51 protein-coding genes and 1 tRNA gene are annotated in these 53,957 nt (G+C 41.9%); 26 read left to right on the top strand and 26 right to left on the bottom strand.

Annotated features, from left to right (window positions below):
* Positions 1-4,953, top strand: a 4,953-nt coding sequence (locus tag F9K23_17630; GenBank protein ID KAB2913327.1) for a T9SS type B sorting domain-containing protein, incomplete at its 5' end; no start/stop codon positions are given.
* A gap of 174 nt (positions 4,954-5,127) precedes the next feature.
* Here F9K23_17630 and F9K23_17625 read toward each other — a convergent pair.
* The 10 genes from F9K23_17625 to F9K23_17580 all read right to left on the bottom strand — a co-directional run bounded on the left by F9K23_17625 (position 5,128) and on the right by F9K23_17580 (position 16,028).
* Positions 5,128-6,033: a bestrophin gene (locus tag F9K23_17625; GenBank protein ID KAB2913326.1), complete on the bottom strand. Its 906-nt coding sequence runs from the start codon at positions 6,031-6,033 to the stop codon at positions 5,128-5,130.
* Positions 6,034-6,336: 303 nt separating this feature from the next.
* Complete coding sequence (locus F9K23_17620; GenBank protein ID KAB2913325.1) at positions 6,337-7,905, bottom strand: glycosyltransferase family 39 protein; 1,569 nt, start codon at positions 7,903-7,905, stop codon at positions 6,337-6,339.
* Between the two features lie 44 nt (positions 7,906-7,949).
* Positions 7,950-9,242, bottom strand: a complete 1,293-nt coding sequence (gene argH / locus F9K23_17615; GenBank protein ID KAB2913324.1) for an argininosuccinate lyase — start codon at positions 9,240-9,242, stop codon at positions 7,950-7,952.
* Positions 9,239-10,324, bottom strand: coding sequence for a M20 family metallo-hydrolase (locus tag F9K23_17610; GenBank protein ID KAB2913323.1), 1,086 nt, complete (start codon positions 10,322-10,324; stop codon positions 9,239-9,241). Before F9K23_17610 ends, argH begins: the two co-directional genes overlap by 4 nt.
* Positions 10,299-11,093 (bottom strand): acetylglutamate kinase, encoded by a 795-nt coding sequence (argB, locus tag F9K23_17605; protein ID KAB2913322.1) that lies wholly within the window; start codon positions 11,091-11,093, stop codon positions 10,299-10,301. Before argB ends, F9K23_17610 begins: the two co-directional genes overlap by 26 nt.
* The gene (locus tag F9K23_17600) at positions 11,093-12,043 is read right to left on the bottom strand and encodes an acetylornithine carbamoyltransferase (protein KAB2913321.1); all 951 of its coding nucleotides are present in this window, start codon (positions 12,041-12,043) and stop codon (positions 11,093-11,095) included. The genes argB and F9K23_17600 overlap by 1 nt, the downstream gene beginning before the upstream one ends.
* Positions 12,040-13,182, bottom strand: a complete 1,143-nt coding sequence (locus F9K23_17595) for an aminotransferase class III-fold pyridoxal phosphate-dependent enzyme (protein ID KAB2913320.1) — start codon at positions 13,180-13,182, stop codon at positions 12,040-12,042. Before F9K23_17595 ends, F9K23_17600 begins: the two co-directional genes overlap by 4 nt.
* Before the next feature lie 14 nt (positions 13,183-13,196).
* Positions 13,197-14,177, bottom strand: a complete 981-nt coding sequence (locus tag F9K23_17590) for an N-acetyl-gamma-glutamyl-phosphate reductase (protein ID KAB2913319.1) — start codon at positions 14,175-14,177, stop codon at positions 13,197-13,199.
* The gene (locus tag F9K23_17585) at positions 14,161-15,354 is read right to left on the bottom strand and encodes an argininosuccinate synthase (GenBank protein ID KAB2913331.1); all 1,194 of its coding nucleotides are present in this window, start codon (positions 15,352-15,354) and stop codon (positions 14,161-14,163) included. The genes F9K23_17590 and F9K23_17585 overlap by 17 nt, the downstream gene beginning before the upstream one ends.
* Positions 15,355-15,356: 2 nt before the next feature.
* On the bottom strand, positions 15,357-16,028 hold the full coding sequence (locus F9K23_17580; protein KAB2913318.1) for a GNAT family N-acetyltransferase: 672 nt from the start codon (positions 16,026-16,028) through the stop codon (positions 15,357-15,359).
* 847 nt (positions 16,029-16,875) lie between these two features.
* On the opposite strand from F9K23_17580, the gene F9K23_17575 reads away from it, so the two are divergent.
* From F9K23_17575 to F9K23_17510, 14 genes are read left to right on the top strand one after another with little or no spacing between them, the layout of a single operon-like run.
* A complete protein-coding gene (locus tag F9K23_17575; GenBank protein ID KAB2913317.1) occupies positions 16,876-17,247 on the top strand; it encodes an NADH-quinone oxidoreductase subunit A in 372 nt (123 codons plus the stop codon).
* A 21-nt stretch (positions 17,248-17,268) separates the two neighbouring features.
* The gene (locus F9K23_17570) at positions 17,269-17,814 is read left to right on the top strand and encodes an NADH-quinone oxidoreductase subunit B (protein KAB2913316.1); all 546 of its coding nucleotides are present in this window, start codon (positions 17,269-17,271) and stop codon (positions 17,812-17,814) included.
* 5 nt (positions 17,815-17,819) lie between these two features.
* A complete protein-coding gene (locus F9K23_17565; protein ID KAB2913315.1) occupies positions 17,820-18,311 on the top strand; it encodes an NADH-quinone oxidoreductase subunit C in 492 nt (163 codons plus the stop codon).
* Complete coding sequence (locus F9K23_17560) at positions 18,311-19,519, top strand: NADH-quinone oxidoreductase subunit D (GenBank protein ID KAB2913314.1); 1,209 nt, start codon at positions 18,311-18,313, stop codon at positions 19,517-19,519. The genes F9K23_17565 and F9K23_17560 overlap by 1 nt, the downstream gene beginning before the upstream one ends.
* Positions 19,520-19,555: 36 nt before the next feature.
* Entirely contained in the window at positions 19,556-20,065 is a 510-nt protein-coding gene (gene nuoE, locus F9K23_17555) for an NADH-quinone oxidoreductase subunit NuoE (GenBank protein KAB2913313.1), read from the top strand.
* A gap of 5 nt (positions 20,066-20,070) precedes the next feature.
* Entirely contained in the window at positions 20,071-21,450 is a 1,380-nt protein-coding gene (nuoF, locus tag F9K23_17550; protein ID KAB2913312.1) for an NADH-quinone oxidoreductase subunit NuoF, read from the top strand.
* A gap of 27 nt (positions 21,451-21,477) precedes the next feature.
* On the top strand, positions 21,478-22,488 hold the full coding sequence (locus F9K23_17545) for a 2Fe-2S iron-sulfur cluster binding domain-containing protein (GenBank protein ID KAB2913311.1): 1,011 nt from the start codon (positions 21,478-21,480) through the stop codon (positions 22,486-22,488).
* Between the two features lie 15 nt (positions 22,489-22,503).
* A complete protein-coding gene (gene nuoH / locus F9K23_17540; protein KAB2913310.1) occupies positions 22,504-23,547 on the top strand; it encodes an NADH-quinone oxidoreductase subunit NuoH in 1,044 nt (347 codons plus the stop codon).
* 52 nt (positions 23,548-23,599) lie between these two features.
* On the top strand, positions 23,600-24,124 hold the full coding sequence (locus tag F9K23_17535; protein KAB2913330.1) for an NADH-quinone oxidoreductase subunit I: 525 nt from the start codon (positions 23,600-23,602) through the stop codon (positions 24,122-24,124).
* Positions 24,125-24,132: 8 nt separating this feature from the next.
* Complete coding sequence (locus tag F9K23_17530) at positions 24,133-24,633, top strand: NADH-quinone oxidoreductase subunit J (GenBank protein KAB2913309.1); 501 nt, start codon at positions 24,133-24,135, stop codon at positions 24,631-24,633.
* Positions 24,630-24,947: an NADH-quinone oxidoreductase subunit NuoK gene (gene nuoK / locus F9K23_17525; GenBank protein ID KAB2913308.1), complete on the top strand. Its 318-nt coding sequence runs from the start codon at positions 24,630-24,632 to the stop codon at positions 24,945-24,947. Before F9K23_17530 ends, nuoK begins: the two co-directional genes overlap by 4 nt.
* 46 nt (positions 24,948-24,993) lie before the next feature.
* Complete coding sequence (gene nuoL, locus F9K23_17520) at positions 24,994-26,898, top strand: NADH-quinone oxidoreductase subunit L (GenBank protein ID KAB2913307.1); 1,905 nt, start codon at positions 24,994-24,996, stop codon at positions 26,896-26,898.
* Positions 26,899-26,902: 4 nt separating this feature from the next.
* Complete coding sequence (locus tag F9K23_17515; protein ID KAB2913306.1) at positions 26,903-28,363, top strand: NADH-quinone oxidoreductase subunit M; 1,461 nt, start codon at positions 26,903-26,905, stop codon at positions 28,361-28,363.
* 18 nt (positions 28,364-28,381) lie between these two features.
* Positions 28,382-29,755: an NADH-quinone oxidoreductase subunit N gene (locus F9K23_17510; GenBank protein KAB2913305.1), complete on the top strand. Its 1,374-nt coding sequence runs from the start codon at positions 28,382-28,384 to the stop codon at positions 29,753-29,755.
* A 174-nt stretch (positions 29,756-29,929) separates the two neighbouring features.
* Here F9K23_17510 and F9K23_17505 read toward each other — a convergent pair whose 3' ends face one another.
* From F9K23_17505 to F9K23_17435, 15 genes are all read right to left on the bottom strand, one after another.
* Complete coding sequence (locus F9K23_17505; protein KAB2913304.1) at positions 29,930-30,214, bottom strand: hypothetical protein; 285 nt, start codon at positions 30,212-30,214, stop codon at positions 29,930-29,932.
* Between the two features lie 27 nt (positions 30,215-30,241).
* Positions 30,242-33,382, bottom strand: a complete 3,141-nt coding sequence (locus tag F9K23_17500) for an efflux RND transporter permease subunit (protein ID KAB2913303.1) — start codon at positions 33,380-33,382, stop codon at positions 30,242-30,244.
* 21 nt (positions 33,383-33,403) lie between these two features.
* Positions 33,404-34,462, bottom strand: a complete 1,059-nt coding sequence (locus F9K23_17495) for an efflux RND transporter periplasmic adaptor subunit (protein ID KAB2913302.1) — start codon at positions 34,460-34,462, stop codon at positions 33,404-33,406.
* 24 nt (positions 34,463-34,486) lie between these two features.
* Positions 34,487-35,854, bottom strand: a complete 1,368-nt coding sequence (locus tag F9K23_17490) for a TolC family protein (GenBank protein ID KAB2913301.1) — start codon at positions 35,852-35,854, stop codon at positions 34,487-34,489.
* Positions 35,855-35,889: 35 nt separating this feature from the next.
* Entirely contained in the window at positions 35,890-36,363 is a 474-nt protein-coding gene (locus F9K23_17485; GenBank protein KAB2913300.1) for a MarR family transcriptional regulator, read from the bottom strand.
* A 100-nt stretch (positions 36,364-36,463) separates the two neighbouring features.
* A complete protein-coding gene (locus tag F9K23_17480; protein KAB2913299.1) occupies positions 36,464-37,000 on the bottom strand; it encodes a GNAT family N-acetyltransferase in 537 nt (178 codons plus the stop codon).
* A gap of 111 nt (positions 37,001-37,111) precedes the next feature.
* Positions 37,112-37,576 (bottom strand): GNAT family N-acetyltransferase, encoded by a 465-nt coding sequence (locus F9K23_17475; protein ID KAB2913298.1) that lies wholly within the window; start codon positions 37,574-37,576, stop codon positions 37,112-37,114.
* A gap of 175 nt (positions 37,577-37,751) precedes the next feature.
* Positions 37,752-38,168 carry a hypothetical protein gene (locus F9K23_17470; protein KAB2913297.1) on the bottom strand — a complete coding sequence of 139 codons (417 nt, stop codon included), beginning with the start codon at positions 38,166-38,168 and terminating at the stop codon, positions 37,752-37,754.
* Positions 38,168-38,503 (bottom strand): PadR family transcriptional regulator, encoded by a 336-nt coding sequence (locus F9K23_17465; protein KAB2913296.1) that lies wholly within the window; start codon positions 38,501-38,503, stop codon positions 38,168-38,170. Before F9K23_17465 ends, F9K23_17470 begins: the two co-directional genes overlap by 1 nt.
* A 309-nt stretch (positions 38,504-38,812) precedes the next feature.
* Positions 38,813-39,637 carry a DUF2971 domain-containing protein gene (locus F9K23_17460; protein ID KAB2913295.1) on the bottom strand — a complete coding sequence of 275 codons (825 nt, stop codon included), beginning with the start codon at positions 39,635-39,637 and terminating at the stop codon, positions 38,813-38,815.
* Positions 39,630-40,667: an amidohydrolase gene (locus F9K23_17455; GenBank protein KAB2913294.1), complete on the bottom strand. Its 1,038-nt coding sequence runs from the start codon at positions 40,665-40,667 to the stop codon at positions 39,630-39,632. Before F9K23_17455 ends, F9K23_17460 begins: the two co-directional genes overlap by 8 nt.
* Positions 40,668-40,759: 92 nt before the next feature.
* Positions 40,760-41,152 carry a hypothetical protein gene (locus F9K23_17450; protein ID KAB2913293.1) on the bottom strand — a complete coding sequence of 131 codons (393 nt, stop codon included), beginning with the start codon at positions 41,150-41,152 and terminating at the stop codon, positions 40,760-40,762.
* A 78-nt stretch (positions 41,153-41,230) separates the two neighbouring features.
* A complete protein-coding gene (locus F9K23_17445; GenBank protein ID KAB2913292.1) occupies positions 41,231-41,566 on the bottom strand; it encodes a DUF3291 domain-containing protein in 336 nt (111 codons plus the stop codon).
* 100 nt (positions 41,567-41,666) lie between these two features.
* Positions 41,667-43,133 carry a VWA domain-containing protein gene (locus F9K23_17440; GenBank protein ID KAB2913329.1) on the bottom strand — a complete coding sequence of 489 codons (1,467 nt, stop codon included), beginning with the start codon at positions 43,131-43,133 and terminating at the stop codon, positions 41,667-41,669.
* A 656-nt stretch (positions 43,134-43,789) separates the two neighbouring features.
* A complete protein-coding gene (locus tag F9K23_17435) occupies positions 43,790-44,338 on the bottom strand; it encodes an RNA polymerase sigma factor (GenBank protein KAB2913328.1) in 549 nt (182 codons plus the stop codon).
* A gap of 165 nt (positions 44,339-44,503) precedes the next feature.
* Between F9K23_17435 and F9K23_17430 the strand changes: the two genes are divergently transcribed.
* The 4 genes from F9K23_17430 (at position 44,504) to F9K23_17415 (ending at position 49,207) form a co-directional block, all read left to right on the top strand.
* Positions 44,504-44,577: transfer RNA gene (locus F9K23_17430), tRNA-Pro, on the top strand.
* 189 nt (positions 44,578-44,766) lie between these two features.
* A complete protein-coding gene (locus tag F9K23_17425) occupies positions 44,767-46,074 on the top strand; it encodes an SIR2 family protein (GenBank protein ID KAB2913291.1) in 1,308 nt (435 codons plus the stop codon).
* Positions 46,064-48,163 (top strand): DUF853 family protein, encoded by a 2,100-nt coding sequence (locus F9K23_17420; GenBank protein ID KAB2913290.1) that lies wholly within the window; start codon positions 46,064-46,066, stop codon positions 48,161-48,163. The genes F9K23_17425 and F9K23_17420 overlap by 11 nt, the downstream gene beginning before the upstream one ends.
* A gap of 6 nt (positions 48,164-48,169) precedes the next feature.
* Positions 48,170-49,207, top strand: a complete 1,038-nt coding sequence (locus F9K23_17415) for a hypothetical protein (GenBank protein KAB2913289.1) — start codon at positions 48,170-48,172, stop codon at positions 49,205-49,207.
* 217 nt (positions 49,208-49,424) lie between these two features.
* Here the strand turns inward: F9K23_17415 and F9K23_17410 are convergent, their stop codons facing one another.
* Positions 49,425-49,616 carry a hypothetical protein gene (locus F9K23_17410; protein ID KAB2913288.1) on the bottom strand — a complete coding sequence of 64 codons (192 nt, stop codon included), beginning with the start codon at positions 49,614-49,616 and terminating at the stop codon, positions 49,425-49,427.
* A 224-nt stretch (positions 49,617-49,840) separates the two neighbouring features.
* Between F9K23_17410 and F9K23_17405 the strand changes: the two genes are divergently transcribed.
* From F9K23_17405 to F9K23_17375, 7 genes are all read left to right on the top strand, one after another.
* Positions 49,841-50,335: a hypothetical protein gene (locus F9K23_17405; GenBank protein ID KAB2913287.1), complete on the top strand. Its 495-nt coding sequence runs from the start codon at positions 49,841-49,843 to the stop codon at positions 50,333-50,335.
* A gap of 49 nt (positions 50,336-50,384) precedes the next feature.
* Positions 50,385-50,717 carry a hypothetical protein gene (locus tag F9K23_17400; GenBank protein ID KAB2913286.1) on the top strand — a complete coding sequence of 111 codons (333 nt, stop codon included), beginning with the start codon at positions 50,385-50,387 and terminating at the stop codon, positions 50,715-50,717.
* The gene (locus F9K23_17395; protein ID KAB2913285.1) at positions 50,665-51,111 is read left to right on the top strand and encodes an ArdC family protein; all 447 of its coding nucleotides are present in this window, start codon (positions 50,665-50,667) and stop codon (positions 51,109-51,111) included. The genes F9K23_17400 and F9K23_17395 overlap by 53 nt, the downstream gene beginning before the upstream one ends.
* 548 nt (positions 51,112-51,659) lie before the next feature.
* A complete protein-coding gene (locus tag F9K23_17390; GenBank protein KAB2913284.1) occupies positions 51,660-51,944 on the top strand; it encodes an AlpA family phage regulatory protein in 285 nt (94 codons plus the stop codon).
* Positions 51,937-52,131, top strand: coding sequence for an AlpA family phage regulatory protein (locus F9K23_17385; protein KAB2913283.1), 195 nt, complete (start codon positions 51,937-51,939; stop codon positions 52,129-52,131). Before F9K23_17390 ends, F9K23_17385 begins: the two co-directional genes overlap by 8 nt.
* Before the next feature lie 286 nt (positions 52,132-52,417).
* A complete protein-coding gene (locus F9K23_17380) occupies positions 52,418-53,593 on the top strand; it encodes a tyrosine-type recombinase/integrase (GenBank protein KAB2913282.1) in 1,176 nt (391 codons plus the stop codon).
* Between the two features lie 70 nt (positions 53,594-53,663).
* The coding region (locus tag F9K23_17375) for a hypothetical protein (GenBank protein ID KAB2913281.1) at positions 53,664-53,957 on the top strand (294 nt) is incomplete at its 3' end.

The following is a 53,957-nucleotide window of genomic DNA, read 5'->3' as shown; positions in this document are numbered from 1 at the left end:
GCTTGTCACAATAAGATATACACCTATACGACTGCCAACATCGGCGGGGATACTTACAACTGGTCCGTAACGAACGGAACGATCATAGCGGGTCAGAGCACTAACACTGTAGATGTGTTATGGGGTACAGCAGGAACGGGGACAATCACATTGACCCAAACCTCATCACTGGGTTGCGACAGTACTGTCTCTTCAACCATTACGATATTATACACCCCTGCACCTGTGATAACAGGCACCGACACGGCTTGTCACAATAAGATATATACCTACACAACGGCAAACATCGGCGGGGATACTTACACCTGGTCAGTAACGAACGGAACGATCATAGCGGGCCAGGGCACTAACAGCATCGATGTGATGTTAGACACCGTTGGCAACAGTGTAGTAACAGTTACCCAAACGAGCCCCTTGGGTTGTGACAGCACAGTAAGAGATACAATAACGGTTATCTATACCCCTGCACCTGTTCTTTCAGGTGCGGATACTATTTGCCGAAACAGTATTGTCACTTACTCAGCACCTCCTGTGGCCGGTGATAGTTATGGGTGGATTGTTAATAATGGAGTCTTGTTGGCAGGCCAAGGAACAAATAGTATTGATGTATTATGGAATACAATTGGCTCCGGTAATGTTCGTTTAACACAAACAAGTCTTTTGGGCTGCGACAGCACTGTCTCTGCTAACATAATAATACTATATACTCCAACCCCTGTAATAGCAGGCGCTGACAGTGTATGTCAGAATAAAATATACACCTATAGTACTGCGATGGTGGGCGGGGATACATACACATGGAGTGTAACGAACGGAGTGATAATAGCGGGTCAGGGAACTAACAGCATCGATGTGATGCTTGATACTGTGGGAAGCAGTGTAGTTACAGTCACTCAAACCTCTCCTTTGGGCTGCGATAGTACAGTAAGTGATACCATACGGGTTATCTATACTCCTGTACCTCTTATCACAGGACCGGATACCAGTTGCCATAATAAAATACTAACCTACTCAACTCCGTTTGTGCCGGGCGATAATTACATTTGGTCAGTAACCAACGGAACAATAGTATCAGGCCAAGGAACTAACTCAGCCGATATATTATGGGGCACAGCAGGAGTAGGCAGCATATCGGTACGACAAATCAGCCCATCACTTTGTGATAGTACAGTTTCGATAAATGTTGTGGTTGTGTTGTATACTCCGGCACCGGTAATCACAGGTGCGGATAGTACCTGTGGAGATAAAGTGTATACGTATAGCGTACCCGCAGTAGGGGGTGATACTTATCAATGGAGCATCAGCAACGGGATTATCTTATCGGGTCAAAACACTAATGTAGTATTTGTTCAATGGGATACTGTTGGAAGAGGTGTGATAACTATCAGGCAAACTTCGGCGGCAGGTTGCGATAGTGTAATGAGTGATACCGTTTCAATTTTAAGAACACCCGAGCCGATAGTGCTTGGTAGTGATACTGTTTGTCACAATAAGATATACTCATACAATGTGACACCTGTTGCAGGTAACACATATAACTGGAGTGTTACTAACGGTACAATATTGAATGGTCAAAATACTACATCTATTATTGTTAGGTGGGGAGCAGCCGGAATAGGAACTGTTACTATCAGGCAAACAACTCCTTTGGGTTGTGATAGTGTAGTAACCGATACGATAACAATATTATACTCACCAGCTCCTGTTATTACAGGAAATGACAGTGTTTGCCACAACAAGATTTACAATTATTCTGTAGCAAACATCGTAGGGGATACATTTAATTGGTCAGTAATCAATGGTACTATTATTGGCGGCCAAGGAACCAATAGCGTAAGTATTTTGTGGGGAGCAGCCGGCATAGGTAATGTTTCAATTACACAAACGTCGTCTTTAGGTTGTGACAGTACAGTTGCTATGCCTGTACGTATTTTGTACAGTCCGGCTCCAATTATCGCAGGCTTGGATACGGTTTGTCATAATAAAATATATACATATTCTACAGCTAACATTCCTTTTGACAGTTATAGCTGGAGCGTTGTGAACGGAACTATTGTAACAGGCCAAGGAACTAACACAATAACCGTTAGATGGGGTGCGCCCGGAGTAGGAAGGGTATCTCTATTACAAATAAGTGCGTTGGGTTGTGATTCATTAGTACATGATTCTGTTACTATTTTATACTCTCCGTCTCCTGTTATTAGTGGCAATGGGGTAGTTTGTTTCAACCAAACACACACTTACCGTGTTGATTCGGTGGGTATGGATACTTACCAGTGGCAAGTAACGGGAGGTACTATACTTTCAGGACAAGGTACTGATACGATAGTTGTACAATGGCTTACTACCGGAAACGGCAGTGTACACATTACACAAAGGTCGGTACAAGGTTGTGATAGTACGGTTACGCTACCTGTTATAATCAGGTACAGGCCTACACCACAAGTTAGCGGCACAACGTTAGTATGTTCAAACAAAATAGTAAGCTACAGCACTCCGGCAGTGAGTGGTGATAGTTACGTTTGGATGGCTGTTAACGGAACCATTATTGCCGGACAAGGATCCAATAGTGTAGATGTAATGTGGAACCTTACCGATACAGGGTACATCTATGTAAATCAAATAAGTCCGTTGGGTTGTGATAGCATGGCTCGTGATACAATATTTATTCGTCCTTCACCGGCCCCGGTTATTAGCGGAAACGATACAGTATGTCATAACAAACTAGCCATCTATACTGTTGATAGCCTACCTGCACACACTTATTTGTGGACGGTTACCAATGGTATCATCTTAAGCGGACAGGCAACTAAACAAATCTCTGTACTTTGGGGTGCAGCAGGTATTGGCAGGGTTAGGGTAGAACAATACTCTGATTTGGGTTGTGATAGTGTAATGACGATGAATGTATTAATTCATCCTTCACCCTCACCGGTTATTACCAGTCCTGATACCGTATGTCATAATAAAATATACCAACACTCGGTAACATCAGTAGCGGGTAATACATACCGTTGGAGAGTTACAAACGGCACCATCGTTTCAGATTCACTTCAAAACACCGTGAGTGTTATGTGGGGATCTTCGGGCAAAGGATATATACAAATACTACAAACTAATCCGGTTGGATGTGATAGCTTGATTACGGATAGTGTAGTGATTGTAGGTTCACCTGCTCCGCAACTAAACGGGCCTGATACCGTATGTCATAATAAGATAACAACCTATTTTGTAACACCTGCTGTAGGCGGCAATACTTACCTATGGACAGTTGTTAACGGAACAATTCTAAACGGACAAGGAACTGCTTCAATTACGGTTCGTTGGGGTGCATCGGGTACGCCATCATCAGTAAGAATAAGGCAAACCAACCAATACGGATGTGATAGTACAAGAGTTCTTAATATTCACGTTGATCCAACACCACGTCCTGTAATTCAAGGGAATACAAATATTTGTTCAGAGAATTTCGAATACTATTCTATTACTCCTCAAAACGGTCATACTTATGCGTGGGTAGTTACCGGTGGAGCCCTGATGTCTCCTCCAGACTCAGCAGGAGCGAGGGTTAACTGGGGTGCACCCGGAGCAGGTTCTGTAAGGGTTACACAAACTAACCAATACGGTTGCGACAGCTCGTTTACACTTCCTGTGATTATCAGGCAGGGACCCATCAGGACAATCAATGGTCCTGATACTACTTGCGTTGAAAACGCCTACAACTATTTTGCTACCAATACACAAGCGGGAGATATTTACACTTGGACGGTTGCCGGCGGAACTATACAGGGAGCAGCTAATAATGCGCTTGTTAATGTGTTGTGGAACACCGTTGGCTGGGGACGAGTGACCTTAAACATCACCAACTCTTTTGGTTGTGATTCAGTATTTAGTGTGGATGTGAATGTGTTTGATTTGCCAAGACCTGATATGCGCGGAAGCAGTGTTGCGTGTAACAATACCAAAAACAATTTGTTTAAAGACTATAAATATAATTCGATACAATCGGGAAGGTTTGTTTATGCTTGGAGTTTATCAGGAGGCGGTATAATAACTACACCTACAAACGCCGACTCGATACTTGTAGATTGGCTGACAGTAGGTACACACAATGTAAACCTTACCATTACCGATAGAATTAGCGGTTGCGTGTCAAACAATACCTTCCCTGTATTGGTAGATAGTTTACATGTGCCTTCAATCAATACCTCGGGTGTAAGCGGTTGCTCACCGTTTGATGTAACATATGCTGAGTCGCAAAACAGCAATAGCTTGTCATATCAATGGCAAATAGACGGGTTGGGCTATTCAACTGCATTACAACCCAAGTATACATACCACTTGCCCGGCACGTATAATGCCAGAGTAATTGTAACCAACGCGGTAGGTTGTGTTGATACTGCTTATACACAGGTAATTGTGCGACCAAGCCCTAAAGCTGATTTTGTTGCCAGCAAAAATGGGGTTTATACTTATGAACAAGACACAGCCTACTTTACAAACACATCAACCGGAGCCGTTTCGTACGTATGGTCGTTTGGTGATACAGCAATGATTGATACCAACCTTCATACAAAACGCAGGTATAGCTGGCCGGGTGAATACTTAGTGAAACTAAGGGTTGTAAACGAATACGGCTGTCCTGATTCGATTGAGAAAAAGGTTGAGGTGGTTGTGAAACCAATACTATATGTGCCCAACGCTATAACCCCGAACGGAGATAACAACAACGACTACTTTGAAGTAAGCACCTATTTTGTGACCGAAATGAAGGTGATAATATTTAACCGATGGGGTGAGATTATCTTCAGATCGGATGACGTTTACTTTAAGTGGGATGGAACCTACGAAGGGTATCCTGTACAACAGGATGTTTACGCCTATTACATTGTTGCAAGAGGTTTCAATCAGGAGTTGCTTGTACGGTCGGGAAATATTACGGTGTTAAGGTAACCCGTCATTATAGTAGCTGAACTTTTAAAAGAGTCTTTGCTAAAACAGAACAAGCCAATTGCTTAGTGCAGTTGGCTTGTTACTTTTTATATCCTTATTGATTGGAGAACGGGATTGTGTTACAATCAATCAGTCTGATAAATTATCAGTGTTTAGATACCTAATGTACTTTGATTAATTAAGTAAAATGGCTGTTACAGATTTATTGATATTTTCAGCCATTTCAGTAGTAGGCAAATCGTTGGCCTCGCCGTTAAACGGGTCTTCAATTTCCTCGGCAATCAACTCTAAGCTGGCCAGCACGTAAAGAATTAAAGCCGTTGCCGGTACGATGAAGTACGACATTGTGAGTCCGTATGTTAGGGGAAATATCATAACATAAAAGAATACAAACTTTTTTAAGAATACAGAATACGAAAACGGAATGGGCGTATTTTTTATTCTTTCGCAAGCACCGCACACTTCAATGAGTTTATTAAGTTCATTTTTAAACACATACATTTCTTCGGCGCTGTATTGGTTCTGTTTTTTTAACTCGTGCAGTAATGAAGTTAGCTGGTTATATACCTGCTGTGGTTGATGATAGCTTGATGCGATTTTTTCTAAATCATCTTTTGAAAATGCCGATACATCAAACTTGCTTTCTATTGAGGCAGTGTTAACTTTTTCTGCTTTAAGGTGAGCCTGTAAGGTATAGGCAAACAAGCTGATATAATTAGATACTGTTAATCTGTTTTGGTGGTTTTTACTCAATAACGCATTAAGCTGTGCGGCCAATGCCCTTGAAGAGTTGGTAAGCTCTCCCCATTGTTTGCGGCCTTCCCACCACCTGTCGTAGGCACTGTTTGTCCTAAACACCAATAACAATGAGAGTGTGAAGCCTAATATTGAATATATAGCCGAGATGTTTTTTGCAGTATCAATTGATTCTTTTGAGAAAAACGAGTGCAGCTCAAAGTAAGTTACTAGAAAAGCATAAGTACTTACACCGGCCATCAGTGGAAGAAGCTGCCTAAAGGTTTCAGAGCGGTGAATTCTGAAAATAAAGGTAAACCAGTCTTTTGGATTATATTTAATCATTGGGGCAAAATTGAAACAGGGGTAAATATACTAAAACCCGTTTTTCAACCCCAACTTTAAGTGTTTTGATGAAGGTTCTAATACATATGTATTAGATTTTGCTTACTACAACTAATCCCAAAATGTGCGTTTGTAATCCTTACTATTAACCCTCGGAGTGTCGAATGTAAACATAACTCCATCTAGGTAAATCCATATAAAACCAACTATTTACGTGTGCTGTGCCGTATAAGGTGAAAAGAATAAACATCATACAGGACAGCCAAATACTAGGATAAATAAGGCTTTGAGTAAAATTGAAAATTAAAAGCCGGCGTATACTCTCATTTCTGCATTACCGTGCTTAAACTCTTTTAAAAGTTTCAAATCCTTCCTGTTTTCAATGGTTTTATAATAGTTCTGTCCACAAAAATTATCAGTAATCCAATAATTATACTGAATAGTAGAATCAACTTTAATAGTAAACCATATATCACGCCTTTTAAAGCCTGCCGATTTATTGTTTAAAGCAACAAAATGGGGGAACTCGCAATAAATTGTATCTCCATTTAAACCCGAGGATTCAATATAGTCAACCATTTCTTGTTGCACCATAAGTACATTTTTATAATACGGCGTGGTTTCGCCATTGCTTCGGGTTGTAGCTAGAAAATAAAAATTGAAGGCCAAAATCATCACGGAAAATCCAATCCCTATTTGTTTGCTGTAATTTACTTGTGCAATTAATCCATAGACCATAATCAAACAAAACGGCAAACAAATAATCAGGTATCTGTCTGTAAAAAAGTTAATTACACAAAATAATACATAGATTAAAATAAATAGAAATGACACTAACATCATCTCATCCTTCACCGTGAAATTGCTCTTTACGGCAGATAAATAAACAGAAAAAATAAGTAAGCTGCCTACAATAAAGGCTGCAATTGCTATAAAAGAATTGGTATGCCAAATGCCATACAATATTTTGTATTGGCAGAAATAAATTACGGCTATGATTATCCGATGCTTCAGGCTTATTTTTTTATGAAACAATAGAAACAGAAGTGCAAAAGATAGGTATATCCAATACTTGTAATCAAACTCAAACAGCTGACGAAAAAGATTCCCAATCATGTATTCTACCGATTCATAATTTGTTTTTATAAAACCAATATGTTCAGGATAAAACACATACCCGAATTTTATTTTTTGCAGAACAAAGAACGTAATGAGCGGTAATAGGGGATAAACAAAAGTCAATTGACCCTTAATAAAATCAGCAGAGAGTATTTTCTTGTGGTCTATAAAAATAGAGTTCAAAATATTCCATATAGCTAAGGAAAACAAAAAGAGAATGCCTGTTTCTTTAGTAAGAAGGAGAAAAGAGGCAGAAATAAAAAAATGTATGGGGTTCTTCTTTAGGTAAAAGTAAAGTGTTGTGAGAGCAAATAAGGTAAGCATCATTTCAGGATAAACCATTGCGGATTGCCCTATAAATAAAGGGAAAGATGCTACGCTTATTACTACTAAAACAGAATATAAATCAGATAAAAACTCTTTGCTTATCTTGAATACGACAAACAAAGTGCATAACGAAATAAGGAGAGCAAATATGTGTGAGTTAGTAACAGTATTGCCGAATAAATATAGAAACAATCCTGCTGTGAAATGGAACATCATAGGGTGCCCCCTGGATAAATCTTCCTGTATAGCACCCGGAAACATAGAGGGCCCATTACTTGCCATTTGTTGAACAGCGGGGCCATACACCATCGCTTCATCCCCAAAATAAGCCAGACCAATAGAGTCTAACCTAAGAATAGCAAAACAACATAAAACAAGAAATAAGATAATATATGCAGGAGGTACTTTGAGGAACGTTGTATTCATTTAGTCACAATTGCGAGCCTCAAAGTTATATATTTCTTATTCCTTTAAAATAGCTCCTTAAACTTTCCCATTTCCCTTTCTATCTCATCGTTACATAAGTTACCCATACTGCCCGCGTGAGTATGGTTTAGCTGAGTTGGAGCTTTAAAACTGCCTTCTTCTATTTCCTTACCCTCCTGTTTGTAAGCATCTCTAAAGGGAGTACCTTGTAATACCAACTCGTTCACACGCTCTACGCTAAAAAGGTGTATGTATTTTTCATCAGTAAGAATATCATCCTTTATCACAATGTGCTGCAACATAAGGCGACAGGTAGTTAAGCAGTTCAACAACTCCGTAATAGCCGGGAACAAAGCTTCTTTAGTTATCTGCATATCGCGGTGATAGCCTGATGGCAGGTTGTTTATCAGCAATGTTAACTCGTTGGGCACCGCCTGTATGCGGTTGCATTTGGCGCGTATCAATTCAAAAACATCGGGGTTTTTCTTGTGCGGCATGATACTGGAACCGGTGGTGAGTTCATCAGGAAAGCGAATAAACCCAAAGTTTTGGTTCATATACAAGCACACATCGTAGGCAAATTTTGAAAGTGTTGCCGCTACCGATGCCAAAGCCGTTGCGACTGCTTTCTCCGATTTTCCCCTTGTCATTTGGGCATACACCACATTATAGTTTAGGGTTTCAAAGCCTAGTAACTTTGTAGTTAATTCCCTATCCAAAGGAAATGACGAGCCATAACCTGCCCCTGAACCCAAAGGATTCTTGTTGCAGATATTGTAGGCTGCCTGTACCATCTCCATATCGTCTACCAAACTTTCAGCATAGGCACCAAACCACAACCCGAACGATGAAGGCATAGCCAGTTGCAAATGGGTATAACCCGGCAGTAGTTTGCTTTTGTGAGTTTCGCTTAAATGTATAAGAGTATCAAAAAGTGCTTTTACCTCTTGGGAAACGTGTTTTAATTCAGCCCTTAAATACAGCTTCAAATCCAGCAGCACTTGGTCGTTGCGGCTGCGTCCGCTGTGTATTTTTTTGCCATTTTCGCCAATGCGTTGGGTAAGCAGTAATTCAATTTGCGAATGAATGTCTTCGGCACTCGCGTCAATGGTAAATGTACCGTTGCGTATTTCATCAAGAATTGCGTGTAACCCTTTAAGGATACTATTCAACTCAACCTCGGTAAGCAAACCGATACTTTGTAGCATGGAGGTATGTGCTATGGAACCAAGTACATCGTGCTCTGCCAATAACAAATCAAACTCGCGGTCGCGGCCTACGGTAAAGGTTTCAATCCAATCGGCGGTTTGCTGTGTGTCTTTTTGCCAAAGTTTCATACCAAAAGAGGGGTTAATAGGTCTATGTATAAGTCAATGCCGTCTTTTATTTCGTGCAGAAAAACAAATTCATCGGCGGTGTGCGACCGAGCCGAATCGCCCACACCCATTTTGAGAGAAGGAAAAGGCATTAGTGCTTGGTCGGAAGTAGTAGGAGAGCCGTAGCAGGTTCTTTCCAAAGCAATTCCGCTTTGCACTACGGGATGATTTAATGAGATTGAGGAGGGCCTCATGCGCAGCGAGCGCGGAGATACCTCACAACTAACATTGGCTTTTATGGTTGCCAATAACTCTTCGAGTGTGTAAGCATCTGTGCAGCGAACATCTACCGTAAAAGTACAAGTTTCGGGTACCATGTTGTGCAACGTGCCCGCCTGAATAATAGTTACCGACATTTTCACCTTGCCCAAGGTGGGTGATACGATAGGAAACTCAAAAGTTTTAAACCACTCAATATCTTTCAACGCCTTGTACAAAGCATTTTCGCCTTCCTCACGGGCGGCATGGCCTGCTTTACCTTTTACGGTGCAGTCCAATACCATCAAACCCTTTTCGGCAATGGCCATGTGCATTTGGGTAGGTTCTCCCACAATAGCAAATTCAATGGGGCCAATTTCGGGCAATACTAATTCTATACCGTTCAGGCCTGAGTTTTCTTCTTCTGCCGATGCTGCAAATACAATGTTGTAGTGCAGGTTTTCGGCTTTGTAAAAATGGAGGAATGCTGCCAATAATGATACCAGCGAAGCTCCCGCATCGTTGCTGCCTAACCCGAACAATTTGCCCTCAGAAATAATAGGGCTGAACGGGTTAAGAGTATAATTGGCATTGGGTTTAACCGTATCGTGGTGCGAGTTAAGCAATAGACTGGGCTTGTTTAGGTCGTAATGTTTGTTCACAGCCCAAACATTGTTGCCTTTGCGTTTTACTTCAATGCCGCGGATTTGCATAAAATTAACTAATAAAGCGGCTGTTTTGTCTTCTTCTTTACTAAATGAAGGAATGGCTATCAGTTGTTGTAGCAACTCAACCGCTTGTGTATAAAGGTGGTGATTGTTAGTTGCTGATAAGGGTTCCTGCATGGTGGTTTTGTTGGGTTAAATAAACTAATTGTGCTGAGTGACCTATGATTACTTTTTGAACGCCTGATTGAACGGCATCAAAAGCGTTATCAAGCTTTGGCAACATACCTTGAGCTATAACGTTTTGTTGTTTTAACTCTCGGTATAAATCCAAATTGATAAACGGGATTACAGAGTTTTCGTCTTCAACATTTTGAAGCACTCCGTTTTTCTCGAAACAGTAGATTAGATGAACATTGTATAAATCAGCGAAGGCTACAGCCAATGCCGCGGCAATAGTATCGGCATTGGTATTAAGTAATTGTCCGTTGTTATCGTGTGTGATGGCAGATAAAACAGGAGTGAGACCGCCATTTAGCAAGGGTGCAAAGGCACTGGTGTTAATGCTGTCAATATCGCCGACAAATCCAAAGTCAATCTCTGGGTGCTTACGTTTATGGGCAGTAATGCAGTTGGCATCAGCACCGCTAAGACCAATGGCGTTGCATTGCAACGCCTGCAACTTGGCTACAATGTTTTTATTGGCAAGACCTGCGTACACCATCACAGCCACATCCAACATAGCAGCATCGGTAATGCGGCGACCGTTTACCATATTCACTTCAATGCCTAATTTTTGGGCAACCTGGCTGGCAATTTTACCCCCGCCGTGCACCAGAATTTTGTGCCCTTTTAGCGAGGCAAAATCGGCTAAAAACTGTTGCAATGCGGTTTCATCGTCTACTACATTGCCTCCTATTTTAACAATATAAAGCGTTTCTTTATTCATCACATTTGGGATAATAGTTGTTTTAGTACCGTTTGTGCAGCAAACAGACGGTTGTGTGCCTGTTGCAATACCAACGAGTTAGGGCCGTCAATCAACTCGTCGCTTAGTTCAACGTTACGACGCACCGGCAGACAGTGCATTATTTTAGCTTGCCGGCTGTGCAGCAAGTGTTTTTCGGTCAGCATCCAATGTTTGGCTCCGGTAATTGTTTTACCATAATCGTGGTAGCCCGACCAGTTTTTCACGTAAACAAAATCGGCATCTTCCAAGGCTTCCTCTTGTTTGTTGGTAATAGTAGCGTTGGGAGTAAACTGCTCGTTCAGCTCAAAACCTTCGGGATGGGTGATAACAAAGTCAACATAGGTTTTGCCCATCCACTGTGCAAACGAGTTGGCAACAGCTTGGGGTAAGGGCTTGATATGCGGAGCCCAAGTAAGCACCACTTTGGGCTTGCGTTCAAGTTGCCAGTTTTCCTTTATGGTGATTGCATCAGCGAAACTTTGCAACGGGTGTAATGTTGCTGATTCAAGGCTTACCACCGGTACGCCGCAGTATTTTATGAATTTGTGCAGCAATACCTCGTTGTAGTCGTCTTCTCGGTTTTTCAATGAAGGAAAACTGCGGATGCCAATAATATCACAGTACAGCCCCATTACGGCGGCAGCATCTTTAATGTGCTCAACAGTGGTGCCGTTCATTACTGCACCTTCGTTCATCTCCAACGTCCAGCCGTCTTTATCAAAGTTCATTACCATTACCTCCATACCCAAATTGGCAGCGGCCTTTTGGGTACTGAGGCGGGTACGCAGGCTGGGGTTCATAAAAATTAGCCCCAAGGTTTTGTGTTTGCCCAACTGGTTAAAGGCATACGGCTGCTTTTTCAGTTCAATAGCCTCTTGCACCAAAGCTGCCACATCGGGCACATCGTTTACGCTGATAAATTGCTTCATGGCTGCGAGAGTGTATTAGGCAATACCTGATTAAAAGCAGCTATAAATACATCAGCATCGCTTTTTGAGAGATTGAGTGCAGGCAATATTCTCAGGGTGTTTTTGTCTGACGATGAACCTGTGAAAATGCGGTGCTTAAACAATAAACCGTTGCGCACAGGGGCACAGGGCGAGTGTAGTTCAACACCAATCATCAACCCTAAACTGCGTACTTCTTTCACCGCGGGATGGTTTTTAAGGGCATTTACAATATACTCGCCAGTTTCGGCGGCTTGCTGCACAAGGTTTTCTTCTTCTATCACATCCAAAACGGCAATGGCAGCAGCACAAGCAAGGTAGTTGCCGCCAAAGGTGGTGCCCAGCATACTGTATTTAGCTTTGAATGAGGGATTGATAAGCACCCCCGCCACGGGGAAACCATTGCCCATGCCTTTGGCAACAGTAATAAGGTGAGGTTTTATACCTGCGTGTTGGTGGGCAAAAAACTTGCCCGAACGCCCGTAGCCCGATTGTACTTCATCCAAAATAAGGATAGCACCCGTTTGTTCGCACAAGGCTGACAGGTGTTGGAAAAATTCGGTGGTGGGTATTTGCACCCCGCCCACGCCTTGTATTCCCTCAATAATTACGGCGCAAACCTCATCGGTAATGTGTTGGCCGGCGGCCTCCATATCGTTGAAGGGCAGAATGGTGATATTTTCGGTTTGATTGACAGGAGCAACGATGGAAGCATCATCCGTAGCGGCTACTGCCAGCGAGGTACGACCGTGGAATGATTTGCTAAAGGCTATTATTTTCTTGCGACCGTTGTGGAATGATGCCAACTTTAAAGCGTTTTCGTTGGCTTCGGCTCCTGAATTGCAAAGGAAAAGACTGTAATCTTCGTAGCCCGACAAACGGCCTAATTTTTCAGCCAGTTCAGCCTGCATAGGCATTTTTACAGCGTTGGAGTAAAAAGCAATCCCGTTTAATTGGTCGGTTAGCTTTTTCACATAATGCGGGTGCTTGTGCCCGATGGAAATTACGGCGTGCCCTCCGTACAAATCGAGGTAGCGGTTGCCTTTATCGTCCCAAATGTAAGAGCCTTCAGCCTTTACAGGGGTTATATCAAACAGGGGATATACATCGAATAAATTCATGGGTTTTCGTTTTTTTAAAATGCTACGGGTTTAAGTTTTAGTCCTGTGGTTTCTTCCAAACCAAAAACAAGATTCATGTTTTGCACAGCCTGCCCTGATGCGCCTTTCAGCAGGTTGTCGATGATGCTGATTATCATCAGCATATCGCCGTGTTTTTCTATATGCAACAGGCATTTATTAGTATTTACTACTTGTTTCAAATCAACAGGGCGCAGGCTGATGTGTACAAACGGATGATTGTTATAATAATCATTGTACAAAGCCACAGCTTCATCTATGTTCAAGTTGCTTTGCGTGTAAGCCACCGCGTGAATGCCGCGCGTAAAATTGCCCCGCTGGGGAACAAAATTTAAGGGTGCTGTAAGCGAAGGTTGCAACTGCAACAGACTTTCGCCAATTTCGTTTAAGTGCTGGTGTTCAAATGCTTTGTACACCGAAAGGTTGTTTGCCCGCCAACTGAAATGGCTGATAGCGCTTGGCGATTGCCCCGCACCTGTTGAGCCTGTGGTAGCGTTAATGTGCACATCGGTTTGCAGCAAGCCTGCTTTTGCCAAAGGCAACAAAGCCAATTGAATGCAGGTTGCAAAACACCCGGGGTTGGCAATGTGGTAGTTGCCTATGCTTATTTGGTCGCGGTTCAGTTCGGGAAGGCCGTATATCCATTTATCGGCGGCGTTGCCCTTTAACCTGAAATCCTGACTTAAATCTATAATCTTTATGTGTGATGGAATGGTATTCGCTGCCAAAAACTTTTTACTGTCTCCATGCCCCATGCACAAAAACAGCACGTCAATATCATTGCTTAACTCACTGGCAAAAAGCAAATTCGTATCGCCCAACAAGTCAGTATGTACATGATAAATAGGTTTGCCCGCGTTGCTATTGCTGTGGGCAAACACAATTTCTACGTTGGGGTGCAACAGCAGCAAACGCAGCAACTCGCCGCCTGTATATCCTGCTGCACCTGCTATGCCTGCTTTAATTTTCTTTTCCATTTACTTGTTGATATATAGCTACCTGATTTCCGAAAATTTTAGCAAAGCCTTTCACGTCTTCGCCCGTCCAAGTATTGTTCATCTCACCGTAGCTGCCAAATTTGGCGGCCATTAAATCGTGGGGAGATTGTATACCGTTTATCATAAACCTGTGCGGGTGCAAGGTTACAAACACATCACCGCTTACGGTTTGCTGGGTATTTTGCATAAATGCCTCCATATCTCGCATAGTCGGGTCGAGGTACTGGCCTTCGTGCATCCAGTTTCCGTACCAAGCCGCCAGTTGGTCTTTCCAATACAGTTGCCATTTGGTAAGTGTATGTTTTTCAAGCGCGTGGTGCGCTTTGATGATAATTAACGGGGCTGCCGCCTCAAAACCCACTCGGCCTTTAATGCCTATAATGGTATCGCCCACGTGTACCTCTCGGCCAATACCATAGCCTGCTGCTAGTTCTTCAAGTTTCAGAATAGCATCAACAGAATTTTCAAAATTCTCACCGTTAATACCCTTTAACTCTCCTTTCGAAAAACTAAGGGTAAGGTTGGTACTTTCAGTTTTAGTTAGCGGTGTAGGGTAAGCCTCATCAGGTAAAGGTTGGTGTGAGGTTAGGGTTTCCTTCCCTCCTACTGATGTGCCCCAAAGCCCTTTGTTGATGCTATACATGGCCTTTTCAAAATTCATGGTGATACCGTATCGTTTTAAAAAGGTTAGCTCTTCCTCACGCGAAAGTTTGTTATCACGTATTGGAGTAATAATTTTTATTTCAGGGGCAAGTATATTAAACACCATATCAAACCTCACTTGGTCGTTGCCTGCACCTGTGCTGCCGTGCACAATACAATCGGCATTTATTTTTTTGGCGTACTCAGCTATGGCGATGGCCTGCACAATACGTTCGGCACTTACCGAAAGTGGGTAGGTATTGTTTTTAAGTATGTTGCCAAACACCAAAAAGCGTATCACTTTGTTATAAAAGTTCTCACGCTCATCAAGGCAGGTGTACGAGTGTACTCCCAGTTTGAAGGCGTGTTGCTCAATAGCTGCAACTTCGTCAGTATTAAAACCGCCTGTATTTACGGTTACGGCGTGCACTTCACACCCTAATATTTTATCAAGATAAACGGCGCAATAAGTGGTATCAAGTCCGCCACTAAAGGCCAAAACTGCTTTTTTCATCATTAGAATAATTTTAGTTTTTTACTTTCCTCCCTCAATTGCCTCAAAAAACTCCATTGTTTAAGGCGTAAAAGACGTTCGTATATTTTTGATTGTTTGGCAAACTCCCACATCCTGCGTTTACCTCGCTTTTTTTCTTCGGGGTTATATAGCATAGCCGTGCAAAGGCAGTTTTTACGCTCCTTGCTCATCAGTATCTCATAGTTCACACAGCTTTGGCAACCTTTCCAAAACGCTTCGTCGTCAGTTAGTTCAGAGTAGGTAACGGGTACATAGCCCAGTTCAGAGTTTATCTTCATTACCGCCAAACCGGTAGTAAGGCCAAAGATTTTTGCATCGGGGTATTTTTTGCGCGAAAGCGCAAAAATTTGCTCCTTTATCTCCCTTGCCAAACCACTTTTTCGATGTTCGGGAGCAACTATTAAACCTGAGTTGGCCACAAACTTGCCGTGTCCCCAAGTCTCTATATAGCAAAAGCCTGCCCACTCGCCTTTTTTTGTAAATGCGATTACGGCTTTCCCTTCGGTCATTTTCAGATGCAGATACTCAGGTGTACGTTTGGCTATTCCGGTACCCCTTGCTTTGGCCGATGCGGCCATTTCATCGCAAATTTGTTTTGCAAAGTGTGCATGGCGTTCCTCTGCCACACACACCACAAAGTCTTTTTTGTGCATGTAATATGTCCTAGCCCTGTTGTGTGCAAGCAAAAAATGCATAGCACAGCCAAGGCCGTTAAAATTTTTTAAAATGTATGTTTTTGAAATATTAGTCCCCGAGCGTAACGGGGCAAGAAGAAGTACCTTACGCTATCAGCGTCGGGAAATGTAAGCTATTCGGCTTTGAACAAAAACTACTCCTGAGGGAATAGAAAACAAGGATAGCAGGGCCCTAAAAGATGCAGGACTGCTAAACATAAAAGTGAACTTGTTTTTTTTCATTTTTTAATATGAATGTGTAATGCTTACTGAGGCATTTAAAAATTAGGGGGCGAATATAAATAGTTTGCACAAACAATTGTGTTAAATCTTTGTATTGATAGTGTGTTTAAGCGGGGAAAAAACATAAAGGTCTGAAAATATGGTAAGCACGTTTTCTTACTAATTTTTTAGATGAAACATGTTAAGAAACTGACAAATTTTAAGGTCAGAGTTTAAAAAATGTGTAGAAAAGTTTACAAAAAACTAACAAAACCCTTGTCGCACAGGCGTTATAGAATGTTAGAACAGGGGTAGTGATTTTATTTCATAATATGGTATAAGTTTTTACCTTTGCGCGCCGCTACCCAAACAGGTGGAAACTGTACACACAAAACCGTTTTTAGCTTTTTTTAAACGGATGCTTCGTTCAGTAAATCAAAAGGTTAGGTGATTTTCGGCATAGGCATAAGGGTTCTGTAAACACAAGTAATGGTGAATCAATGCATGGAATGATGTTTAAACAAACATCGCCCCATCGGCACCATATTGTCTTTTGGATACTTATACTAATAAAGAAAAGGTTAAACGGTTTTTGACAATAGATATGCAGATAGACGATAACGTAATGCAATACCTGCCAATAGCCCTGATGTTCATTGTAGCATTGGGTTTTGTTGCAACTACTATGCTAGTTACACACGTACTTGGCCCTAAGCATCGTTCAAAAAACAAACTTGATGCTTTTGAGTGTGGTATCGAGTCACAGGGCAATGCCCGTATCCCTTTATCAATTAAATACTTCCTGGTAGCCATTCTTTTTGTGCTGTTTGATGTGGAAGTAATCTTCATGTATCCTTGGGCTGTTAACTTCAAAGACTTAGGGACGACAGGTTTTATAGAAATGTTTTTATTCATCGGGTTTTTACTAACCGGCTTTTTTTACATCCTTAAAAAAGGCGCGTTAAAGTGGGACTAATAAGTTTATCAGGGAGTAGTAATGTCGGATATTGTTAAAATGACAAATGCACCTGCCGGCTTGGAAGGTGCAGGTTTTTTTGCCACAAACCTTGAAAAGGTAGTAGGCATGGCCCGCAAAAACTCTTTATGGCCTTTGCCCTTTGCCACATCATGCTGCGGGATTGAATTTATGGCCACCATGGGTGCGCACTACGATTTGGCCCGTTTTGGTTCTGAAAGGTTGAGTTTCTCACCACGTCAGGCTGATTTGTTGATGGTAATGGGTACCATAGCCAAAAAAATGGGACCGGTATTGCGCCAAGTGTACGAACAAATGGCCGAACCGAAATGGGTACTTAGCGTTGGTGCTTGCGCTTGCACAGGGGGTATTTTTGATACCTACAGCGTGCTGCAAGGTATCGACCGTATCATCCCTGTTGATGTTTACGTGCCGGGTTGCCCGCCCCGCCCCGAGCAAATAATAGAAGGCATATTAAAAATACAACAACTGGCCGAAAGCGAGCAGTTTGGACAAAGGAGTTCTTCGAGGTATGAAACCCTGCTGGATAGTTACGGTATTGAGTGATTTTGATGAAAACGAGCGACATTACTAAAAAGGTTTACGAAAGATTCGGATCACACATTCTTGAGGCAGAAAATGACGGAGAGTTTCTCACGTACAAAGTTGCGCCCGATAAAGTCACCGAAATGATAGAGTATTTGTATAACGAACCCGAATTGGCGTATCGTTATCTTACTACATTGTTTGCGGTGCATTATCCTGAAATATCACAGATAGTAATGCACTACCTGCTTCATAATCTTGAGAAAAACTCACGAATCCGTATCAAGGTATTTGTGGGTGATACCAATCCCGAAATTGATACACTTACCGGAATATTTTCAGCAGCTAACTGGCTGGAACGCGAAACGTATGACTTTTTCGGTGTGAAGTTTATTGGGCATCCCAACCTTAAGAGGATTTTGAATGTGGAGGATATGACTATCCACCCGTTGCGCAAAGAATACCCGCTTGAAGACCAAATGAGGGAAGATAAAAAAGACGAAATGTTTGGAAGATAATGGAGTACGCACCTGATACAAATATTGTAGCCCCTGAAGAGAAGGAGTACACCACCCTTAACTTGGGCCCCACACACCCCGCCACACACGGTATATTTCAAAATGTACTGAAAATGGACGGGGAAATAATTGTTGATGCCGAGCCTACCATCGGGTACATACACCGTGCTTTTGAAAAACTGGCCGAACGCAGGCCGTTTTATCAGATTACACCGATAACCGACCGTATGAACTACTGCTCATCACCCATTAACAACATGGGCTGGCACATGACGGTAGAAAAGCTGATAAAGGCAGAGATACCCAAAAGGGTAGATTATATGCGGGTGATAATTATGGAGTTGGCCCGCCTTGCCGACCATATTGTGTGTAATAGTGTAATAGGTGTGGATACAGGAGCCCTTACCGGCTTTGTGTACATGTTTCAGGAGCGGGAGAAAATTTACGAGATATACGAAGAGATTTGCGGCGCGCGCCTTACTACCAACATTGGTCGTATAGGAGGTTTTGAACGCGATTTTCCGCAAAAGGCTTGGGATAAAATAAACAAGTTTGTAGAGGAGTTTCCCAAAGTGCTGAAAGAGTTTAGTGCTTTGTTGGAGCGTAACCGAATTTTTATGGACCGTACCATCGGTTGCGGGCCAATATCAGCCGAAAGAGCACTTAACTACGGTTTTTCAGGTCCTAATCTGAGGGCAGCAGGCGTAGATTATGATGTACGTGTAATGAACCCGTACTCATCTTACCAAGATTTTGATTTCATTATTCCTGTGGGTACACAGGGAGATACATACGACCGTTTTATGGTGCGCCAGCAAGAAATGTGGGAGAGTGTGAGCATCATTAAACAAGCATTGGCAAAAATGCCAAAGGAAAACATCTTTCATGCCGACATTCCTGATTTTTACCTGCCTCCCAAAGAGATGGTATATAACAATATGGAAGCACTCATCTATCACTTTAAAATAGTGATGGGCGAAACCGATGTGCCTAAAGGTGAAGTTTACCACAGTGTAGAAGGCGGCAATGGCGAACTTGGTTTTTACTTGGTGAGCGATGGTGGCCGTACCCCTTACAGGCTGCACTTGCGCAGGCCATGTTTTATCTATTATCAGGCATATCCTGAAATGATAAAAGGCTCAATGCTGAGTGATGCCATTTTAACCATGAGCAGCATGAATGTGATTGCTGGCGAATTGGATGCATAAAGAAAACAAACATTAACAAGCTGATACAGCGAGTATATGGAAACTGTTCAAGAGAACGTGCAATTTTCTGAGGAAACCTTAAGGGTGATCGGAAAAATTATTAAAAGATACCCTGAGGGCAAACAAAAATCTGCCTTGCTGCCGGTATTGCATTTAGCACAAGCCGAGTTTGGCGGTTGGCTTAGCGCTCCCGTAATGGAGTACGTAGCCCGCATGCTGCACATTAAACCTGTGGAAGTATTTGAGGTAGCCTCTTTCTACACCATGTTCAATTTAGAACCTGTAGGAAAGTGTGTACTTGAAGTATGCCGTACAGGTCCTTGCTGGTTGATGGGTGCCGAAGACATTATTACACACATAGAAAACAAGCTGAACATAAAAGCGGGTGAAACTACAGCCGACGGAATGTTTACGCTAAAAACCGTGGAGTGTATGGCATCGTGCGGTACTGCGCCGATGTTGCAAATGGGCGACCACTATTACGAAAATCTTGATAACAACAAGGTTGACGAGTTACTTGAAAAGTTTAAAAATTCTCATCAATAAGAACAATGGGAAGAAAACTGCTTTTAGATAAATTAGACATACCAGGTATCAATACCTTTCAGGTATACAGGCAAAACGGCGGCTACAGCTCGGTAGAAAAAGCACTGAAAACCATGACGCCCGAAGAAGTAACCGAAGAGGTGAAAAAATCAGGCCTTAGGGGTAGGGGTGGTGCAGGTTTCCCTATGGGTATGAAGTGGAGTTTTATTGATAAAAAATCTGATAAGCCCCGCTACCTTATTGTAAATGCTGACGAAAGTGAACCCGGTACGTTTAAAGACCGTACATTGTTGGATAAACTGCCCCACTTACTGATAGAGGGAATGATTTCTGCCAGCTATGCGTTGGGTGCAAACACCAGCTACATATATATGCGCGGAGAATTCCGCTGGATATTCCCCAAACTTGAGGCTGCCATTGATGAAGCGTATGCCGCAGGGTTTTTAGGAAAGAACATTTTAGGCACTGATTATTCATTGGATATATACGTACAACCCGGTGGTGGTGCATATATCTGTGGTGAAGAAACGGCCCTTATAGAATCACTTGAAGGTAAACGCGGTAACCCGCGCATCAAACCTCCGTTTCCTGCTGTATCGGGATTGTGGGGTTGCCCAACCGTGGTTAACAACGTAGAATCTATAGCTACCGTTCCGGCCATACTAAACATGACCGGTGATGAGTATGCAAAAATCGGCATCGGGCGCAGTACCGGTACCAAGCTAATATCAGCTTGCGGCCATATTAATAAACCCGGTGTGTACGAGATAGAAATGGGCTTGCCCGTTGAAGAATTTATCTACTCAGACGAGTATTGCGGCGGTATCCGCAACAACCGCAAACTAAAAGCGGTAGTAGCCGGAGGTTCTTCAGTTCCCATTCTTCCTGCCGATTTAATATTAAAAACAGCCAACGGCGAACCCCGTTTAATGACTTACGAATCATTGTCAGACGGAGGTTTTGTATCGGGAACCATGCTAGGTTCTGGCGGTTTTATTGTAATGGACGAAACTACTTGTATCGTTCGCAACTTGTGGAACTTTACGCGTTTTTACCACCACGAATCGTGTGGGCAGTGCAGCCCCTGTCGCGAAGGAACCTCGTGGATGGAAAAGGTATTGCACAAGATTGAATCAGGTCATGGTAAAATGAGTGATATAGACCTATTGGTTAATGTTGCCAAAAATATAGAGGGTAATACCATTTGTCCGTTGGGTGATGCGGCTGCATGGCCTGTGGCAAGTGCCATCCGCCACTTTAGGGAAGAGTTTGAGTACCATGTACTAAACCCCGATAAAGTGAAAAACCCTAAACACTTTGAACTTGAGCCGTTCACACCCAGTTTAAAACCTGTTGAACCTCAAACATTAGAAACAGTTAACTAAGCCGTTTTAACGGTTTAAAGAGATGTTATGGCAAAAATAACCATAGACGGTATAGAAACAGAAGTGCCCAACGGCACTACCATATTAAACGCCGCACGGCAAATAGGCGGGGAGATTGTTCCTCCCGCTATGTGCTACTACTCATCATTAAAAGGCAGTGGTGGTAAGTGCAGGGTGTGTTTGGTAAAGGTGGAGCAAGGCAGCACAGCCGACCCCCGTCCCATGCCCAAACTGGTAGCTTCATGCTCAACACAGGTGCAAGACGGTATGGTGGTATCAAACATCACCAACAAAGAGGTGTTGGATGCCCGCTCAGCAGTGGTTGAATTTTTATTGATAAACCACCCCTTGGATTGCCCCGTTTGCGACCAAGCAGGCGAGTGTGATTTGCAAAACCTTGCTTACGAACACGGTGCTGCCGTTACACGTTACGAAGAAGAACGCCGCACGTTTGACAAGATTGATATCGGCGATAAGATTAAGCTGCACATGACGCGTTGCATACTTTGCTACCGCTGTACGTATGTGGGCGACCAATTAACGGGCGAACGTGTGCACGGGGTGATGAACCGCGGCGATAGGGCTGAAATAAGCACTTACGTTAAAAATAACATTGAGAACGATTTTTCGGGCAACATGATTGATGTGTGTCCTGTAGGCGCACTTACCGATAATACGTTTAGGTTTAAAAGCAGGGTATGGTTTACCAAACCGTTGGATGCACACAGGGATTGCCCCAAGTGCAGCGGTAAGGTGGTACTTTGGACTAAAGACCAAGAGGTGTTGCGCGTATCAGCACGCAAAGATAAATACGGTGAGGTACACGAGTTTATTTGCAACGAGTGCCGTTTTGAGCATAAAAATATGCAAGACTGGGTAGTTGAAGGCCCACGCCATATCGACCGAGGTAGCGTTATCTCACAAAACCATTATGAATTGTCTGACCTTGAAAAACTGCAAGCTGATGTTGAACGTCAGGTGAAGTTTCAAGGCGGTAAAGATTTACACAAGCACGACGACGTAAAAAAACTGGACTAAGGAAGAAACTGCATAATGGAAGCATTTATCATATATAAGCTCATATTAGTAGTAGCGGTGTTTGGCATCACATTGCTGATAGCCATGTACTCTACCTATGCCGAGCGTAAAGTAGCTGCATTTATACAAGACAGGGTAGGCCCTAACAGGGCAGGACCTTTGGGCATTTTGCAACCGCTTGCCGATGGGGTGAAGATGTTTATGAAGGAGGAGATTATCCCCGTGGCATCAAACAGGTGGTTGTTTGTGTTAGGACCTTGTATTGCCATGTTAACCGCATTAATGACGGGAGTAGTAGTGCCTTGGGGCAATACCATTACCATTGCAGGACAAGAATACTCGCTACAGATAACCGATATAAACATAGGCTTGTTATACCTTTTTGGAGTAGTTTCTATAGGGGTGTACGGTATTATGATAGGCGGTTGGGCATCAAACAACAAGTTTTCGTTGTTGGGTGCTATACGTGCCTCAGCCCAAATGATTTCATACGAGATTGCGATGGGATTCTCAATCATTGCATTAGTAATGATGACAGGAACATTGAGCATGAAGGAAATCTCTGTAATGCAAGACGGTGGTGTTGGCGGTGATTGGAATTTTTGGAACATTGTGTACCAGCCTATCGGCTTTATCATCTTTTTGGTATGTGCATTTGCTGAGTGTAATCGTACTCCGTTTGACCTTGCTGAATGCGAAACTGAATTGGTAGGCGGTTACCACACTGAGTACAGCAGTATGAAGCTGGGTTTCTACCTGTTTGCAGAGTACATCAACATGTTCATATCGTCGGCAGTTATTTCAACCTTGTATTTTGGCGGATATAACTTCCCCTTTATGCATGATTTGGGTTTATCGGCCAATTGGATTACCATTTTGGGTACCATCGCCCTGTTCCTAAAAATCTTCTTCTTTATTTTCTTCTTCATGTGGATTCGTTGGACCATTCCACGGTTCCGTTACGACCAGTTAATGAATTTGGGTTGGAAGTCGCTAATTCCCTTGTCAATACTGAACATTGGAATAACAGGTATAATACTAATGATCACCGGAAAATAGTAAGGATTATAAAATGTTAACAAACCGTTCGAAAGTAGTATCAGATAAGAAAATGTCTTTCAGTGAAAGGCTGTATCTGCCTGCTGTAATAAAAGGGCTTGGCATTACCCTAAAACATTTTCTGAGCAAAAAAAACACCATCAGCTACCCTGAACAAAAAAGGGAAGTAAGCCCGATATGGAGGGGACAGCACGTATTGAAACGCGACGAAAAGGGTGCAGAACGTTGCACCGCTTGCGGACTATGCGCAGTATCGTGCCCTGCCGAGGCGATTACCATGACTGCCGGTGAGCGCAAAAAAGGGGAGGAGAACCTATACAGAGAAGAGAAGTATGCAACTACCTATGAGATTAATATGTTGCGCTGTATTTTTTGCGGGCTTTGCGAAGAGGCTTGCCCCAAAGAGGCCATCTTTTTAACGGATAGGATAGTGAATACCGATTTTGGTCGTGAGGGATTTATATACGGTAAAGACAAGCTGGTAGAGCCTGTTGACCAACGTATTGACGTAACCAAACGCCAAACCCCTGCGGTACTTGATTTTAAAACACACAAAAACTACAGCCACAACCGATAGACCAGTACATGACGGAATACATTTTTTATTTTCTTTCGTTTCTTGCACTTATGAGTGCGGTGATGGTAGTTGCCAGTAAAAACCCCGTACACAGCGTTTTATACCTTATTATCACCTTTTTTGCCATAGCAGGACATTATGTGCTGCTTAATGCACAGTTTTTAGCTGCCGTGCACGTAATAGTGTACGCAGGAGCCATTATGGTGTTGTTCCTGTATGTGATAATGCTGCTGAACCTTAACAAAGATGCAGAACCCCACAAAAGCAACCTTATAAAGTTTGCGGCTGTGGTATCGGGCGGTATTATGCTTACCGTGTTAGTTGCTGCCCTTAAAGGGGTGGATAGCCAAATGGCAATTACAGGCAGCGAGCGCAATATAGGCTTAGTGAAAAACTTAGGTAACATACTGTTTACCGAATATCTTTTCCCTTTTGAAGTATCGTCAGTGCTGTTTCTTGCCGCAATGGTGGGCGCAGTAATGTTGGGCAAAAACGAACCGAAACAATGAACGAAACCGCAGTAATATCAGTAAACTCATACATATACCTTAGTGCAGCCTTGTTTTCAATAGGTGTGGCAGGGGTACTGTTCAGAAGGAATATTATCATCATTTTTATGTGCATTGAGTTAATGCTTAACTCGGTGAACCTGCTGCTAACAGCGTTTTCAAACTATTTTAACGACGGCTCTGCACAAGTGTTTGTGTTTTTTGTGATGGCCGTTGCGGCAGCAGAAGTAGCAGTAGGTTTGGCAATACTGGTGATGATTTTTAAAAATATAGGCACTACCGATGTGAATTTTTTGAGTCGCATGAAATGGTAGTTATTACAAACAAATACACGATTTAAAGGTAAGAATAAGGTAAGATATGAAAGAATTGGTAGGGCTGGTGCCACTTTTCCCCTTGCTGGGCTTTATAATGATTGGGTTGTTGGGCAAACGCCTCCCCAAATCAGTTGCCGGCATTTTGGCATCGCTGTTAGTACTGGCTTCCTTTGGAGTTTCCTTAGGCATTTTTATTGAGTTGAGCAGCGGCAATCCTGCCTCTCATACCTTGTTACTTTTCGACTGGATTTCAGCAGGTTCGGTAAATATCTCATTATCGTTTTTAGTTGACCCGCTTTCGTCATTATTCCTGTTAATTATCACAGGCATAGGCTTTCTCATCCATATCTACTCAATAGGTTATATGAAAGAAGACGAAGGTTTCAACCGCTTCTTCTCTTACCTTAACCTGTTTGTGTTCTTTATGCTGTTGTTGGTATTGGGCGCAAACTATCTGGTGATGTTTGTAGGCTGGGAAGGGGTAGGCTTGTGTTCTTACCTGTTGATTGGTTTCTGGTTTAAAAACCCCGAATACAGCAAAGCAGCTAATAAAGCCTTTATAATGAACCGTATTGGCGATTTGGGCTTTTTGTTGGGTATATTCTTGTTGTTCAGCAACTTTAACAGCTTTGATTACGCCACTATATTCAGTCAGGCAAGCCGTTTCAGTTTTGATGACCCACAGGTGATTTTAATTACTGCGCTACTGTTTATAGGTGCAATGGGTAAAAGTGCCCAAGTGCCTTTGTACACTTGGCTACCCGATGCGATGGCAGGCCCTACGCCCGTATCGGCATTGATACACGCAGCAACCATGGTTACCGCAGGTATTTACATGATTTGCCGCAGCAATATCCTATACACCTTAGCTCCGTTTACCCTTGAAATTATTAGTGTGGTAGGTCTTGTAACTGCCCTGATAGCTGCCATTATCGCTCTCACCCAAAACGATATTAAAAAGGTATTGGCCTACTCAACCGTTAGCCAGTTAGGACTAATGTTCTTAGCATTGGGTACAGGCTCTTACGCCACAGGCGTATTTCACGTTACCACCCACGCATTCTTCAAAGCCTTGTTGTTTTTGGGCGCAGGTAGTGTAATCCACGCCATGAGCGGCGAGCAAGACATTCGCAACATGGGTGGTTTGCGCAAGTACCTGCCCGTTACTTATGCGGTATTCTTAATTGCTACTTTGGCCATTTCGGGTATTCCGCCGTTTGCAGGGTTCTTCTCAAAAGATGAAATTTTAGCCCACGCCTTTGCCCATAACAAAGTTTATTGGGTATTGGGTTTAGCGGTATCGTTGTGTACAGCGTTTTATATGTTCCGTTTGTTCTTCTTAACCTTCTCAGGAGGTTTCAGGGGAACACACGAACAAGAACACCACTTGCACGAATCACCCGCTGTAATGACCTTGCCTTTGATTGTTCTGGCCATCCTTTCGGTGGTAGGCGGTTTTATGGGCATCCCTGAGATTTTCCATTTCGACCACGCACTAAACGGATTCCTTGAACCGGTATTTGCAGCTTCGCACGCTTTGGTGCACCACGCTGCCCCCGACCATAGCACCGAGTGGATGCTGATGGGCATAACAGTAGCCTTGGTGATTGTAACCATCGGCATAGCTTGGTTTAAGTACGGTACAAAAAAACAAGTACCTGCTGCCGAAGGAACTGCTTTATCACCTTTGCACAAGCTGTCGTACAATAAGTTTTATGTGGATGAGCTATACAACACAGCAATAGTGAAACCCCTTGCATGGTTTTCTGCCAACGTGTTGCGCTTTATTGAGGTGAATGTGATTGATAACTTGGTGAACCTGAGCGGACGCATTGTTGAAATTGGTGGCCGCGGACTAAAGCTGGTACAGCAAGGAAGCATCGGCTTCTACATCTTTATGATGGTGCTGGCGATTATTGTTTTACTATTAACCCCTTCTTTTATATAGGTAGATGTTAACTGCAATTTTGATATTCCTGCCCTTGTTGGCATCTGTATTAGTACTTGCCCTAAAGCCTGCACAGGCAAGGGTAGCTGCCCTGATTATTGCATTAGCAGAGTTAGTGGTATCGTTAGTAGCCTATACGCAATTTAACCCTGCCGATACATCGGCTTTTAGCATAGCAACTCCTTGGATTGCCCAATTGGGTATCAACTTTAATATTGGGATGGATGGCACCGGCCTTGTGTTGGTGTTACTGGCAACCGTGCTAACTCCGTTTATCATTCTATCATCTTTTACCGGTAATACTGAACGTCCGGCCTTGTTTTACTTCCTTATTTTGGTAATGCAAGCCGCTATGATTGGCGTTTTTGTGGCCGAAGACGGGTTCTTGTTCTATATATTCTGGGAAATGGCGCTTATCCCCATTTACTTCATCTGTTTGTTGTGGGGCGGTGCACAAAGGGTGCGTGTAACCTTAAAATTCTTTATTTATACCCTTGCAGGCAGTTTATTTATGCTGATAGGGTTGATATACCTGTACCTGCAAACACCCGACGAACACTCGTTCAGTATGCAAGCGTTGTACGAGGCAGGCAAAAGCTTGGATGCCGTTAGTCAGTCGTGGGTATTTTGGGCGTTGTTTGTGGCATTTGCCATAAAAATGCCTGTGTTCCCTTTCCACACATGGCAGCCCGATACCTATTTTGAAGCTCCTGCACAGGGTACGATGTTGCTTTCGGGCATCATGCTTAAAATGGGGGTGTTTGGCGTAATCCGTTGGTTATTGCCCGTTGTTCCGCAAGGAGTAGCGCAATGGTCGTACGTGGCGGTTATTCTTTCCGTAATCGGAGTGGTGTATGCCTCGTTTTTAGCCATCGTACAAAAAGATATTAAACGTTTGATAGCCTACTCGTCTATCGCCCACGTGGGGCTTATATCGGCGGGTATATTCACTCAAAACAGTGCTGCCGTGCAAGGGGCTGTCATACAAATGTTCAGCCACGGTATTATTGTTTTCGGGTTGTTTTACATTGTTGAGATAATACAAACCCGCACAGGTACTACCCAAATTGATGAATTGGGCGGAATAAGGAGCGTAGCACCCAAACTGGCTACGTTGTTTATGGTGATTATGTTTGGCTCGGTAGCACTACCTTTTACCAGTGGTTTTGTGGGCGAGTTTTTATTGCTGAACGGACTATTCCAATACCAGCCTTGGTTATCAGCCGTGGCAGGATTATCGGTTATTTTGGGAGCAATTTATATGCTGAATGCCTACCGCAAATCAACCTTGGGCGAAACCAATACAGTTACCCAAAGTATTATTGATTTAAGTACGGTAGAAAAAGTGGTATTGATACCCTTGTGCCTTTTGATAGTGGTGATTGGTATTTACCCCGCACCCTTGCTTGATTTGAGCCAAACCGCAGCGCAAAACCTGCTGCAAATTGTTGAATTGTATAAATAAACCTGCGATTACTAAGAGATGAATGCCATTTATATATTAACGGGAGTAGGGGTGCTTTCCCTTCTTTCAGAGATATTAAATTTTAAAAAATACATCGTTTGGCTGGCTGTTTTAGGGCTGGTAGCAACGTTAGTATTCACAGTAGCCGATTGGGGTACAAGCATCCGTTATTTTAACGATATGGTGTATTTTGATAACTACGCCGTAGCGTTCTCTGCACTGTTGGCTGGGGTGGGTTTATTATGGCTGTTATTATCTAAAAGGTTCTTTGAGAGCAACTACCACGTAACCGATTACACCGCGTTGGTGGTGTTTGCGTTGGTAGGAGCCGTGCTGATGGTTTCTTTCAGCAATATGGTGGTATTGTTTATCGGCATCGAGATTATTTCGCTATCCATGTATGTGATGGCAGGTAGCCGCAAAAACGACTTATTATCCAACGAAGCGGCACTTAAATACTTTCTGTTGGGTTCATTTGCCACCGGCTTTTTGTTGTTTGGTATTGCATTGGTGTACGGTGCTTCAGGTTCGTTTTACCTGGCAGAAATTGCCCAATACAGTGCTACTATGCAACCGCCCGTGTTTTATTATACAGGCATTGTTTTGATATTTATTGCCCTTGCGTTTAAAGTATCGGCAGTACCGTTCCATTTCTGGGCACCCGATGTATACCAAGGGGCTCCTGTTTCAGTAACTTCTTACATGGCAACCATTGTAAAAACTGCTGCTTTTGCGGCGTTTTTCAGGTTGTTTTACACTGCCTTTGCGGGCAACAGCGATGTATGGTGGTTGGCACTAAGCATTATTACTGTGCTTACGCTAGCAGTGGGTAACATCATCGCCGTACAACAAACCAACGCAAAACGTTTATTGGCCTATTCAAGCCTTGCCCACGCAGGGTATTTGCTAATGGCGTTGATGATACTGAACTCGTATTCAGCCGGTGCTATATTGTACTATGCAGCATCTTATTCGTTGGCTACCTTGTTGTCATTCTTTGTGCTTGATAAAGTAAACGAGCACACCAAAACCAATGATATTGGCGGTTTTAAAGGCTTGTACAAGAAAAGCCCGTTGTTGGCTTTTGTGTTGGTACTTTCATTGCTATCATTGGCGGGTATTCCTCCAATGGCGGGTTTCTTTGCCAAATACTACTTGTTTGCTGCTGCTCTTAAATCAGGGTTATTGTGGTTGGTAATAACAGGGGTTGTGGCCTCACTTATCTCCATCATCTATTACTTTAAAGTAGTAGCGGCCGCCTTCTCTCAACCCGATGAAACCGAAGTTACTCCAATACCTGTTCCTGCCTTTCAAAAGGTGGTTATTGTATTAATGGCGCTGGGTTTAATAGCCTTGGGTATATTGCCCAACCTTGTGTTCGGACTTATTTAGTCCTTTACAGGGGTGACGCTAAAGCATTTATTTTCTTCAATAGGGGAGAACCCTATTGAATCCTATTCTGTTAACAGCGTGCACGCACATTGCCTAGCTGTGCTTTAATATTGCTGTATAGCAAAGATTAACTTCTTACTGATGCTGATAATGGATGTAATGTGCTTCGCTGAATTAAAGCGAGGTGATTTTGGTAATGCGTTTTCGGCCCTCTCTTTTTAACGGCCACATTCCAAACCCGGTACTTTTGGTATAAAAGATATAGATAATATCCTCGTTAGAGAGTTCTTTTTGATGTAAAAATCCTTGAAGATGTTTCACAACATCCTCAAGGATTTTATTATTTAATAGCAATAAATCGGGGGTACTAAAAGTAGGGTCAGCTATGGTACATAGCGCATCAAGAATACCTTGTTTAAGCGCGGGGTCTTTAATTTTATTATAAACCAATACGTCCACCGCTATACTTTTAGTTCATGATTGTGTTTAGTGTGAAGCTGCTACTTGCAATTCAGTATCGTCAGCAGCAAGTTTTTTCCTTTTGCCCCTGCCCATTCTTTCTTTTAGTTTATCCACTATGTAGTATATGGTAGGTACAACTAATAAAGTAAGCAACAGCGAACTAGTTAAGCCGCCTATAATCACCCAAGCCATACCTGATTTAACCTCAGCACCCGCACTTTGTGATAATGCCAGTGGCATCATACCTACAATCATTGCTATGGTTGTCATCAAAATAGGGCGGAAACGTTCGCGGCCTGCATCAATAAGTGCTTCAATCAGCGATGCACCTTCTGCTTTTCGTTGGTTGGTAAAGTCAACCAGCAGAATACCGTTTTTGGCCACCAAGCCCATTAGCATAATCAAACCAATCATTGCAAAAATGGTAAGGTCGTTCATGGTAAGTGCCAATGCTAAGAAGGCACCAATCATTGCCAGCGGCAAAGCAAATAATACTACAAAAGGATAAATGGTGTTTTCATACAAGGCCACCATAATAAGGTACACCAGTAATATACCAAGACCCAAAGCACCTAAAAGACTGCCGAATGATTTTGATTGGTTTTCAAGCGTACCGATATAGTGCCATGTTACTCCTGAAGGAAGGTCTAAAGCATTAATGCCTTTAGTTAGTTCAGTTCCCACTGTACCTACCGAACGACCAATTACAGATGCGTTGATGTTGATGGATGATAAACGGTCCATACGTTCCAAAGCAGTTTCGCCAAGGTCTTCTTTAATATCAGCAAACTGAGATAACTCAAACGATAAGCCTTGTGAGTTTTTAAAGCGCAGTTTACGCACGTCGTTCACATCGGTTTTATCAAACTCATCCGATTGAATCATAATGTCGTACTCGTTGCCGTTGCTCCTGAATTTTGTTTGGTCGTTACCCCTGAAGGCAGTCGAAATTGCTGCACCTACTTCGGAAGCATTGATACCCAACAACGCCATTTTTTCGCGGTTCAGGTTAATTTCAAGCTGTGGTTTTGGGTCGGCAGTGCTATACTTAACGTATTGAGTACCGGGAGTTTTTGTTACCAAATCTTTTATTTTGGCAGCTGCCTCACGCACTTGCTCGCGGTTGTTGGCCTTAATGGCAATTTGCACATCGGGTTGGTTGCCGCCGCCTGTAATACCAATTGGAGTTATGGTTGTTTTAACACCGGGTATGGTGCTAATTAACTTTTTCATACGTAAGCCAAACTCGTCGGTTGATATGCTTCTTTCTTTTCTGTCCTTCAGAGTCACGTTCAAATCAGCTACGTTACTGTTGCTTGAAGTAGCCACCCCTGTAGTTGAGTAACCGATATTAGAAAACACATTTACCACCTCAGGCTGCTTGAACAAAATTTCTTCAATCTGCCTGCTTACAAGATTGGTTTGGTATACGGATGTTTGGGGAGCAAGTTCAATGTGGATGCTCAACTCGCCTCTATCACTGGGTGATATAAATGCACTACCGATAAAGCCGCCTGCAACCAAACCAAAAGAACCAAAGAATAATACCAATGTACCGCCCAATACCCAACGCTTATGGCTCAACGCCCATTTAAGTATATTGGTGTAACCTTCGCGCAGGCTGGTGATTATGTTCTCAAACCAGATATTCACTTTTCCCCAAAGGGTTTTGGGATTTAGGTGCTGTACTTTACCAAAGTGAGCAGCCAACATAGGGGTTACGGTAAAACATACCAAAAGACTCATTAATGTTGAGCAAACCACCACTAATGCAAACTCACGGAGAATGTTACCAATCAACCCGCCTGAGAGTGCCAAAGGAACAAACACCACTACGTCAACCAGTGTAATAGCTATCGCTGTAAAACCAATTTCCGAGCGACCGTCAATGGCTGCCGTGCGTCGGTCTTTACCCATCTCCATGTGGCGCATGATGTTTTCAAGAATTACTATCGAGTCGTCAACCAGAATACCCACCACCAGCGAAAGTGCCATAAGGGTCATAAGGTTTAATGACATACCCAACAGGTTCATAAAGATAAATGTAGGTATCATTGAAGCCGGAAGGGCTACCAGTACGAACATCGCACTACGACCACTGTGCAGGAAGAACAACATTACCAAAGCCACAATCACCACAGCTATAAACAAGTCGTCAATTACTGCTTCGGCTGATTCAAGTGTGTACACCGATTGGTCGCCGGCAATAGCAAATTTCAGGTCGATATTGCTGTGTGTTTTTTCAATAGCAGCAATTTTCTCTTTTACCAGTTTGCTCACCTCAACTGCGTTCGCATCGCTTTGCTTTAAAATTTGCACACCCAACGATGGCACACCGTTAAAGTGGTTAATGGCCGTTACTTTGGTTTGTGCATCCACTACTTCGGCGATATCCTTTACATATACCTTGCTGCCGTTTGTGTACTGCGCTACAACCAATTCACGCAATTGATTGGAGTTGTTAAACTTGGCATCGTATTTTATAGAATATTCAGTTGCGGTGGTTTGTACGTTACCTGCCGGTGAAGAAAGGCTGGCCGAACTGATAACATTGGTTACTTGTGAAATGGTAAGATTATAAGCCGCCAATTTTTCGCGGTTGATGTTTACTTTAATCTCACGCTCATTTCCGCCTACAAGACCAACCTGACCCACCCCCTCAACGTTGGCAAGCTGCGGAGATACTTGGTTATCGATAATGTCGTACAATTCCGATGGGCTGGCTTTGGCTGTAACACTCATCCTGAGCACCGGAAAATCATCAGTTGAAAATTTATTCACCACAGGGTTATCGATACCTTGGGGAAGCGTTACCAATATTTGGTTCACTTTCCGCTGTGCATCGTTCAACGCACGGTTCACATCCATCCCGTCTTTTAGTGTAATAGTAACAATTGAGGCTCCTTCTTGTGATGACGAGGTGATACGGTCAACCCCTTCTAATGATGATACAGCATCTTCTATTTTACGTGTTACCACGTTTTCAATCTCCTCTGCCGAGGCCCCGCGATAGCTGGTAATTACAGTAACCACATTGGCATCAAACTTGGGCAACAAGTTGTAGTTAAGTGCCCTGTAGCTGATGTACCCGAAAAGGATAAGGGTTACAAAAATTACTGTTATCAGCAGCGGCCTGTTTATGGCTAATTCTGCAAGTCTTTTCATTTTAAAAATCTCCGTTAAATGTTACTTAACAATGCGCACAGGGGTACCTTCAGCAAGGTTTATCTGGCCGTTTACTACCACTTGTTCTCCGCTTTTTAATCCGGCAATTACCTCAATGTTTGCTCCTAAGTCTTTACCTACGGTAAGTTTGCGTGCCACAGCTTTGCCGTTTTGTACTACATAAACGTATGGGTTCTTCATGCTTTCAACCAATGCCGAGCGAGGTATTTGCAATGCTTGTCCCGCACCTTGGTGAATAAAATCAGCATACACAAACGTTCCTGCTTTTAGCGGGTGTGAGCTTGAATTAGGCAATTCAATTTGTACTTGGTAGTTGTGGGCGGCATCACCTTGTTGGCTCACAAAAATTACCTTACCGTCAAAAGTTTTGCCCGAATATAAATCGGTAGTAATGGTTACCTTTTGTCCCAGGCTAATAGTATATGCGTCGTTTTCGCTTACCTGCACATCTACCTTTAATTTTGATACATTTACTACCTTACCCAACACAGTACCGGGGTTCACAAATTCACCTGCCTCAACGTTTTTCACAGTTACTTGCCCGCTTATTGGAGCTTTTACCATGTTATCGGCAATTTGCTTTTTAATTTGGCCTATTTGGTTGGTGGCATTATCAAGGTTGAATTTAATGTCTTGTAAGTTGGTTTCAGTGGTAGCTTCACCTGCCAATAGTTTACTGTAACGGTCGTAATCGCGTTGCAGTTTTTGTTGTTGCAGTTGTGCGGCTTCAAGTTTTAGGTTTAGCAATGTGTTATCGGTTTGGGCAATTACTTGTCCGGTTTGAACGTTGCTGCCTAAATCAAAGTTTACTGATTGTAAATTACCCGATGCCGATGAGGTAATGTTTGCTTCGCTATAAGGAATAAGCGTACCTGTTTTTACCAAGTTACCTTCTATTTTTTCAAGCTTTGCTGATACAACGTTCACGGGTATTTCTATTGAGGCATCTACAGAAACTGATTTCTTCTCTTCAATCTTGCGTTTATTTCCTGCCAACTTCACCACTATTAATGATATAAGAACCAAAGCGGCTAGTGCTATCAAAAGTTTCTTTTTCATCTGTTTATATGCTGTTATGTGTTATTATAATTTATTGTAATACTGTTCAAGGCTGCCGTTGCTTTGCTCAAGGTCAAGCTGGGTCAGGTAAAAATTTATTAATGAAACGATGTAATTGTTCTGGGCATCGCGGTACGATGTTTCTGCATTCAGCAACTCACTTAGCGATGCTACCCCTTCTTTGTATTGTAAGCTCACATTGTCGTACACCTCGGCAGCAAGCTCCACGTTTTCTTTGTTGGTAGTAAGTGTGCTTTGCGCTTGTTTAAATTGCGCTACCGCATTTTGGTATTTAAGGCTTTGGCCGGCTTTGTTTATTTCCAGATTCAGTTTGGCATTGTCTCGGTCGATAATTGCCTGCCTGTATTGAGAGGTACGTTTAAACCCGTCGAAAACCTTCCATGATAACCGTATACCAATTGTTGAGTAATCAAACTGGCGGTTGATAATATCAGAAGGCTGTTTTCCAAAACCATTTAGTCCGTACCTGCCGAATGCTGAAATTGTAGGAATACTTTGCATACGGATGGATTGCGCGTTGATATCGTATAACTGGATTTGTTTTTCCTGTAGCTTGTAATCAGTAGTGTTGGCTACATTAAACTCTGCCAGGGTAGTAATTTGCGGTGCATTTTGCAACCAACGGCCGGTATCGCTTAATACTAATGAATCGTTGGTATAAAGTCCCATCGAGTTTTTTAACCCGTTATAAGCCAGTTGCAAGTTGTTTTGCACTACTGATATTTGTGCAAGCACATTGTTTAGGCCCACCTGTACTTGTTTCACATCCACCTTTTTAGCAACCCCTGCTGAAGCTTGCAATTTGGCAACCTCAAGCAATTTTTCTGTACGCTCTTTGTTTCCGTTTAGCAACTCTAATTGCTTGTAAATTGTGATTACCTGAAAATACGAGCTTGATACGTTGTAGATAAGAAGTTCTTTAGCTTGTTCAGCAGTTAGGTTGGCGATTTCCTGATTGGGTTTGTTGGCCTTTAAACCTGTAAGTAACGATTGGTTATAAATCTGTTGCTCAACTTGCGCGGTGGCTGTGCTGGTTAGTTTATTCCCGAATGTAAGTTTTGTTTCGTTGGGGAATAGGGGAGGACTGGCAGGTATAACATTGGTTTGCAGCTTTAAGTTATTGTTTAAATCGCCGTTTACCGATACCTGTGGCAAATACCCCGATAATGCTTCACGCGAGGCTTGTTGTGCCTTCTCAATTTTGTTTTGCGCAACATTAATCGACGGGTGATTTTTGAGGCTAAAATCAATACACTCCTTTAAACTGAGCGTTTTTTGGGCATTTGCAACACCACCTGTAAGTGCTACAATAATACCAACGAGCAGAAATTTGGTTGCACCAAACATTGGTGACTTATCAACTATTGACATATCAACTATTTAGGTTTTAAAAAAATGGTTTTCTATTATTTTTCAAGCTTATCAGCTATTTCTTTAATGTGTACCAGTGCTTCGTTACGTTCTTCTTCGCTAAGAACAGCAAAGGTTTGGAGTTCAGCCTGTTTAAACAGGATTTTTATCCTTTTGGCAATAAATTTACCTTCTTCGGTCAGGTAAACAAGGTTCTTACGCTTGTCTGTTGAATCCTGTACAATTTTTACAAGCCCGTTTTTTTCAAGAGAAACCAAGGTACGCTGGGCAGAAGATTTATCGCGTTCGGTAACATCGGCAATTTCTTGCTGAGACATTCCTTCAAGCGCATGAGCAGTTAAAAGTATCGGAAATTGGTCAACCTTAAGATTGATATTTTCCTCTTTGAACATCTGTTTAGCGTTGCGAAAAATCACTCTCTTGATCCTTTGGGCCTGAAAGAAAAATGTGTCTTTCATTTCGGCAAAGAATCTTTCGGAAATAAGTTCTTGTTTGTGTTCTTTTTCCATTTTCAGAATGATGTTTGCAAAGTTAATGCCAGAAGTTGATATGTCAACTTAGTCAAATTCTATTCGTCCGATTCAACTCTCTTTTTATCGTAAAACTGTTTTAAAACGATAGGGTAGCGGGGTTAGTTACCCTAAAAACATTCACTGTTATATCACGGTATGAGGATTGTTTTTCAAGCTGCATCCCGTTTTTGCGGGCTACCGCCATCGAGTTATTGTTTTGGGGATGTATCAATGATATTACCGTATCCGTCAGGTGGTTATCAAAGGCAAAGTGTTTGCAAAATATGGCTGCTTCGCCGGCGTAACCCATACGGCGGTATTGAGGCAACAGGTGGTAGCCTATTTCAATTTCATCCACGCCATCAATGGTTTGTTTAAGCAAGCCGCATTGGCCCACCAATGCTCCCGTGGTTTTATCAATCAGCGCCATCAAGCCGTTATCATTATCATAACGCCAGTTCATACGGTCTATCCAGCTTTGGCAGCGCTCTTCATTAGTCCCGTCAAACGTGCCTAAAAACCGGGTTGATTCTGCATTGTAAAAAAATGGCAGCCAAGCGTCATAATCACTTTGGGTTACTTTTCTAAAATGTAACCTGTCTGATTCAGCATCTTCAATAATAAATGATTTCATGTAGTGTGATTTAACGGTAAAAAAAGCTACCCTATTTTTATAATTGCCACAAAGGCACAAAGTATTCCGTATTGGGTTTCTGAATGCCTTTGCGGCAGAATATTGGTTGTATTATGATTGTACGGCAGGAAAATCCTTGCGCATGCAAATACTGTTGTTCAGGTTCACATACACGCCGTATTTTTCGGTTTCTATATAACCTATCCGTTTGTATAGGGCAACGGCTTCGGGTTGATTATCGCCGGTTTCAAGCACACAGGCATTGTAGCCCAGTTCTTTTGCCCATTGTTCAAGGTTGTCCATAATCAGTTTGCCAATACCTTTTCGTCGGTACTCAGGGCGAACAAACATCCGTTTAATCTCAACGGCGTTTTCGTCGTAGGGTTTAAAACAGCCGCAACCAATGGCTTTTTCGCCATCGTACACAACAATCACGGTGTCAATACCATCTACTTTGTTGTGAGGGGAGTACTGTTTTTGTACTTCTCCATACTGACCCGACAAGTAGGCGTTTAGGTCGATGATTAAGGTGTTGAAATCGTCGCTTTCGCTGTTAGTTCTTCTTGCAGTATACATTTGTTTTCAGAGTTTTGTGGGCGAAAATTAACTCCGATACCTCCATGTATTCAAGTGCAAAGCGATGGAAGTGTTAATAATTTATTCACGTAGGGTTGTGGATTGGTAGAAAATGCAGCAGCGCAAAAGCAATAAACATTGCTTTTGCGCCGCTGAGAATGGAATACAGTTAGGATTAGGCCAATGAGCGTTTGTACTTATCGTAAAAGAACAGTGGCAAGAAGCCTAAGTTTAGGATTACAATACCCAACACAAACATTATCGATGCACCGGGCCAGTGCTGCATTTTGAAAAGTAGACCTGTGCTGCAAAGAAATACGGCGATGTAGGCCAATAAATACATGGTTGCTTTCATAAAGATTACTTTTTTATAGGTTAATAAAAAGAAGGTTTTTTGTTGGGTTTCATGCAGGCCGTTTTCACCAAAGGCAACAATGGCATTGCGGTAGGCGATGGTAAAATCTGTTTCGGTACCGGTTTCAATGGCGCAGCAAATGTGGTCAACTAAACTATCAGCAAGGGCAGGCATAGTGATGCCCCTTTGTGCAATATCATTACGTATAAAAGCTATTTGTTCAGTAGTAAGCTCCATTAGGTTGTGGGTTTAATGTTTAACAAACTGCTTATTGTGCCAAAAAAATCGGATACTTCTACTACCCGTTGTCTCGCTACTGAGGTACCCTCATGGGTTAGCGAGTAGTATTTGCGTACCCTTTTACCGATAAATTCCTCTTCAGTCTTTACTACACCATCGGCTTCAAGTTTATGCAAAGTGGGGTAAAGAGCCCCTTCGGTAATGTTTATTTTGCCAGAGGTAAGGTCTTTTACTTTCTGGGTGATTTCGTAGCCATACATTCTGCCGTTGTCCTCAAGCAGTTTTAGGATGATGGGTTGCAGAGTGCCTTTTAGTAGATCTTTTGGATACATAAGTCAAATATACATAAATAACTTATGTATTGTGTGAATTATTGTATTGCCCCATGAAAATGTTTTTGATGGTGCAATTAGTTTGTTACTGTTTAAGGAGGGTGGATTACTATAATCAAACAAACCTTTTCGTCATAGCGAGGTCTTCCGAAGCAATCCTATCCAATACAAACGGATTGCTGCAACTAAACAGGGTATAGATTAGGGATGAGCAAATAATAACAAGTAAAAATATATCTTTAAATAGAATTAAAGGCGGCTTTAGTTTAGTAATAAAAGGAAGACTATGTAATGTTGTGTGGTAATAGTTTACTTAATTTTTTCAGCAATCAATTCAAATTTATATATAGCAGGTTTCATTTTGAATATTGGTACACTAGGATATTTTGATTCAGCTATTTTTATAATCTCATCCTGATTCTTTTCACTCATGGCGTAACCAATGATTATCTCTGCTATATCATCTTCGTATATTTTTTCAACGGTATTGGCAGCTTTTGTCCGTATTAGGCGGTACTCTTTTTCATATCCCCACATTGAGTGTTTTGTAAATAATAGAGTAGTTATGTCTGATATATCACTAGTAGTAGGAAGAATAACAGGATATTCATCAACGTAATTAATAGGACCTCCTCCCCACTTACGATCCTTCTCAAATAAAAAACGTCTTGATTTTATTCCAATACAAAAACCTTTGTGCGAGTTTCCATAATGAGACCACATTAAAATATTGTTATATAACTCACTAAAACTTACAATACCAATTTTGGACGATAAACGATCATATGTGTTTTTTGTTGCTGCTTCTATCCACTTTGGGTCTTTATGTAGCTTTTGTAGACGATTGACTTCGATTTCGTGTTGAATTTTACTAAAATAAGGAAATTGATCTTTAATAATATCGTTTAAATAACTTCTTTCAAGGACTTCGTTTTCTGCAAATTTTTGATATGCAAACTGAATATTACAATCAAAAGGATCATTTAATCGGTTGGGTGAGGCAATAAAAATTTCACCATCAGTAATAACTTTTTTATGATAAGGATCGTTCCAGTCTCTATATTTATATAGCTTTTCCGGTAAAATAATTTCATCTGAAGTAATAAACTTTTTTGACATAGCGGTATTATACATTCTCCCTCAACCTCACGCCAACGCCTTCAACGGCTTCCATGCCCAGCCAATCCAGTACATTGTGGCCAAATATTTTTTGTTTGGTAGCGGTACTTAGGTCGGTCATTTCATCCAAAAACTTGCCGTGCTCCAAATCACCCAAAGGGAAGGGGTAATCCGTGCCGTACATTATTTTGTCTTCGCCCATCAGTTTTATCAGGTAGCGCATAGCGTCTTTGTCGTGTGTGATGCCGTCTACCCAAAAACGGCCAACGTATTCGCGCGGGTCTTGCACATCGTTTACGTTGCACAAATCGGGGCGGCATTGGTAGCCGTGTGAAATACGTCCCAACGTAAACGGGAAACTACCCCCGCCGTGGGCTATCATAATGCGCAGTTTGGGAAATTTATCAAATACACCGCCAAAAATCAGGCTGCACAAAGCGCGGCTTTCTTCGGCAGGCATCCCCACCAGCCACGGCATAAAATAGTTGGGCATTTGGTCGGTACCCATCATGTCCCAAGGGTGTATAAACAAGGCCATGCCCAAAGCTTCGGCAGCCTCGTAAAACGGGAAAAAGCTCTTATCGTCAAGGTTTTTGCCTTGTATGTTACTGCCAATTTGTATGCCGGGCAACCCCAACACATTGCGGCAGCGTTTCATTTCTTTTATTGCCAGCGGTATGTTTTGCATGGGCAGTGTTCCCAACGCAATAAAACGTTTGCGGTATTTGGCTTGTACTTCAGCAATGTGGTCGTTTAAGAAAATACTCCAATCGTAGGTATCTTCGGGTTTCGCCCAATAATTAAACAACACAGGCACGGTGCAAAGCACCATCATATCCACGTTGTGGGCGTTCATATCTTTGATAATTTCCTCGGGATCCCAGCAGTTTTGCTGCACCTCGCGAAAAAATTTACCATCGTCGCGCATCATGCGGGCCGCATCGGGCTTGTGGTGGTCCATGTAAATGAACCCCCCGTATCCGTATTTGCTTTTTAAATCGGGCCAGGTTTTGGGGAGTATGTGTGCGTGACTATCTATTTTCATTCCGTTTTTCTCTCATGTAACACCGCAATAAATACGATTGTTACTGCAAAAATACGGAAAATTATGAAGGGGTACACGCACCGTACAGCCGACTACTTTTGGAACAGGAGTACCAAGCGGCCTAAAATGTTTAATTCGGCTTTGTTACTACTTGCAAACGAGTGGATGATGAGAAGAGCGGTTTCCATGATAGTGCTCTTAAGTGCAGGGGTAAATACCTCTTTGTGGTTGTTGTAATATGTTTCGAAGTGTTTGTAGGCGTTATCAGCAGCGGGTAAAACTTCGGTTAAATAGTCAAAAGCAATACTAATGTAGTGCGCGGTATCGGTACCAAACTCATCCGTATTTTCATCTATCGCCAGCCATTTTTCCGTTACCGCGTGTTTAAGCGTTTCTATTTCAGCGGCATTTATGTGTTTATCGGCTGCGGCAATGCTGTAAAATAAATACCCCAAATGCCGGTATAAAGTTTCATTATTTTTCATAAGTCAACACCAAGTATAGTACAAAGCTATTGCTATTCTGTCAACAGTAAAATGATGAAAGTCAGTAGTTTTATAGGCCTAAAAATTGTGAACCCGCCCTTCAGTCAACAGCTTTTGCTTGGCGGTTTTCCAATCGGGTAATTTATCGGCTTGGTAGGTAAGTATGCGTATTTGTTTGGCTATCAATCCGCTTTTACGCATGGCATCAAGGTGAGCACCTTGTTTGGCAAATGCTTTCAAGTCTTCTTCAGTATTCCACAAAGTCATGGTGTAATGCATTGTCCAAACGCCTGAAGTTTTCTTATCAATGCAAGGGGTGTTTTGTAATTGCTTAATAATCCTTAATGCATATAGCGAAAGTGCAAAAAACTTGAAAGGGTTCTTAAGCTCTAAAGAGGTGATTGTAACAAACATTAATTGCAGGATTTATTGCAACAAATGTAAGTGTTACAAAAAATAACCCCGCTGCGAGAGTTAAAATCTACAGCGGGGTTACGCAAAAGGTTATTATAAATTACTGCGAAAGCTGTTCGGTTTTGGTAATAAGGTTCAGCAACTCCTCGCGATAGCCATTGGCAACGTTCAGTTTAGTGCTTTGCAACAGTTGCTTGGCAAGGGTGTAGGTGGCATCGCCTTTAAATTTTGAATCGCGGAGCAGCATGGCATACGCGGTAACACCGCAGGCAAACCGCAAGTTATCACTGGCTTTTTCGTACGATTGATTACTGTTTACCAACGTTTGTACCAGTAGTTTACTCACATCTTGGTCGGGGTTTTTATAGCGCAGTTTGGCAGTAAGCAACTCATTGCCGTAGTCTTTTAGGGTTGTTTTACGTTCAGTTTCTTGATACTTCAAATCAAAAAAGCCTTCAATGTTTTGGGTACTACCTACGGGTATAATTTCGTACAAAGCAGTAACGGTGTGGCCTGCGCCCAATTCTCCTGCATCTTTGGTGTCGTCGTCAAAATCTTGCGGGGGCATTTTACGGTTTTCGTACCCGATAAGGCGGTAAGCCTTTACAAACTTTGGATTGAACTCTACCTGTATTTTAACGTCTTTAGCTATTGTGAACAAAGTACCTGTAAGGTCGGTAACAAATACTTTTTTACTTTCTTTAAAGTTATCAATGTAGTAGTAATTACCATTGCCTTTATCGGCCAGTATTTCCATTTTACTGTCTTTGTAATTGCCCATACCAAAGCCGCATACGGTAAGAAACACCTTTTCTTTGCGCTTTTGCTCAATCAGCGTTTCCATGTCCTCGTCGCTGTGCAGCCCTACGTTAAAATCACCGTCAGTAACCAAAATAATGCGGTTGTTTCCGTTTTTCACATAATTTTCACCCGCAATTTTATAGGCCAATTCCAGCCCTTCACCCCCCGCTGTTGAGCCGCCTGCATCTAAATTATCAATAGCACTTTTTATGGCCTGTTTCTCAGAGCAAGCGGTAGAGGGGAGGGCTAACCCAGCAGCTCCGGCATAGGTAACCACTGAAATACGGTCTTTGGGGCCCATTTGGTCAACCAGTAGCTTTAGTGTCTTTTTCACCAAAGGGAGTTTGTTCTCTTCTTCCATCGAGCCTGAAACATCTATCAGAAACACCAAGTTGCTGGCGGGAAGCGTTGAACGCTCGGCTTCTTTGCCTTGCAGACCTATGGCTACAATTTGGGTGTTTTTATTCCAAGGGCAAGAGGCTGTTTCCATGTAAATATTGAAAGGGACATTGCCTTTGGGGGCTACATAATCGTAATCGAAGTAATTAATGAACTCCTCAATCCTGATGGCATCTTTGTGTGGTTTTTCGCCGCCCTCTACCATACGACGGGCGTTTGAGTAGGAGGCATTGTCCACATCAATACTAAAGGTTGAAAGTGGCTCACTAAAAGGGCTCAGGTATTCGTTTTCAATCAACGGAGCATAACTTTCGCTGCTTTCCGGCTCTTCATAACCAATGTCCCAAAGCACAGAATCACTGTACATTCCTAAATTGGTGGTAAGCGATTCCGTAAGGTCTTCCTCATTTTTTAATACCCCGTCGGTTCTACCTTCTCCTAAATTCCATTCATACGAAACAGCACCCCCAAGTGCCGGGGAAAGGTTCAAATCACGCGTGAAACCGCTGGTAAGGTTTTGGGTTATTGTATAAGTACCTATAGGAGCGGTATAGTTATGAGAAGTAGCTCCAAGGACAATGTTGCCGTCACCAAAGGCCCAAGTGTTTGCGCTAGGTGTGTGCGAAACTGAACTGCTAATTATAGTAAGGGATTTATTGCTATTAGATGCAGCTATGTTTTTATTACCTGTGTTAGTTGTTGTGTTTTGGTCTTCCTCTGCTTGAGCAGTTTTGCTTTCTTCAATTATGGTGATGTTCGGTAGTTCCTCCTCATTCGTATTGTATTGGCGGGCAGAGTCGTAGGTTTCGTTTTGGACTACAAATTGTGTTTCAGTTGCGCCGTTATACACAAACCAAGCAGAAATGAGTATGGCCAGTGAGGCTGCTGCTCCTGTGGTATATATAATCCAAAGCGGAAGTTTGCGGCGTTTTTCTTTATCAAGGGATAGCTCAATATTATCCCACACGCTGTCAGGCGGAGTGGTTTGAGGCAAGTGGTCAAGTCCCTTATTTATATCGTTTGTCATGGCTTTAATTCTTTAAGTAGGGTTTGCAGTTGTTTTTTTGCATGATGTAACTGCGAACGTGAGGTTACTTCTGTGATACCCAAAATAGTTGCGGCTTCTTTGTGACTATATCCTTCTACCGTTACCAATGTAAATACGCTGCGGTATCCGTCGGGCAGTTGGTTGATGGCCTTGTCAATATCCGCCGAGTTGATGTGTTGCAGTTGTTCTACCAAACTATCGTGTTCTTCCGGGTCGAACGGTTGATAGCGGAATTCAAACTTGCTCTTTTTCACGGCCTGCCTTATCACTATGGTTTTTATCCAAGCCCCCAGCGTACTTTGCCGCTTAAAGGTTTTCAGGTCTTTAAAAACTTCGATAAAAGCATCCTGCAAGGCATCGCAGGCCATGTCGTAATCGTTTAGTATGCGCAGGGCAATAGTAAACATGGCAGCCTTGTACTGGTCGTACAATTGCTTTTGCGCCAGCCGTTCCCCGTTAATGCAGCGGTCAACAAGGTCGGGCTGTTGTATGTAGTCAGAAGATAACGTCAACGTTTTTGTCATCATGCACCCTAAAGGGAGGGGATGCCATTAATACGTTGCATGATACTAAAATATTTTTGCTATAAATTAGTGTTTGTTACACAGGCAGTTTGGTAAAATATTTTGCAGAAACTAAAAATCCTTCTTGACAAGTAAAGTATTTTTATATCTTTGCACTCCCTTTTTCGGGGTGTAGCGCAGCCCGGTAGCGCATCTGCTTTGGGAGCAGAGGGTCGTAGGTTCGAATCCTGCCACCCCGACTTAGAAAGACAAGCCTTTCAGCGATTTTAAAGCTGAAAGGCTTTTTCATTTGCACAAGATTTGCACAAAGAATTGACCCTTAATCAATTGATGTATTTAAAGTTAGAATAGTTTATATTGCGTTTTAAACTACCTTGGAAAAGTAGCAGTGCTATTGCTCCTATTAAACTAACTAACCTAGCATTCAGATGAGCTCTCACGATCCGATTCGACAATCAAAGTATTTAAGACAAACATTATCTCAGGATAAAAAGCCAGTTGGTTTTTTTATTTCGGCAGGTTGCCCGCTAGCAGTCAATATGCCTGATGGCAAATGGCCTCTAATTCCTGATGTCGCAGGACTGACAAAATATATCGGGGAAGAGTTACAGAAAGAAACAAACCTAAGAGACAAAAAGTCAAAAAGTATATCTGATATTTATAATACCTTAATTCAAGAAATCGAAAAAACAGATAAATCTAATCCTAATATAGAGGATATTCTAAGTTTTGTCAGAGGATTAAAACAGATTTCAAAGGGAGCCAATAATGTAAGAGGACTTTCGGAAGAAGAATTAATTGATATTGAAGCCGAAATTTGTAAGAAAATCTCTCTGAAATTGCGTGTTGATTTACCCGATAACAAAACTCCATACCATAAATTAGCAAAATGGATACATAACATTGAAAGGGACACTCCTGTTGAAATTTTTACAACGAATTATGATTTATTATTAGAAGAAGCTTTCGAACAAATTGGTGTTCCTTATTTTGATGGGTTTGTGGGTTCCCGAAAACCTTTTTTTGATTTAAGAGCGGTAGAAGATGGGTTAACACCAAAACATTGGTCAAGGCTTTGGAAAATTCACGGCTCTATTAATTGGTATTTAAATGGGAAAGAAGTATATCGCTCAACAAGTTTAGATGAAGATGATTCCTATATAATTCACCCATCACATTTAAAATATGACCAAAGCAGAAAGATGCCTTACTTGGCATTAATAGACCGCCTTAATAAATTTCTGCGCCAAAATTCCGCCGTGTTAATAATGTCGGGCTATTCATTTAGTGATGAACATCTAAACGACACTATACTTAGTGCTTTAAAAGCGAATCCAACGGCAATGGTGATAGGACTACTATTCGGACCTTTATCTACCAATATTGAAGAAGAATGTTCTGATGGGAGCAAGGCTATAAAAGCAGTTGTGAGATATGAACAAGCTTTGAAGTTGTCTGAAAATCGATCCAATTTAAGTATTTGGGCCTATGATGAGGCTGTAATCGGAGGCCTAAGAGCTAAATGGGTTCCGACAAAAATAGGATATGAACAAGACGAGAATATAGGCAATGCGGTCAGAAGATTTATTGAAAAAATTAAAGATGCAGAAGGTAAGGAAACTGACGACGAAATAATTCGATATGAATTTCGACTTGGTGATTTCTCGATACTTGGTGACTTTTTGCAGGAGCTAATTGGCAAGGACCAGTTTAAAATAGAGGAGCATGGAGAGTAAATCTACTTACTTAGGAACTGTTCAAGATGTCACAGGAACATCTGTAAGTGTTTCATTGGGGAATGAAGCACTTTCTGGCCTTACTTACGTAGATGGAGAGGGATATAGAATTGGCCAAATAGGGAGTTTTGTGAAAATTCCTATCGGATATATAGAGCTTTTCGGAATTGTCACACAAGTGGGAGCCAGCGCAGTACCCCAAACTCAACAAACAAATCAACCTTACGGTAATAGATGGCTGAATATCCAACTTTTGGGTGAAGGCCAGAGGAATGGTAAGTTTGAAAGGGGACTTTCGCAATACCCAACTATTGGTGATGAAGTCCACCTGGTTTCTGAAAATGATTTAAAAAAAATATATGGACAACCGGATAAACCATATTTTGTAAAGGTGGGTCATATTTCTGGTGCTGAGTCAATTGCTGCATTAATAGATATAAATAAATTAATTACTAGACATAGCGCTGTTGTTGGAACTACTGGATCTGGAAAATCAACGACAGTCGCATCATTGATTAATGCACTAGCTAACCCTAAAATTTATCCTGCTTCGCGAATTGTCATTCTGGACATTCATGGTGAATATGGTCAAGCATTAAGAGATAACTCTAATGTTTATAAAATTAATGCAGATAGAAGTTTGGGTGAAAACGAGTTATTTCTTCCCTTTTGGGCATTAAGTTTTGAGGAGCTTGTCGAAATTTGTTTTGGTGGCTTTTCTAATGAGAAGGATAAGACTATTGTTTTAGAGCGTATACTTGAAAAGAAGAAAAACTCCCTAATTAATTTCCCAAAAGACGGAGCAGATTTAGATAATCTTAATGTTGATAGCCCAATCCCTTTTAGTTTATGCCACCTTTGGTATGAACTTTATATTGAAACCTTAGGGAAATATTATCGAAGCAGACCGGGGCAGCCAACAGACAATTTAGCCTTTGAAACCGACTCAGAAAATAATGAGTTACGTGGAAATCCGATTTCAGGTACACCTCCTATATTTAAAAAAATCAATACTAATAACGCTAATGGCGACCTTGTCGGGCACTTGCCAGATACTTTGAATATTGGTCAACAACTTCATTCTTTAGGCTCAAAGCTTCGGGTGCCAAGATTTGACTTTATTTTTAAGCCTGGGGCTTGGCTTCCTGGTGAAAATGGTCAAGTAGAAAAAGACCTTGATGAATTGTTGCAAGGATGGATTGGAAGTGAAAAACCAATAACAATTCTAGATTTATCAGGTGTTCCAACAGCGGTACTCAACTTAATTATAGGAGTACTACTAAGAATATTATATGACGCTTTATTTTGGTCACGTAAACTTTCCGAAGGTGGTAAAAATCGACCGTTATTAATTGTGATGGAAGAAGCGCATAATTATCTTAATGATAATTTCTCGGGACTCGCATCACAGACTGTCCAGAGAATCGCTAAAGAAGGCAGAAAATATGGAATAGGGGCAATGATAGTTAGTCAGAGGCCCTCTGAAATAAACTCAACAATTCTCTCTCAATGTGGAAGCTTCTTCGCGCTTAGATTGTCAAATTCAACAGATAGATCTCATATTACAAGTGCTGTTACTGATAATCTAGAAGGGTTAACAAACATGTTACCTATTTTAAGAACTGGAGAAGCAATTATATTAGGTGAATCCGTTAAATTACCTATGCGCGTGCTAATAGATGCGCCAGACAAAGATAAAAGACCAGATAGTTTTGATCCAGTAGTATATGATGAAAAACCACCTTTTGATTCCACAAGCCCAGGGGGATGGGGAATCAAAAGAAATGTATCCAAAGAAGATTATGAAGATATAATGCGCGTGTGGAGATCACAAAACCCTAATCATCCAAATATTATAAAATCAGATAAAATGAAAATCACTAATGTAACTTCATCCACTATTGCTTCAATTGGCTATGACGAAAATTCTCAGACCCTTGAAGTTAGTTTCCTATCGGGTTCATCATATCAGTATTTTGATGTTCCGAAACATGTTGCCGAAGAGTTTATTGAAAACCCACCGGAAGGTTCTCATGGAAAGTATTTGTCATCAAATATTAAAGGAACATACAGATACACAAAGGTGTAATATAATATGGGAACAGTATCGATTAACCAACAACTTAGTCGCATTGAAATTTCAGGCTTTGAAATAGAAAACCCAATTGTATTTAACTACTTTAACAACCTTCCGGCCTCAGAACGGGAAGGGAAATTAATTCGTGCAATTTATATTGGAATTCTGGCTTTGATGGAAGACAGGATTTCAGCTTTTCTTTCAAAGACCAGCAACGAGTTGGGAACTGAACTTGAAAGCCTTAAGTTGATTTTTGAAATGAAGAAAGAACTCTTTTACAAAAGCAATGTAAAGGGTGTTCTAGCTGAAGAAGAAATAGCCGATTTCTTAAATCAATATTTTTTGAAGAAAAATTTAAATGATAAAGCCCTTTTAACTGGAAACACAGTTGGTCATTTAGAAAAAAATAAAACGGGGGATATTGTTTGTGAAATAAATGGCAATTCAGAAACACGAATAGTTATTGAATGTAAATTTGATAAAGGGATCAAGCTGGGAGAGATTGAAAATAGAGATATTTTCACGCGAAAAACTGATACGGCTTGGAGTCAATTGATTGAAGCACAAGCTAACCGAGGCGCGATGGCAAGTTTGATTGTTTTTGACGCATCTTTAGTTGACAGTTCAATATTGAAATTTTGCGATAATGTTGGATACATACCTGCCGTAGGATTTATAGCAATAGTCAATAGCCAAAAAGGCGATTATTCGAACCTTGCTATTGCATATATGCTACTAAGAGATATTGCATTAAACGCAAAACCAACTGAGCTTGATAAAGATCTTCTTGCAATAATGATTAACAGAATTATCAAAGATATCAATTGCATAATAAAAATAAAGTCTTTAGTTTTAAGTAATATTGAAAATAATAGAGAAATACTTAGGCAGCTAGAAAAAAGTATTTTATTAATGCAATTCAACCAAGATTACTTAACAAAGTTTCTAAACGAAGGAACTCTGAGTAAAAGAGACCTACTTAATTACTATATGGGCGAAGACGTTAAAGATAAATATAAAGTGATAGAAAAAGAAATAAATGATGTCTGTCAGTAGTTCTGATTTAATTTGGTACGCTTTGCGTACCAAATTAAATTTAACATGACGGAAAAGTTCAACATTGGACTTACTGGTAAATACTTCACCTATTCCTATCCAATTTCTTGACGCATTGCGTCAAGAAATTCAAAATCCCCTTTACCGATCAAAATGCAATACCTACGCTTACTTTTCTTATCTACCCTTGTTTCGTATGCAATGATCTAAAAATCTCTTATGAATTTTCCCACAACTTGCAGGGCAGACATAACGGCGCAAGGAGTATAAAAGCCGCTCCGCAGTTCATTGTTGCTTTCATACCCATTGCTCTTTCAATTGCTTGGAAGCCATCTTGCCCCCGCAATGTAGGCTGCGCACCGGGCTCTTTCCTTTGATTTTGTTTAAGCGGCTTTTCTCTTTTTCTCATTTTCACCCCGAAAGGGGCTAAGCAAATTTCATCCCCCGCACCTTGTCAAGGCCGGGGCCTTCGGGGCATTCAAATTTTTTCTTTCGTGCCTCATAAAAAATTATGACCTGCCGCCTTGCCAATTCCGCCATGCCGCACAATGGGGAGTTGCTTATCCCTTTCGGGGGAAATGTTTTTTGTTGTGAGAGAATCTCGCACGGCTTAAAACAAAATCATTTAAAGCAATGACAATACCCAAAAACAACGGCAACGGTGCGAAGGAAGTAACACCCGCCACAAACAACAAAACCATCAATCAACCCGATGTTAATGGCAAAAACACAGCACCCGCAAAAGAGGGAACCGCACCCAAAGCCGAAGAAAAGCCAAAAGCGGAAGAAAAACCGTCAACCGCAGAGGCCACCGCACCGGAGCAGCCCAAAACCTTAGAGCAGCAAATCCAGTATTTTTTAGGGCTGGAAAGGCTGGTGAATATCCGCCGCCGCTTTGAAACGCATTTGGAGGCCGTCAACGGGCTTGAAATAGCAGACGAGGATTTAACAAAGTTTGAAACGGGCAACACCTACGGCGTGCGCATCGAGCTGCACGACAGCAACCGCCGAGAATACAACATCACCAACCCCAAGCTGGTGAAAGAAATGCTTGCCCACCTTGCAGGCCTGTTAGAGGGCAAAATCGCTGAATATGACACGCAGATTTTAGCCTACGGCCAAAAGTGAACCCCGGCACAGCCCGTGCAGCCTGCACGGGCTTTAAACTTTTAAACTTATGGTAAAAATCAAATACGAAAATCCCTTTGAAGAACTGGAGTTTCTGGTACAGGTGCGCAAAGTGCTATCCGCCCGCGCCGACCAGCTTGAAATGCTGGTGGAGCGGGACTCTCTCAAGCGTGACCAGCCAATGAGCATGGAAATCGAAAATCGCGGCCTTGTATTTAGAAGTACGCATAAAGGAATCATCACTAAAGCGCTTGCTTACATGCTTGCGGAGTACCGCAAGCGGCTAACAGCAATAGAAAGGGAAATCAAAGAATTGTCAGAAAAAATAATTGAATATAACCATGACAACACAAACAACAGAAACCAAAAAACGACCGATTGACGAAGCTCGTGAACGCCTGAAACTTCTTAGCCTCGAAGTGGCCGACCTTGTGGAGGCAGGTACGTTCTTAACCATTAATGACGCAATAGTTGAAACGCTTTATAAAAGCGACGCACACCGCCAGTTTAAAAGCTATCAGCAATGGAGAAAAGAAGGCTACCAGGTACAGAAGGGAGAGAAAGCCTTTTTACTATGGGCGCGGCCAAAAGAAATTCAGCGGCCAATCGAGGACGGCAAAACTGCCGAAGAGCTTGACGAGCTTATGAAGTTTTTTCCGCTGGCTTACTTGTTTTCAAATGCGCAGGTTGACCCGGTAGGTGAGCCAGTCGAAGTGCCGGAAGCAGAACCACCCGCTACGCTTCACAAGTTCAGCTTGGAGCCTTTGGAGTATTAAGTACCATAACCAACCTATGCCTTTCTATATAGCACAAGGCATATAAGAAAAGCAGCCTGACAATGGACTGCTTTTTCGCCGCCGGAAGCGGCAAACCCTTGTCTTCTTATTTTTTAACGGTAAGGGTTTATCCCTTTTCAATTCCTTTCGCTTACTTCCCCTTCTCTTCTTCACTTCGGTAAGCTTACAGGAAATCTTTATCATAAATTTTGACAACTAATAGTCCTTTTATAACATACCTAAATAATCGCACAAAGTCAGGAAATGCAAGGCATACAGGCGAACGCCAGTTGCAGAATTTTCTTGAAGTTTTGCAAATATCCCTGATAAAAAAGTGTCATTAAGAAGTTTGGAAAAGCCTACAAAAAGGCATAGGTAAATTTTAGGTTTATCTCTTAGGCGGGCACATTCACATAAACAAGAAATTTGTATGTATTGCGGAAACTGCAACTTGTTTCTGCATACGATGGAATTTTCAGCGGATTCAATTGACAACATGATAGGATTATATTCCTATATGCGGATTAGCTAACAGTAAGGAGTATGGAATGAGCGATACTATTAAGGATATTTTGCAGCAACTATCAATCAGTGACGGCAACCAATTTTTGGCCGCACTGCATATTCAGATGAATGGCTTTCTTGATGAAGAAACTATTGAAAAAGTGACAGGTCTGTCCTCGGAACAAATATATCGTATGTGTCTTAGAGGCGAGTTTCCCCAAAAGCAAATTATTTACGGAAACATAATGGGCTGGCGTGTAAGAGATATTCAGCATTGGCTGGAAAAGAATTATTCAACGCAATACAGTGTGGTAAACGGAAATGACTAATTCCTTACCTGAAATTGGATTTGTGAGAATAAATGAAATTTTAAAAGTCTTTCCGGTAGGCAAATCTTCATGGTGGGCTGGCGTAAAAGATGGGCGTTTTCCACAGCCTGTAAAACTTGGTCCTAAAACCACAGCATGGCGTGCTCAGGATATTCATGCTTTACTTGATGATATAGGACAAAAATAGGCTCCAAAAACCGCAGAAATCCGTGGGGGCATTTGTGGGGGCATGTGGAAAGTTCGAACTTTAAATATTCAATAACACCAAACATTTAAAGTTCATTTATTAATCCCTTCACTCGCTCCATTTATTCCTCCAAACAAGTCTAAAATCATTCAAAAAACCTTGCAATTCTGAGGGTTTTATGAGATTCTATCATCTAACCCCGTCTTAACTGATGCCCCCAAATCTAGCCTCATTGGGGAAGTTTTTGGGGGCACAAATGAAATAGCAGAAATGGAGATGCCCCCATATGCTAACGAATCTTCAATGTAGCCAGGCAAAACCTAAGGATAAATCTTACAAACTCGCGGCAGGGCGGGGTTTGTACTTAGAAGTCATGCCTAACGGCAGTAAATATTGGCGCATGAAATACCGCTTTGCTGGTAAGGAAAAGCGGTTGGCATTGGGTGTTTACCCTGAAACTTCTTTAAAAGAAGCTGATGAGAAGTGTACGGCAGCCCGGAAATTGCTGGAACAGCATATAGATCCTATGCAGGCAAAGCAAAGCGCCAAGCTCTTTGCCGAAAAGAAAGCCGGAGATACGTTTGAGGTCGTAGCCCGTGAGTGGCATGAAACCTTTAAACTTAAGTGGACAGAGCGGCATGCAAAGACTGTATTACATAGGCTTGAACGGGATATTTTTCCGCGAATTGGTTTTATGCCGATTTTGGATGTCAGGCCATCACACATTATTTCTGCTTTAGAAAAGGTTCAAAAACGCGGAGCGGTTGAACCTGCGCACCGCTTGCGGCAATACTGCTCTCAGATATTTCGCTATGCTATTATTTATGAAAGAGCATTAATAAACCCCGCTGCGGAAATAGGTATGGTTTTAAAACCTGTTGTTAAATCACATTATGCCTGCCTTGAAATAAAAGAAATTCCAAGCCTGCTATTTGCTCTAAACTATAATAATGCCCGTCTTCACCATGACACCCGGCAGGCTATACGTCTGCTTATGCTCACTTTCGTTCGCACTAAGGAGTTAATCGAGGCAAAATGGGATGAAGTTGATTTCGACAATAAACAGTGGGTTATACCGCCCGAACGTATGAAAATGCGTAACGAACACATAGTACCTTTGTCACGGCAGGCGATTGAAATCCTTATGGACTTGAAGGAGCGAAATGGAACGCATGCATGGATATTTCCCGGCCACCATTCACCCCGGAAGCATATGAGCAATAATACAGTATTAAAAGGGTTGGAGCGGCTTGGGTTTAAAGGTCGCATGACCGGGCATGGCTTTAGGGCACTTGCCATGAGTACTATAAAAGAAAAATTAGGCTACAGGCATGAAGTAGTTGATCGGCAGCTTGCTCATGCGCCTAAAAGTCTGGTTGATCGTGCTTATGATCGAGCAAAATTTCTAGACGAGCGTACTAAGATGATGCAGGACTGGGCCAATTATCTTGCAAAAAGTTAACTCTAAAAAGGGTGTTTTAACGGTAGTAAAAATGAAATTTTAACTGTTTTTTGCAGTGAATTGATTAGGAATGAATTCTACCCGTAAAAGTTTCCAAATTATTGAATTTTCAAAACAAAATTTAATAAATTATTTAAAATCTATTAGTGAGTATCCAGGAGAAAGAATAGAACATAAATATTTAGTTAAATATCTACTTTCATATTTTGATGGAAAGTCTGATCCAAGCAAGTATGAGGTGAGGACAATGATAGTTGAAAATGAATATGTCAGTGAAACTTACCACCACGATTATAAGTTTTACTATGTTGATTCCTATAAAGAAATAAGTAAAAAAGTAAGAAGGATACATTTCTTTAAAACT

The sequence above is a fragment of the Bacteroidota bacterium genome (assembly GCA_008933805.1).
Classification (GTDB): Bacteria; Bacteroidota; Bacteroidia; order UBA8524; family UBA8524; genus SB11.
Note: the sequence above shows the minus strand (reverse complement) of the source record. Positions and strands in the feature narration are given on the sequence as shown.

Excerpts from the sequence above, each read along its gene's own strand:
- F9K23_17625 (KAB2913326.1), bottom strand. The coding sequence starts at position 6,033 with ATGATTAAATATAATCCAAAAGACTGGTTTACCTTTATTTTCAGAATT.
- F9K23_17620 (KAB2913325.1), bottom strand. The coding sequence starts at position 7,905 with ATGAATACAACGTTCCTCAAAGTACCTCCTGCATATATTATCTTATTT.
- argH (KAB2913324.1), bottom strand. The coding sequence starts at position 9,242 with ATGAAACTTTGGCAAAAAGACACACAGCAAACCGCCGATTGGATTGAA.
- F9K23_17610 (KAB2913323.1), bottom strand. The coding sequence starts at position 10,324 with ATGCAGGAACCCTTATCAGCAACTAACAATCACCACCTTTATACACAA.
- argB (KAB2913322.1), bottom strand. The coding sequence starts at position 11,093 with ATGAATAAAGAAACGCTTTATATTGTTAAAATAGGAGGCAATGTAGTA.
- F9K23_17600 (KAB2913321.1), bottom strand. The coding sequence starts at position 12,043 with ATGAAGCAATTTATCAGCGTAAACGATGTGCCCGATGTGGCAGCTTTG.
- F9K23_17595 (KAB2913320.1), bottom strand. The coding sequence starts at position 13,182 with ATGAATTTATTCGATGTATATCCCCTGTTTGATATAACCCCTGTAAAG.
- F9K23_17590 (KAB2913319.1), bottom strand. The coding sequence starts at position 14,177 with ATGGAAAAGAAAATTAAAGCAGGCATAGCAGGTGCAGCAGGATATACA.
- F9K23_17585 (KAB2913331.1), bottom strand. The coding sequence starts at position 15,354 with ATGAAAAAAGCAGTTTTGGCCTTTAGTGGCGGACTTGATACCACTTAT.
- F9K23_17580 (KAB2913318.1), bottom strand. The coding sequence starts at position 16,028 with ATGCACAAAAAAGACTTTGTGGTGTGTGTGGCAGAGGAACGCCATGCA.
- F9K23_17575 (KAB2913317.1), top strand. The coding sequence starts at position 16,876 with ATGCAGATAGACGATAACGTAATGCAATACCTGCCAATAGCCCTGATG.
- F9K23_17570 (KAB2913316.1), top strand. The coding sequence starts at position 17,269 with ATGTCGGATATTGTTAAAATGACAAATGCACCTGCCGGCTTGGAAGGT.
- F9K23_17565 (KAB2913315.1), top strand. The coding sequence starts at position 17,820 with ATGAAAACGAGCGACATTACTAAAAAGGTTTACGAAAGATTCGGATCA.
- F9K23_17560 (KAB2913314.1), top strand. The coding sequence starts at position 18,311 with ATGGAGTACGCACCTGATACAAATATTGTAGCCCCTGAAGAGAAGGAG.
- nuoE (KAB2913313.1), top strand. The coding sequence starts at position 19,556 with ATGGAAACTGTTCAAGAGAACGTGCAATTTTCTGAGGAAACCTTAAGG.
- nuoF (KAB2913312.1), top strand. The coding sequence starts at position 20,071 with ATGGGAAGAAAACTGCTTTTAGATAAATTAGACATACCAGGTATCAAT.
- F9K23_17545 (KAB2913311.1), top strand. The coding sequence starts at position 21,478 with ATGGCAAAAATAACCATAGACGGTATAGAAACAGAAGTGCCCAACGGC.
- nuoH (KAB2913310.1), top strand. The coding sequence starts at position 22,504 with ATGGAAGCATTTATCATATATAAGCTCATATTAGTAGTAGCGGTGTTT.
- F9K23_17535 (KAB2913330.1), top strand. The coding sequence starts at position 23,600 with ATGTCTTTCAGTGAAAGGCTGTATCTGCCTGCTGTAATAAAAGGGCTT.
- F9K23_17530 (KAB2913309.1), top strand. The coding sequence starts at position 24,133 with ATGACGGAATACATTTTTTATTTTCTTTCGTTTCTTGCACTTATGAGT.
- nuoK (KAB2913308.1), top strand. The coding sequence starts at position 24,630 with ATGAACGAAACCGCAGTAATATCAGTAAACTCATACATATACCTTAGT.
- nuoL (KAB2913307.1), top strand. The coding sequence starts at position 24,994 with ATGAAAGAATTGGTAGGGCTGGTGCCACTTTTCCCCTTGCTGGGCTTT.
- F9K23_17515 (KAB2913306.1), top strand. The coding sequence starts at position 26,903 with ATGTTAACTGCAATTTTGATATTCCTGCCCTTGTTGGCATCTGTATTA.
- F9K23_17510 (KAB2913305.1), top strand. The coding sequence starts at position 28,382 with ATGAATGCCATTTATATATTAACGGGAGTAGGGGTGCTTTCCCTTCTT.
- F9K23_17500 (KAB2913303.1), bottom strand. The coding sequence starts at position 33,382 with ATGAAAAGACTTGCAGAATTAGCCATAAACAGGCCGCTGCTGATAACA.
- F9K23_17495 (KAB2913302.1), bottom strand. The coding sequence starts at position 34,462 with ATGAAAAAGAAACTTTTGATAGCACTAGCCGCTTTGGTTCTTATATCA.
- F9K23_17490 (KAB2913301.1), bottom strand. The coding sequence starts at position 35,854 with ATGTCAATAGTTGATAAGTCACCAATGTTTGGTGCAACCAAATTTCTG.
- F9K23_17485 (KAB2913300.1), bottom strand. The coding sequence starts at position 36,363 with ATGGAAAAAGAACACAAACAAGAACTTATTTCCGAAAGATTCTTTGCC.
- F9K23_17480 (KAB2913299.1), bottom strand. The coding sequence starts at position 37,000 with ATGAAATCATTTATTATTGAAGATGCTGAATCAGACAGGTTACATTTT.
- F9K23_17475 (KAB2913298.1), bottom strand. The coding sequence starts at position 37,576 with ATGTATACTGCAAGAAGAACTAACAGCGAAAGCGACGATTTCAACACC.
- F9K23_17470 (KAB2913297.1), bottom strand. The coding sequence starts at position 38,168 with ATGGAGCTTACTACTGAACAAATAGCTTTTATACGTAATGATATTGCA.
- F9K23_17465 (KAB2913296.1), bottom strand. The coding sequence starts at position 38,503 with ATGTATCCAAAAGATCTACTAAAAGGCACTCTGCAACCCATCATCCTA.
- F9K23_17460 (KAB2913295.1), bottom strand. The coding sequence starts at position 39,637 with ATGTATAATACCGCTATGTCAAAAAAGTTTATTACTTCAGATGAAATT.
- F9K23_17455 (KAB2913294.1), bottom strand. The coding sequence starts at position 40,667 with ATGAAAATAGATAGTCACGCACACATACTCCCCAAAACCTGGCCCGAT.
- F9K23_17450 (KAB2913293.1), bottom strand. The coding sequence starts at position 41,152 with ATGAAAAATAATGAAACTTTATACCGGCATTTGGGGTATTTATTTTAC.
- F9K23_17445 (KAB2913292.1), bottom strand. The coding sequence starts at position 41,566 with ATGTTTGTTACAATCACCTCTTTAGAGCTTAAGAACCCTTTCAAGTTT.
- F9K23_17440 (KAB2913329.1), bottom strand. The coding sequence starts at position 43,133 with ATGTACAGTGATTCTGTGCTTTGGGACATTGGTTATGAAGAGCCGGAA.
- F9K23_17435 (KAB2913328.1), bottom strand. The coding sequence starts at position 44,338 with ATGACAAAAACGTTGACGTTATCTTCTGACTACATACAACAGCCCGAC.
- F9K23_17425 (KAB2913291.1), top strand. The coding sequence starts at position 44,767 with ATGAGCTCTCACGATCCGATTCGACAATCAAAGTATTTAAGACAAACA.
- F9K23_17420 (KAB2913290.1), top strand. The coding sequence starts at position 46,064 with ATGGAGAGTAAATCTACTTACTTAGGAACTGTTCAAGATGTCACAGGA.
- F9K23_17415 (KAB2913289.1), top strand. The coding sequence starts at position 48,170 with ATGGGAACAGTATCGATTAACCAACAACTTAGTCGCATTGAAATTTCA.
- F9K23_17410 (KAB2913288.1), bottom strand. The coding sequence starts at position 49,616 with ATGAGAAAAAGAGAAAAGCCGCTTAAACAAAATCAAAGGAAAGAGCCC.
- F9K23_17405 (KAB2913287.1), top strand. The coding sequence starts at position 49,841 with ATGACAATACCCAAAAACAACGGCAACGGTGCGAAGGAAGTAACACCC.
- F9K23_17400 (KAB2913286.1), top strand. The coding sequence starts at position 50,385 with ATGGTAAAAATCAAATACGAAAATCCCTTTGAAGAACTGGAGTTTCTG.
- F9K23_17390 (KAB2913284.1), top strand. The coding sequence starts at position 51,660 with ATGAGCGATACTATTAAGGATATTTTGCAGCAACTATCAATCAGTGAC.
- F9K23_17385 (KAB2913283.1), top strand. The coding sequence starts at position 51,937 with ATGACTAATTCCTTACCTGAAATTGGATTTGTGAGAATAAATGAAATT.
- F9K23_17380 (KAB2913282.1), top strand. The coding sequence starts at position 52,418 with ATGCTAACGAATCTTCAATGTAGCCAGGCAAAACCTAAGGATAAATCT.